This window comes from Bacteroidales bacterium (genome assembly GCA_016707785.1).
Lineage (GTDB): Bacteria > Bacteroidota > Bacteroidia > Bacteroidales > UBA4417 > UBA4417.
In genome coordinates, this window is sequence record JADJGZ010000025.1 from 1 (window position 1) to 57,671 (window position 57,671).

49 protein-coding genes, 1 tRNA gene and 1 pseudogene (1 of these 51 running past the window's edge) are annotated in these 57,671 nt (G+C 40.7%); 28 read left to right on the top strand and 23 right to left on the bottom strand.

What is annotated here, in order from left to right; all coding sequences use genetic code 11:
* The 8 genes from IPH84_13740 to IPH84_13775 all read left to right on the top strand — a co-directional run.
* The coding region (locus IPH84_13740; protein ID MBK7174262.1) for a hypothetical protein at positions 1-443 on the top strand (443 nt) is incomplete at its 5' end.
* Between the two features lie 43 nt (positions 444-486).
* Positions 487-645: a hypothetical protein gene (locus IPH84_13745; GenBank protein MBK7174263.1), complete on the top strand. Its 159-nt coding sequence runs from the start codon at positions 487-489 to the stop codon at positions 643-645.
* Between the two features lie 219 nt (positions 646-864).
* Positions 865-1,758 carry a formylglycine-generating enzyme family protein gene (locus tag IPH84_13750; GenBank protein ID MBK7174264.1) on the top strand — a complete coding sequence of 298 codons (894 nt, stop codon included), beginning with the start codon at positions 865-867 and terminating at the stop codon, positions 1,756-1,758.
* Positions 1,759-1,978: 220 nt separating this feature from the next.
* Positions 1,979-2,695 (top strand): fibrobacter succinogenes major paralogous domain-containing protein, encoded by a 717-nt coding sequence (locus tag IPH84_13755; GenBank protein ID MBK7174265.1) that lies wholly within the window; start codon positions 1,979-1,981, stop codon positions 2,693-2,695.
* Positions 2,696-3,253: 558 nt separating this feature from the next.
* Positions 3,254-4,363: a Fic family protein gene (locus tag IPH84_13760; protein MBK7174266.1), complete on the top strand. Its 1,110-nt coding sequence runs from the start codon at positions 3,254-3,256 to the stop codon at positions 4,361-4,363.
* A gap of 281 nt (positions 4,364-4,644) precedes the next feature.
* Positions 4,645-5,118, top strand: coding sequence for an SRPBCC domain-containing protein (locus IPH84_13765; protein MBK7174267.1), 474 nt, complete (start codon positions 4,645-4,647; stop codon positions 5,116-5,118).
* A gap of 289 nt (positions 5,119-5,407) precedes the next feature.
* Entirely contained in the window at positions 5,408-5,953 is a 546-nt protein-coding gene (locus tag IPH84_13770; GenBank protein ID MBK7174268.1) for a GNAT family N-acetyltransferase, read from the top strand.
* A gap of 268 nt (positions 5,954-6,221) precedes the next feature.
* Entirely contained in the window at positions 6,222-7,091 is an 870-nt protein-coding gene (locus IPH84_13775) for a hypothetical protein (protein ID MBK7174269.1), read from the top strand.
* A 62-nt stretch (positions 7,092-7,153) separates the two neighbouring features.
* Here the strand turns inward: IPH84_13775 and IPH84_13780 are convergent, their stop codons facing one another.
* From IPH84_13780 to IPH84_13815, 8 genes are all read right to left on the bottom strand, one after another.
* Positions 7,154-7,666, bottom strand: coding sequence for an ATP-binding protein (locus IPH84_13780; protein ID MBK7174270.1), 513 nt, complete (start codon positions 7,664-7,666; stop codon positions 7,154-7,156).
* An 87-nt stretch (positions 7,667-7,753) separates the two neighbouring features.
* Entirely contained in the window at positions 7,754-8,350 is a 597-nt protein-coding gene (locus IPH84_13785; protein ID MBK7174271.1) for a hypothetical protein, read from the bottom strand.
* A gap of 62 nt (positions 8,351-8,412) precedes the next feature.
* The gene (locus IPH84_13790; GenBank protein ID MBK7174272.1) at positions 8,413-8,763 is read right to left on the bottom strand and encodes a VOC family protein; all 351 of its coding nucleotides are present in this window, start codon (positions 8,761-8,763) and stop codon (positions 8,413-8,415) included.
* 231 nt (positions 8,764-8,994) lie between these two features.
* The gene (locus IPH84_13795; GenBank protein MBK7174273.1) at positions 8,995-9,594 is read right to left on the bottom strand and encodes a hypothetical protein; all 600 of its coding nucleotides are present in this window, start codon (positions 9,592-9,594) and stop codon (positions 8,995-8,997) included.
* 134 nt (positions 9,595-9,728) lie between these two features.
* Positions 9,729-10,151: an SRPBCC domain-containing protein gene (locus IPH84_13800; GenBank protein ID MBK7174274.1), complete on the bottom strand. Its 423-nt coding sequence runs from the start codon at positions 10,149-10,151 to the stop codon at positions 9,729-9,731.
* 781 nt (positions 10,152-10,932) lie between these two features.
* Positions 10,933-12,045, bottom strand: a complete 1,113-nt coding sequence (menC, locus tag IPH84_13805) for an o-succinylbenzoate synthase (protein MBK7174275.1) — start codon at positions 12,043-12,045, stop codon at positions 10,933-10,935.
* A gap of 69 nt (positions 12,046-12,114) precedes the next feature.
* Positions 12,115-13,641, bottom strand: a complete 1,527-nt coding sequence (locus IPH84_13810) for a hypothetical protein (protein MBK7174276.1) — start codon at positions 13,639-13,641, stop codon at positions 12,115-12,117.
* Between the two features lie 101 nt (positions 13,642-13,742).
* Positions 13,743-15,257 (bottom strand): NAD(P)H-hydrate dehydratase, encoded by a 1,515-nt coding sequence (locus IPH84_13815; protein MBK7174277.1) that lies wholly within the window; start codon positions 15,255-15,257, stop codon positions 13,743-13,745.
* Between the two features lie 147 nt (positions 15,258-15,404).
* On the opposite strand from IPH84_13815, the gene hydE reads away from it, so the two are divergent.
* Complete coding sequence (hydE, locus tag IPH84_13820) at positions 15,405-16,496, top strand: [FeFe] hydrogenase H-cluster radical SAM maturase HydE (GenBank protein MBK7174278.1); 1,092 nt, start codon at positions 15,405-15,407, stop codon at positions 16,494-16,496.
* A 447-nt stretch (positions 16,497-16,943) separates the two neighbouring features.
* Positions 16,944-18,386, top strand: coding sequence for a 23S rRNA (uracil(1939)-C(5))-methyltransferase RlmD (gene rlmD, locus IPH84_13825; GenBank protein MBK7174279.1), 1,443 nt, complete (start codon positions 16,944-16,946; stop codon positions 18,384-18,386).
* On the opposite strand, the gene IPH84_13830 is transcribed toward rlmD, so the two are convergent.
* Positions 18,355-18,879 (bottom strand): shikimate kinase, encoded by a 525-nt coding sequence (locus tag IPH84_13830; GenBank protein ID MBK7174280.1) that lies wholly within the window; start codon positions 18,877-18,879, stop codon positions 18,355-18,357. The genes rlmD and IPH84_13830 overlap by 32 nt on opposite strands.
* Positions 18,880-18,991: 112 nt before the next feature.
* Here IPH84_13830 and IPH84_13835 point away from each other — a divergent pair, with 112 nt between their 5' ends.
* Positions 18,992-20,896, top strand: coding sequence for a RecQ family ATP-dependent DNA helicase (locus tag IPH84_13835; GenBank protein MBK7174281.1), 1,905 nt, complete (start codon positions 18,992-18,994; stop codon positions 20,894-20,896).
* Positions 20,897-20,914: 18 nt separating this feature from the next.
* A complete protein-coding gene (locus IPH84_13840) occupies positions 20,915-21,526 on the top strand; it encodes a DNA-3-methyladenine glycosylase (GenBank protein MBK7174282.1) in 612 nt (203 codons plus the stop codon).
* Positions 21,527-21,603: 77 nt separating this feature from the next.
* On the opposite strand, the gene IPH84_13845 is transcribed toward IPH84_13840, so the two are convergent.
* The 3 genes from IPH84_13845 to IPH84_13855 form a co-directional block, all read right to left on the bottom strand.
* On the bottom strand, positions 21,604-21,876 hold the full coding sequence (locus IPH84_13845) for an HU family DNA-binding protein (GenBank protein MBK7174283.1): 273 nt from the start codon (positions 21,874-21,876) through the stop codon (positions 21,604-21,606).
* Between the two features lie 175 nt (positions 21,877-22,051).
* Positions 22,052-23,020 carry a methionyl-tRNA formyltransferase gene (locus IPH84_13850; GenBank protein ID MBK7174284.1) on the bottom strand — a complete coding sequence of 323 codons (969 nt, stop codon included), beginning with the start codon at positions 23,018-23,020 and terminating at the stop codon, positions 22,052-22,054.
* A gap of 68 nt (positions 23,021-23,088) precedes the next feature.
* Positions 23,089-23,778: a tetratricopeptide repeat protein gene (locus tag IPH84_13855; GenBank protein ID MBK7174285.1), complete on the bottom strand. Its 690-nt coding sequence runs from the start codon at positions 23,776-23,778 to the stop codon at positions 23,089-23,091.
* Between the two features lie 110 nt (positions 23,779-23,888).
* On the opposite strand from IPH84_13855, the gene IPH84_13860 reads away from it, so the two are divergent.
* The 3 genes from IPH84_13860 to IPH84_13870 all read left to right on the top strand — a co-directional run bounded on the left by IPH84_13860 (position 23,889) and on the right by IPH84_13870 (position 25,738).
* A complete protein-coding gene (locus IPH84_13860; protein ID MBK7174286.1) occupies positions 23,889-24,728 on the top strand; it encodes a hypothetical protein in 840 nt (279 codons plus the stop codon).
* Positions 24,729-24,735: 7 nt separating this feature from the next.
* Positions 24,736-25,419 carry an RNA methyltransferase gene (locus IPH84_13865; GenBank protein MBK7174287.1) on the top strand — a complete coding sequence of 228 codons (684 nt, stop codon included), beginning with the start codon at positions 24,736-24,738 and terminating at the stop codon, positions 25,417-25,419.
* A gap of 70 nt (positions 25,420-25,489) precedes the next feature.
* Complete coding sequence (locus IPH84_13870; protein ID MBK7174288.1) at positions 25,490-25,738, top strand: 30S ribosomal protein THX; 249 nt, start codon at positions 25,490-25,492, stop codon at positions 25,736-25,738.
* Positions 25,739-25,772: 34 nt separating this feature from the next.
* Here IPH84_13870 and murD read toward each other — a convergent pair whose 3' ends face one another.
* The 3 genes from murD to IPH84_13885 all read right to left on the bottom strand — a co-directional run bounded on the left by murD (position 25,773) and on the right by IPH84_13885 (position 28,524).
* A complete protein-coding gene (gene murD / locus IPH84_13875) occupies positions 25,773-27,146 on the bottom strand; it encodes a UDP-N-acetylmuramoyl-L-alanine--D-glutamate ligase (GenBank protein ID MBK7174289.1) in 1,374 nt (457 codons plus the stop codon).
* A complete protein-coding gene (locus IPH84_13880; protein ID MBK7174290.1) occupies positions 27,143-27,412 on the bottom strand; it encodes a hypothetical protein in 270 nt (89 codons plus the stop codon). Before IPH84_13880 ends, murD begins: the two co-directional genes overlap by 4 nt.
* A gap of 161 nt (positions 27,413-27,573) precedes the next feature.
* The gene (locus IPH84_13885; protein ID MBK7174291.1) at positions 27,574-28,524 is read right to left on the bottom strand and encodes a hypothetical protein; all 951 of its coding nucleotides are present in this window, start codon (positions 28,522-28,524) and stop codon (positions 27,574-27,576) included.
* Positions 28,525-28,725: 201 nt separating this feature from the next.
* Here IPH84_13885 and IPH84_13890 point away from each other — a divergent pair, with 201 nt between their 5' ends.
* Positions 28,726-29,286 carry a YqgE/AlgH family protein gene (locus IPH84_13890; protein MBK7174292.1) on the top strand — a complete coding sequence of 187 codons (561 nt, stop codon included), beginning with the start codon at positions 28,726-28,728 and terminating at the stop codon, positions 29,284-29,286.
* Between the two features lie 49 nt (positions 29,287-29,335).
* On the opposite strand, the gene IPH84_13895 is transcribed toward IPH84_13890, so the two are convergent.
* Complete coding sequence (locus IPH84_13895; protein MBK7174293.1) at positions 29,336-29,965, bottom strand: rhomboid family intramembrane serine protease; 630 nt, start codon at positions 29,963-29,965, stop codon at positions 29,336-29,338.
* Positions 29,965-30,786 (bottom strand): hypothetical protein, encoded by an 822-nt coding sequence (locus tag IPH84_13900; protein ID MBK7174294.1) that lies wholly within the window; start codon positions 30,784-30,786, stop codon positions 29,965-29,967. The genes IPH84_13895 and IPH84_13900 overlap by 1 nt, the downstream gene beginning before the upstream one ends.
* A 278-nt stretch (positions 30,787-31,064) precedes the next feature.
* Between IPH84_13900 and IPH84_13905 the strand changes: the two genes are divergently transcribed.
* Together IPH84_13905 and IPH84_13910 are read left to right on the top strand one after the other, a co-directional pair.
* A complete protein-coding gene (locus IPH84_13905) occupies positions 31,065-32,228 on the top strand; it encodes a hypothetical protein (protein ID MBK7174295.1) in 1,164 nt (387 codons plus the stop codon).
* A complete protein-coding gene (locus IPH84_13910; GenBank protein ID MBK7174296.1) occupies positions 32,173-32,505 on the top strand; it encodes a hypothetical protein in 333 nt (110 codons plus the stop codon). Before IPH84_13905 ends, IPH84_13910 begins: the two co-directional genes overlap by 56 nt.
* 28 nt (positions 32,506-32,533) lie before the next feature.
* On the opposite strand, the pseudogene IPH84_13915 reads toward IPH84_13910, so the two are convergent.
* Positions 32,534-33,651: pseudogene (locus IPH84_13915) on the bottom strand (ABC transporter permease).
* A 184-nt stretch (positions 33,652-33,835) separates the two neighbouring features.
* Positions 33,836-34,606: a TIGR00266 family protein gene (locus tag IPH84_13920; protein ID MBK7174297.1), complete on the bottom strand. Its 771-nt coding sequence runs from the start codon at positions 34,604-34,606 to the stop codon at positions 33,836-33,838.
* Between the two features lie 144 nt (positions 34,607-34,750).
* Between IPH84_13920 and IPH84_13925 the strand changes: the two genes are divergently transcribed.
* The 3 genes from IPH84_13925 (at position 34,751) to IPH84_13935 (ending at position 38,025) form a co-directional block, all read left to right on the top strand.
* Positions 34,751-34,826: transfer RNA gene (locus tag IPH84_13925), tRNA-His, on the top strand.
* Positions 34,827-35,078: 252 nt separating this feature from the next.
* Positions 35,079-36,641, top strand: a complete 1,563-nt coding sequence (gene dnaB, locus IPH84_13930; protein ID MBK7174298.1) for a replicative DNA helicase — start codon at positions 35,079-35,081, stop codon at positions 36,639-36,641.
* A 127-nt stretch (positions 36,642-36,768) separates the two neighbouring features.
* Positions 36,769-38,025, top strand: coding sequence for an asparagine synthetase B (locus tag IPH84_13935; GenBank protein ID MBK7174299.1), 1,257 nt, complete (start codon positions 36,769-36,771; stop codon positions 38,023-38,025).
* Positions 38,026-38,057: 32 nt separating this feature from the next.
* Here IPH84_13935 and IPH84_13940 read toward each other — a convergent pair whose 3' ends face one another.
* The gene (locus IPH84_13940; GenBank protein ID MBK7174300.1) at positions 38,058-38,834 is read right to left on the bottom strand and encodes a response regulator; all 777 of its coding nucleotides are present in this window, start codon (positions 38,832-38,834) and stop codon (positions 38,058-38,060) included.
* A 760-nt stretch (positions 38,835-39,594) separates the two neighbouring features.
* On the opposite strand from IPH84_13940, the gene IPH84_13945 reads away from it, so the two are divergent.
* The 5 genes from IPH84_13945 to IPH84_13965 all read left to right on the top strand — a co-directional run bounded on the left by IPH84_13945 (position 39,595) and on the right by IPH84_13965 (position 44,845).
* Complete coding sequence (locus IPH84_13945; GenBank protein MBK7174301.1) at positions 39,595-40,125, top strand: hypothetical protein; 531 nt, start codon at positions 39,595-39,597, stop codon at positions 40,123-40,125.
* 350 nt (positions 40,126-40,475) lie between these two features.
* Positions 40,476-41,831, top strand: a complete 1,356-nt coding sequence (locus IPH84_13950; GenBank protein ID MBK7174302.1) for a sugar MFS transporter — start codon at positions 40,476-40,478, stop codon at positions 41,829-41,831.
* A 58-nt stretch (positions 41,832-41,889) separates the two neighbouring features.
* Positions 41,890-42,915 (top strand): ROK family protein, encoded by a 1,026-nt coding sequence (locus IPH84_13955; protein MBK7174303.1) that lies wholly within the window; start codon positions 41,890-41,892, stop codon positions 42,913-42,915.
* Between the two features lie 11 nt (positions 42,916-42,926).
* The gene (locus IPH84_13960) at positions 42,927-44,627 is read left to right on the top strand and encodes a sodium:solute symporter family protein (GenBank protein MBK7174304.1); all 1,701 of its coding nucleotides are present in this window, start codon (positions 42,927-42,929) and stop codon (positions 44,625-44,627) included.
* An 11-nt stretch (positions 44,628-44,638) separates the two neighbouring features.
* Positions 44,639-44,845, top strand: coding sequence for a hypothetical protein (locus tag IPH84_13965; protein MBK7174305.1), 207 nt, complete (start codon positions 44,639-44,641; stop codon positions 44,843-44,845).
* Here the strand turns inward: IPH84_13965 and IPH84_13970 are convergent.
* On the bottom strand, positions 44,842-45,804 hold the full coding sequence (locus IPH84_13970; protein ID MBK7174306.1) for a T9SS type A sorting domain-containing protein: 963 nt from the start codon (positions 45,802-45,804) through the stop codon (positions 44,842-44,844). The two genes, IPH84_13965 and IPH84_13970, sit on opposite strands and share 4 nt — an antisense overlap.
* Before the next feature lie 202 nt (positions 45,805-46,006).
* On the opposite strand from IPH84_13970, the gene IPH84_13975 reads away from it, so the two are divergent.
* Positions 46,007-48,784: an SUMF1/EgtB/PvdO family nonheme iron enzyme gene (locus tag IPH84_13975; protein MBK7174307.1), complete on the top strand. Its 2,778-nt coding sequence runs from the start codon at positions 46,007-46,009 to the stop codon at positions 48,782-48,784.
* Between the two features lie 209 nt (positions 48,785-48,993).
* A complete protein-coding gene (locus IPH84_13980; protein MBK7174308.1) occupies positions 48,994-54,831 on the top strand; it encodes a PKD domain-containing protein in 5,838 nt (1,945 codons plus the stop codon).
* Between the two features lie 584 nt (positions 54,832-55,415).
* Here the strand turns inward: IPH84_13980 and IPH84_13985 are convergent.
* Together IPH84_13985 and IPH84_13990 are read right to left on the bottom strand one after the other, a co-directional pair.
* Positions 55,416-56,966: a DUF853 family protein gene (locus tag IPH84_13985; GenBank protein ID MBK7174309.1), complete on the bottom strand. Its 1,551-nt coding sequence runs from the start codon at positions 56,964-56,966 to the stop codon at positions 55,416-55,418.
* 146 nt (positions 56,967-57,112) lie between these two features.
* Positions 57,113-57,671, bottom strand: the end of a protein-coding gene (locus tag IPH84_13990; protein ID MBK7174310.1) for a 2-oxoisovalerate dehydrogenase. The gene runs 1,487 nt beyond the window's last position; the window shows 559 of its 2,046 coding nt (coding positions 1,488-2,046); its start codon lies beyond the right edge, outside the window — the gene reads right to left on this strand; its stop codon occupies positions 57,113-57,115.

The window sequence follows — 57,671 nt, forward strand, 5'->3', positions numbered from 1 at the left end:
CAGGACTTCTTGGATTTCCTGGTTGTAAGGGTCAAACAAAGTCGACCGGCAAATTTCATAAACCTACATTTCAGGAACAACTTGATACTTTTAAAGAGCTCGGTTTTAATTTCAATCAAGGCATAGATACTTCTGATATAAACCGTTGGCCTGAAGGTCACAAAGAATTTGAAGACCAACCCTATCACTTGATGTATAAAACGCTCGGACAGACTATAGAGAGGGATCCATGGACACCTATAACTAATAAATGTTGGGATTTTGACCTTGAGGCAATTGATGACCACGGTGCCTATGTTGGCATTATGGAAAATATTTCAAGAATTACAAATGGTGACCTGGTGTTTGAAAATCTAAAAGACTATGTAGATATTGAAGAAAATAATAACTTGGTTTCTTTACATGTGAAGGTGATAATTACAAGTGGATTTTTAAAAAGTTGATAACGATTGGGCAGACATTGATGTATTTGACAAGGTTCAAGAATTGGCAGTTAAATACAAAACAAAAGGACGATTTACATATTTCAATACTGGTGGACAAGATTTTGTGCTTGGTTATTACACAAATGAAGAACTTGAAATGATAAAACAGAAAACAGGACTTGAAATAGAATGGCTAAATGTAAAAGGACAAATGTATTAATAAGAAAAAGTGCTGCTGCTAACAGCACCTGCCCGCCACCAGGCTTTCGCATGTGCTTCTCTTGAAAACTATTACTAAATTCGTGTTCTGTGCTTTTGGGGACGTTGGGTGAATAAAAACCTGTCAGCGGGTAGCTGCGGAACATTATCAAACTTAATAAAAGAACAGCATAAAGCAATGAATTAATGATCTTTAATATTGATTTCTAATTTATATGGCATGAAGAACAAAATAAGTACTTTATTAAGCCCATTTGTAATAATTGGAGTGGTGTTGATTCTATTAGCAGGTTGTAATAAGGAAGCTAACAACAATCCTGAGCCTGTAAACATTGCCAAGGTACAAATACCAGCTGGCACTTTTACCATGGGCAGTCCTTTATCCGAAGTGCTTAGGCAAGTGAATGAAACACAGTATCAGGTCACGTTGAGTGCTTTTCTCATGAGTAAGTGCGAAATAACCAATGCCGAGTATGCTGCATTCCTAAATTCCAAAAGCATCGACAGCACTGGATTATATTCTGCAGGGCAATATCCGGGAGAAGTCTTAATTTATGCCAGCAGTGGAAGTTTCGACTGGGGTTTGCATTGCATCAACGGACAGTGGAGAACAGTAGAAGGTTACGAAAATCACCCGGTAATAAATGTAACATGGTACGGGGCTGTCGAGTTTGCGACATATGCAGGCGGCACTTTACCCACAGAAGCACAATGGGAGTATGCCTGCCGTGGAAATACTACCACACCTTTCTATACAGGTGATTGTTTGAGCACTTCGCACGCTAACTTTGACTGGTCTTATCCTTACGACATGTGTATTGACACTATTTCAGCCTATCCAAACAAAACAACAGCAGTTGGCTCATACGCTTCAAATGCTTATGGCTTGCACGATATGCATGGCAACGTTCGGGAATGGTGCAGTGATCTTTATGATCTTTACCCAACTACAGCGCAAACAAACCCAACAGGAGGTATCTATGGCCTCGAACGTGTGACTCGGGGTGGCAGCTGGTACAACTACCCCTGGATTTGTCGTTCTGCACATCGCCATAGCAATGAGCCGTTCGCGTATGGCACCCTTATAGGTTTTCGGATAGTCTTCGTTCCTTAGTTCAAACACGCCGCAGGATAATGGAAACATTGAAACAGCAAGCTTAAAAAATACCAAGATACAGAAAAATGTATTTACAAGATTTATTAGCCTCTGTATTTCGAAAATTGAGTGATGATTTTTGTAGATTTAATGTATTATCAAATAGACATTCAATCAGAATTGAAGTTCAAAACTTTAGTATAAAATAAGAGTATATACCTTTATTAATTAAATCAATATGAAAAAAATACTGCGAGTGTGGATCTGCCTCATAGCTGTTTTGGGAGTGATGATGGCACTTTCAAACAGTTGTAAAAAAGACAAGGAAAATAGCAACAACAATCCTACTGTTACGGATATTGACGGTAATGTTTACCATACTGTGACCATTGGCTCGCAGACATGGATGGTTGAAAATCTGAATACTTCAAGATACCGGGATAGCACTTTGATTCCAAATGTAACTGACAACCTGGCATGGATTAGCCTTACAACAGGGGCTTTCTGCGATTACGAAAACTTACCTTCAAATTCCAAAACTTATGGTAAGTTGTACAACTGGTATGCTGTTACTGATTCCCATAATATTTGCCCCATTGGATGGCATATACCTTCGGATGCAGAGTGGACCACACTCACTGATTTTTTGGGAGGTGAAAACACAGCAGGAGGTAAGCTAAAGGAAGCGGGCACAACTCATTGGCAAAGTCCTAATTACGGTGCTACGAATGAAAGTGGTTTTACAGCCCTGCCCGGTGGCCGCCGAAATAGTGATGGCTCCTTTGAGAATCCTTTGAATAAACAAGGTATTCGGTATGATGGTGCATGGTGGACTTCAACACTATTCGGCATGCATAGTATTTGGTACCGCTCCTTAGGTTATAGTGGCATTGGTGTAGGCAGAAATGATTTCATGGAAACGAATGGGTTCTCTATACGTTGCATCAAGGATTAATTTAGATGCTGAAGTGGGTTTTCGTAGATTCACAAACAGAAAAGATCGTTATAAAGAGAACTAAAACAAGTTAGGTCTGCTAAATCGTAAAAGAAAGAATTACATTGGTAATACAGACTTAGCTGCCGTTGCGTTGTCCGGACACATATAGCTAACCTCACTTAGCCAAGGCGCCCAGGTAGGAACATTATTTAAAATTCTCTTTAATCCTCATTTTATCTTCAATATCCTTGTCGTTTATATGATACATTCAAGGCAATGATTGCCTTTTAAAACACATTTTTATACCTGCTGGCACTCATAAAACTATATGGAAACTCTTACAACCTGATTCACTTTTTACAGACTTTTATCCACTAAATCTCCAATTTCCTTAATCTTAAGCAGGTAATCGGAATAAAGACCAAACTTGGGTTAGGTTTTTAGACGAACTGACGTTACCTTCAAGCATAAACGAGCATCGTGCAACGAATTAAGAAACTTTTCAATGCAAATAATGCAACGATAATTTGAAGTTGCAACGAATATAATGTATATTTGTTGCAAATTATAAGACGAATGGGGTATTATATACATCAGAAAGACAATTGGCCAAATTTCACATGGAATAACGACGAGCTCGTCAATCTGTTAAGTGATGCGAGAAATCTACAAGGACGATTAATAGGGAAAATGGAGTCTCTGGGTTTTGAATTAAGAGATGAAGCTTTACTTGAAACTTTAACTTTGGATGTATTGAAATCTGCAGAGATTGAAGGAGAACTATTAAATCCTGAGCAAGTGCGTTCGTCAATTGCTCAACGATTAGGAATTGAATTCGCTGGTGCAATTCTATCAGATAGGAATGTAGACGGGATGGTTGATATGATGATTGATGCTACCAGAAATTGTTTTAAACATTTAACAACAGAGAGACTCTTTGATTGGCACGCAGCATTATTTCCGATGGGACGAAGTGGGATTTTCAAAATTACTGTTGCTGATTGGAGGAAAGATACATTTGGACAAATGCAAGTTGTATCAGGTGGTGCGGGAAGAGAAAAAGTTCATTTTCAAGCTCCCGATGCTGATTTAATCGAAATGGAAATGAACCGTTTTATAAAATGGTTTAACGAAGAAAATAAAATAGATTTAGTAATAAAAGCTGCAATTGCTCACCTTTGGTTTGTGACAATTCATCCATTTCAAGATGGTAATGGGCGAATTACAAGAGCCTTAAGTGATATGTTATTAGCTCAATCGGATAAGAGTACACAGCGATTTTATAGTATGTCTGCTCAAATTAGAGTAGAAAGAAAAGAATACTACGAGATTCTTGAAAAAACGCAAAAAGGAGACCTTGACATATCCGAATGGATTAAATGGTTTTTAAGCTGTTTAATTAATGCTTTAAAAGCAACCGATAATATTCTTACCCGGGTTTTGTTAAAAGCAGATTTCTGGAATAGAAATTCAAAAACTATAATTAACGAGAGACAAAAGAATATATTAAACAATATACTGGATGGATTCGAAGGTAAATTGACTTCAAAGAAATGGGCTAAGATTACAAATTGTTCAAAAGACACAGCAATTAGGGATATTAATGACTTGATTAGTAAAGATATATTGCAAAAAGATTCAGCAGGAGGAAGAAGTACAAATTATGAATTGAAGATTATGAAATAAATGCCTGCAGGGAATAAGTAGGACTCTGAGCCCTTAAGTTTCGGGATTGAACTACATCCCCTGCAGGGCTACTTATTTAATGATGGTGAAACCTCTTTAGCTCTTTTAATTTTTTGGTTCCCTGGTCAGGTTTAACTTCAAATTTTGGATTCTCATAGGCATTCCCTTAACTTTTTAGGCAGACTGACGTTATAGTCAATGTCAAACGACTGCTAAGTATGACGGGAAATAACAACTCGATCTTGATAGCTATCGGGATAATTTAAACAAACATTAACATTATGAAAAAGTTACAATTCAAAGTAAGCATCAATGCACCTGTGACCAGGATTTATGATATTATGCTTGGCATCAGCAGCAAATCAACTTATGAGCAATGGACTTCTTTGTTTAATCCGACATCGACCTATGAAGGAAGTTGGGACAAGGGAAATAAAATACTGTTTATTGGATTAGATGAGAAAGGAGAGAAGGGAGGTATGGTTTCAAGGATAGCTGAAAACATTCCAAACCGATTTGTTTCGATTCAACATTATGGTCTTTTTAAAGCTGACAAGGAAATTACAGAAGGACCAGAAGTGGAAAAATGGGCAAACGGATTTGAAAACTATACCTTCGAAGAAAACAATGGCACCGATAGCTATCGGGGTACAACCGTTATTGTTGACCTGGACAGTGCAGAAGATTTTGTAGATTATATGAACGAGGCCTACCCACAAGCACTCGATAAGTTGAAAGAGCTTTGTGAAGAATAATAATCACAGCCTATAACTGCACCTTCAGGAAATTGGCACTTCAGTGGTTAAATGAAGTTCAGTTTTTCAATCAAATTTTATCAAGGTTGACTGTTCTCTTCTCCATAATCGCTTACTTCTTATAGTTGCATAACATGAAACTGTCTGAATACCTCCTTAGCTCCCTCAATTTATTGGATACCTCTTCGGGTTTAATTGTAAATATTTGATTATCAGAGGTATTAAATTTGCTTATTAGACAAACTGACATTGTGTGCTATTTGAAAAAATCCCCACAAACAATTGTACAATGATATTAGAAACAAATCGACTAATAATCAGACCAATAAGTCATCAAGATAAAAATGAAATATTTGAATACCGGAGCGACAAGGAGACAAACAGATATCAAGGATGGATTCCCGAAACGATTGATGATGTAGCAACCTTTATTGAAAAGACTGCAAAAAAAATTAATGAAAATGAAACTTGGTTTCAATTAGTCATCATTGAGAAAGAAACTCAAAAAATAATTGGCGATTTAGGCCTCCACTTTTTCGATCATGAAAATAAACAAGTTGAAATAGGATGTACCTTACACAAGGATTTTCAAAATAGAGGATATGCAACAGAATCGGTAAAAAGAGTTGTTGACTATTTATTTAATGATTTACACAAGCATCGGATTATTGCATCAATAGACCCTGAAAATAAAAACTCTATACGGTTGGTGGAAAGAATTGGCTTTAAGAAAGAAGCACACTTCGTTGAAAGTTTATTTATTAATGGAAAGTGGGTCGATGACTTGATATACGCTCTGCTTGAGAAAGATTGGGAAAAACTAAATTCACAATGATCAATATATAAATGAACAGAAACAGCATACAACACCGCATCCAAGTTTAACAACCTCTTTATCTTCATTTAGCGTTCGGTATTTTTTCACAAGGTTTTTCAGGTCCTTTAGAAATTCAGTTATCTATCATACTCTATCCCTTTAAGTCTGTAACTTGCTTAGACTTCTGATAAGAATATTTTAATCTGTTGTAAGGGTAAACGAGGTTCTGATTGTCTTATAGAGGTAGACTTCCATTTTTAGTATTTATCCATCAAATCCTTTGCATATGTTTTTCAATATTCCGCTTCGAATCCTTTCCAGGAAGTTATTCCCTGCTTGTATGGGATTATTACTGATGTTTGGACTGTTCATGCTTTCCTGTCAAAAAGAAGAGATACAGATTAACACTCCAAATGATACCACAACCCTCAACCGGGGCAGCCAGCAGGATAACAGCCGCAGGCACCGGCCCTCTGGAAGTGAAGGGGATACAACCTTGATTACCTACGACACCATTATTCCGGGGCCTGAGATTACCCTTGGAGTGAAGGATTCCATGCAGGGGAGCTTGGTTGACCGTGATTTATATGCCCATGATTATCAGCGCGATGTTCTTGGTATTGATGTGAATAGCGATAATGAAACCGATATCATCCTGGAAGTTTCATACAGCCCGGCTTCTATGGGTACATCGGAGAGAAAAACGTCTTCAATGAGAGCCGCTCATGATAAAATATCCTTTTTTGGAATTTTTACCTTTGATTCAATATTCACTTATATTGATACCAGCGGATTTGATATCAACATGTTAAGTACCTGTCATTTTTCAGGCGCTTCCGATGATACTTTAGTCAGCAATGAATTTCATTGTAAAAATCTCTTGTATCTGGATAAGCTTCATTCGGCAGATTCCTTTGCTTCTGATTCAGTTTCATTTATCTATTCAGAGACAGGTCACGGTTACAATATTTTCGGGAATTATAGTGTATATTGGAATAAGGTATCAGACTGTTATTCACTTCCTTATGGTGAGAATATTTATTTGGGATTCAAATATACTGACACGATTGAACGACTGGGCTGGATTCAGATAAAACTGATTTCTTCGCGGGAAATGTTTGTGAATGAATGGGCGATTCAAAGATTGCTATGGTAAAAAGTATTAATGGGAGTTTAGCCGGACTTTTTATGAAAATAGCTCAACTATAGCTTAATAAGTCATGAAGTAATTCTACTAATTACCTGGTCCCGTCGATTCAATAATGAACCGTTGACTTCAATAGTTTCAATACCAAAAGTCCAGACACTTTCTTTTAATATCTCATTAACCCTGTTTCTAAGTTCTGGCAAATCAAAATCCTGGCATATTATCAAATCCGGCTCCTCTATCGGGATAAATACAAGAAGGTCGATTTTCGAAATGAAACGTTCAACTTTATTATAAAGGGTCCGAATGTTTATTGTCTCATCAATGGCCTGAATATAGGCAAGGAGGTCAACGGGACATCGGTCGAAAATTACATTGTCATCACTGCTGGAAATTTGTTTAGCTGAATACTCAAGTTGTTCTAAATAATCATCCACATTGGGACTTTCTGCAAATTCGTAGCCTGCTTCTTCCAACTCATAATAGGGCTCCATTCTGAATTCATAGCCGGCAAGAGTCTCCTGAAGTATTTCCACCAAGGTTGTTTTACCTACCCGATGTGCTCCTGTGATGGCTATTTTCATGGAATATGTTGTTTTATACCTTATCTAAATTGTTTGCCAATTTGTAACTCAGTATATCCTGGTACAACTCATTCAAATCAGGATCTGTCAAGCATTAGTTTTAGACTGAAACTTTTCACCGAGGCGAAATTGTACAAGTGTATAAATCAATATGTTAAGCACAAGAATATAAATGATAAACCCACTGTTCGCAAAAGTGAATGTTGATAAGGTGAGCAGAGTAAAAATCACACCAAAAACAGTTGCAATCCAGGGCCAGGCAATTTCGGTATCCGGAAATTTGTACGCTTTAACAATTGTTGGAATGGCAGCAAGTGCATCTGCCACAATGCTGCTAAGGATGGCAATATTACCCACTTTTGTGATCATCCATAAAACCAGTCCCACTACAGAAAGTACTCCACATATCAAATCAAACTTAGTGAGTTTCCATTCTGCTTGTTTATTTACAAAAGATGCAATAAATACTGTTAAAGGCAGAAATCCGGTACTAAAGGTCATTAAAGCTTCAAGACCAACTCCCTGCTCAATTTGGGCAAAAAAAGCTATAAATGGCACAACTGCCCATAATAAAAAGGAAACTCTGTTAGGTCTGACTTTACCTTTCACGGTCTTTATAAGGTACACAACAGAACCTATTGTGCCCAGAAGAGTTCCGACTATTACGAAGTTACTATGAAGCATAAAAAGATATTACCCGTATTTTAATGTGATTCCTTTCTTCCTTCTTACAGTTTTGGTAAACGTTATAAACTTTGTCCAAATGTCAGCAAATTATTGTCAGGGTCCAGAAGGGCAAATTCTTTTTGCTTCCAGGGTTTGATTTGTAAATTGCCATTTGGATGAATGCTGGTTTTATTGTCGAGCAACGATTGATAAAGCTTGTCAATATCATTAGTCCTGATATACACCTGTCCATAATTTTCCTTTGGGTCAAGTTCAGAAAACTCAAAAAAATGAATTTCAAGATGATCCCTTCCAAGGATTAAATAATCATTGAATTCGCCAAGCAGATTGAAACCCAACTGGTTTATGTAAAAATCCTTTGTCAGGGTTTTGTTTCGCATGGGTAGTTTCGGGATGATATTCGTGAGCATAGTTGATAGATTTTCAGTGATTTAAATGACATGGTTTAATAGTGATTGTCCTTTACTATTCTACCCTAAGAACATAGTAGTTGTATCAGCCAGGAATTTTAAAATCAGGATTCCAGTCAAATCAATAGGTAAGGGCTTCAAAGGTCAGCCTGGTGACTTTGGTTACTAGCTTGAACATATTAACTTTTAAAGCAATGAGTTTGTTTTTGAATGCAGGCTGTTTTATGGTCTTTACTTAATCCTCTCTTTCAGTGTAAATTTCCTGTGGCCTAAATTATATTCAACTATCCCGTTTTCTGCACTCCAAATAATTTCATTCATGGCCTTTTCTTTATTAACGGCGGATTCATTGTTACATTTGAAGACAATGATATCATCGTAGGATCTGTTACCAAGGGTTCTTTTTTCGTATCTGAAATCAGCTACATCATTATTCCTGCTTTCAAAATAGTATCCATAGGGTTGGTACGAAATATCAATGGTTGTATTGCTGTGATTGGCATCCAGAACAATTATTGACTGCACACTCGAATGGAAAGTAGTTCCCATGGGATTTGTATAGAGGTCAGGGACACTGGCCTCAATTACGATTTTCTCGTGATAGGGAGAAAATATAGCAAGATGATCTTCCGGATTATTATAGCGTACAACTTTTAAAATTTTCAAGGTATCCTGATTGCCATTTTCTTCCTGGAACAGGTAAACCTGGCCAGGCTTGTAGGCAATCCAGTCTTGTGCTTTTTTGCCTACTGAGTAATGTTTGCAGGAAAGGAATAGTTGGATCAGAATAAACGAGATAAGAAACAAAGGGAATTTGTAAGTCGTTTTCATTTTAGCCTAGGGTTCATGAAGTTAGCATCCTATGACCTTGTTTATTAGAAAGAATCAATTTGATGTTTCGCATGAATTTTGTCATGTGTATTCAGACGAGCAGAATTAAGTATGCCTCCATCTGGAATGGCAATTTATTTCCCACAAACTTCTTCTGTAAGTCTGTCAAGGTTTTGTTCATTACTTGGTATAACTATATGTGCTACCTGTTCAGCGACTTCAGCATTGTCAAATTCCTGATTCCACAGAACCAGGGTGCCTTTCGCAGAATTTGTAAGAGAGATGGTCAAAGTAAACCTGGGTTCTGAAATATGCCTGATGACAACTTTTTCGTTTGGAATAATCTCAGCAAATTCCGAATCATTTACATAATTTACACCATCAGGCCCATGCATTATAAATGACCATTTCCCTCCGGTTATAAATTGAAACTGGCTAAAAGTATTGGTGAATCCAGCAGGCCCCCACCATTTTGCAAGTCTTTCAGGATGGCTGATTGCGGCGAAAATATTCCCTGGAAGAGATGGGATTTCACGAGAAGTACTGAATGTTTTCATTCGTTTAATTATAATTTCTCTTTTGTTAAAAACCTTTTTAGGAGGAAATCTGCACTGCGAAAGTATTGAGTTTTATATGACAGTAAGTTGTTAGACCCGATAAGCAATAACGTTCCGCAGCTACCCGCTGCCAGGCTTTATTCAACAATCTTTAGGACAGAACACTAATCTTAATAGTATTCAAGAGATGACAGCGTAAGCCTGGTAACGGGTAAGTGCTGTTTTGCACTATTGGATCTTCATTAGTAAGTAGAAGTAGCAATCCATAATCTGTCCATTAAATTTTAAATCCAGTTCGTTGATTTTATCTTTCTGAAAATCGTTCAACTGAATTTCTGGCAATTTCCTTATGTGATCCTTGTAATAATATTTTCAACTAATTCTTAAAGTATTTGACGTAGCTGTTTAGAAAACTCCAAAGTTTTTATGTCGTGTTCGGGTTTGTCAAAAGAATTTGTCTCATTTTTCATCTTTATTGAAATGAAAACTTTCAAGATCTTGTTTTCTAAAAATGACTAGAAACTATTCCTCTGGGATGTATGTTATTAGTTCTAACAGACCTAATGGTAGAATAACATGTTTAAGCATGCCACTTAAATAAGTTGTGCCTTTAACAACTATCAACAAATGATGATTATTCAAAAATTCCATTTGATCTTGAGATATCTTTCTATATTTCTCAAATTGACTTAGCCCTAGTGAGTGCCAAAGATTAAAATATTAATGTGTTTTCAAACTTGTCTTATTGTTTCTTTCATCTGTAACTCACCTCAACATCCTCCTACAAAACCCTGAACTCCTTCTTCTTTACCGTTACCTTCTCCAGCATCGGCATATTTACATCCACTCCAATCCCCGGTTTTACAGGAACATCCATCGTTCCATCAGGATTTACAACAAATTCAGGATCTACAATGTCTTCCTTGTAATAGCGCTTGCTGGCAGAAATATCACCGGGCAGGGTGAAATTGGGCAGACTGGCAAGGGCTACATTGCCTGCACGGCCAATGCCTGATTCAAGCATTCCTCCATGCCATACCGGAATATTCATGGATGCACAGTAATCATGGATCAGTTTGGATTCAGTAAAACCTCCCACACGCCCGGGTTTGATATTGATAATACCACAGCTTTTTAACTCAATGGCTGCCCTCGTATCATCCAGCGAATGAATGCTTTCATCCAGGCATAGGGTAGTCCTTATCTGCTTCTGCAGTTTGGAATGGTCAAAGATATCTTCATAACCCAGCGGTTGCTCAATCAAAGAAAGATTGTAATCATCCATCTTTTTAAAGAGTTCAACATCCTCCAGGGTATAGGCCGAATTGGCATCTACCTGCAGCATAATATCCGGGAAATTCTTCCTGAGTGCCTGCACAAATTGTATATCCAGCCCCGGGGAAATCTTGATCTTGATTCTTCCATACCCTTCGGCCAGGTAACCTTCCACTTTTTTAATCAGCTCATTCTCCGACGATTGTATTCCAATACTTACTCCTACATTCACTTTATCACGGGTGCCACCCAGCATCTTTGATAGGGAAATTCCCTTCGATTTGGCAAAAGCATCCCAAAGAGCAGCTTCAATCCCGGCTTTGGCCATCATATGCCCTCTCACCTTGGAATACAATCCAATCGCCTCATCCACATCTTTCAGGTCCTTCCCGAGTATCGACGGAATCAGGAAATCTTCGAGTATATGCCAGGCTGTTGTTACGGTTTCATAGGAATAAAAGGGTGTACCCTCGGCTACACTTTCGCCCCATCCGGTTACACCTTCGCCATCTACCCTTACAATGATGTGCTCTTCGTCATATTCGGTCCCCATGGAGGTGACAAATGGACTTACCAGGACCATCCTGATATGTCGGAGTTCGATTCTGTCAATTTTCATACTATGGATTTTTTAAAAATGATCTGATTATTTGATAATTGGTAGGTTATTCGATTATTTGCTTGGTGTTTATTTTAGCAACCTGATAATAGGGAAATATTCGCCTTTTCTTATCAAGTGAGCAAATTTACTATAGGTAACAAGTCCAAGCATGGACTGCGGCTCAAGTGCCAGGCAGATCATGCTTCCTTTTAACTGCGAGGTTTCCAGGACAAAATATTGGCCTTCAAGGTTTTCTGAATGGATATCATGGATTTCAACTTTCGGATTCACCGTTATATCTCCCTCAAAATCAATGGAATCGATGCCAGTTATAAAGTATTGCTGCAGCTTATCCGATTTCCCTGGCTTATAGGGTGCCAGGTTCAGATGATGCCTTTCAGCCCATTCCAGCAATTCCTTGTTTTGTCCGGGCAGGAGGTAGGAGTGGGGAATCCTTACACTTAGGGTAGAGATCACTTTGGGACGATAATCTTTGATCAAAACAGTTGAATCCTTTCCTGTTTTCCAGGAATAAACCGGTAACTCCAGGAAGCTTCCATCTGCTACATGGTCTGAATGCAGTGCAATTTCAGTGTGGCTATTGCTGCCGGGCAAAATCAAACGCTCTTTCCGGACCAGTTTCCTGATTTTAGAGGAGTTTTCTTTAACAAACAGCAATAATCCCATCATCCCTGCTTTCTGTCCTTCCGAACGACGCCTGATGTTATCCTTGAAGTTATCTTCTCCATTCATACCTTCCTGGATAAAGGCAAGTGTGTTGAGAATGCCAAGGCTTTGCCGGCCATCATTGATATCGAAGGTGCTATGACGGGTATAGCCTTGCCCGGGGGGATCTCCGGGTGAATATTCAAAGGATGAGAACCCTTGTTTCTTTAGATAATCAAGGATATATGGCAGGTATTTGTTTTTCGAAAAAGTCCTGATTTTCCCTGAAACATCCAGGTTAGTAGTGGTACCGATTGTAACCTCTGAATTCTTCCGGAACCCTATGGTCTTCCATTCATCACCATAAGGAGAATATTCATGGACATCCATGCTGACTTCAAACAGGTAGGTATCAAAGAAGGAATGCAAAGCTTGCGTCTCCGGCTCAGTGAGAATCATGTGATTACGGTTCAGGTCCATGCTGTTGGCATTTCTTCTCCGGTTGGCTTCTGATCCATCCGGGTTCATCTGTGGAATTAGCGCCAGGTCCATCCGCTTGAATAATTCCCGATGTTCAGGTTTTGCCAGTTCCGCTGCAAGAAGCAATGCCCCTTCTTTACCGGATTGCTCATTCCCATGTTGTTGCGCAAAAATCAATACCTTAATTTTTGTGACATCTTTTCCAAATTCTCCATCTGAGAATAGTAAGGCATAGATGTTACGACCTTCCACAGACTTGCCAATGACCTTACGTTCAATGAACTCAGAAGATTTATCCAACTGCTCCACGAATTCAGATAATTCATTGTAGCTCGTAGGCTCGGTCCAGCCTTTTTGAACAAGCGGTGTAACTAATGGCTGGGCTTCAATGAATGAAGGAGTCATAGCAAGTATAAAAACAAGAAAAAATATCAATAAGAGGTGTTGTTGTTTCATGGAAGGATTCAAGGTTTATCCTGGTTCAATAGGACTCAGTTCAAATAGGTTGTTAATTTATGTGTTACTATAGATAATATGGGGTAGGATACTTTTAATTAGCTTGTTATGAATTATTCAGAATCATAAATGGTATCCTGGAAAGCGGGTCCAATATGGTTGATGATATCTCCTGCCAGAAGGGCTTCCTGCCCGGTTTTAAGGCTTGCCAGGTCACCTGCATGTCCATGAAGATATACGCCCAGGAGGCAGGCATCCAGTGGAGAATAATTTTGGGCAAGCAATCCTGTAAGGAGTCCGGTTAATACATCGCCGCTTCCCCCCGTGGCCATCCCGGGATTACCGGTTGGGTTGAAGAAATAATTTCCTCCGGGGGTACAAATGATGGTAAATGCCCCCTTGAGAATGATATAAACTTTTTGTCGTAAAGCATAATCACCCAGAAGATCCAGTAGCTCAAATCCATTGTTCCATTTTCCTGCGAGCCTTTCAAATTCCTTTGGATGCGGGGTAAGGATACTTCCTGCCGGGATAAATGCTTGCCAGGTTTTTTGTTCCGCCAGGATGTTCAGTGCATCTGCATCCAATACCAGGGGCACTTTGGCTTCCTGCAATAACAAACGGATGGTATTATGCGCTTCCCTGGATCGTCCGAGTCCCGGCCCTGCTCCAATGGCGGAGTAGGGCGACAGATCCGGTATCCTGGAACAGTCGTTTTGTCCCGGATCCACTGATATCATTGCTTCATGTACTGTTGATTGCAGAATCTCATATCCACAAACCGGCACATGAGTGGTGAGTAACCCCACTCCGGATCGAAGGCATGATTTGGAAGAGAGAATAGCTGCACCTATTTTCCCATGGCTTCCGGCAATCAGCAGCGCATGGCCATAGGTTCCTTTATGAGAAAAACGTTTCCTTGGTTTTATGATCTCCCGAATATCCTGCTTTGTGAGGAAATAATGATTGCAAGCCTGATTCCTGATAAATTCTTCATGCAATCCAATAGGCAGAACCACCCAATCACCCACAAGGAGTTCATTCTCACTGAGAAAGAAGGATAATTTCGGGAACTGGAAACTTAATGTATAATCAGCATGAACTACAGAAGCTCCCGGTCTGATGGCTTTATCGGCAAATAACCCGGAAGGGATATCAATGGAAATCACAATTGCCTGTAATTTGTTGATATGATTAATTACCTCTCTTTCGATGCCTTCAACCGATTTGGAAAGTCCTGATCCGAAAAGTGCATCAATGATAATATCCCCTGGTTCGGGTGAAAAGTGTAGTCCATCCTGCAGAAATACAGGTTCAAGGTCCAAACATTTAAGCTTTTTTAGGTTAATGCTAAAATCAGGGGAGTATTTTTCTTTGTCTGATGGAATACATACCTGGACCTCAAATGAAATATCATGGAGCATCCTCGCCAATGCCAGACCATCGCCACCATTATTCCCCGGACCACAGAAAATATAGAACCTGGGCGTTCGGCCTGATAACTTTCGAAGAATCCAATCGTAACATCGGCTGGCTGCCCTTTCCATTAAATCAATGGATGCAACTGGTTCATGGGCTATTGTATAGGCATCAGCCTCTCTTACTATTCCGACAGGGAAAATCTTGATCATAACTCCTTTTTACCTTTCAAAGATAACAAATGACTAGATTTTTTCAGTGATTACCTATCGAATCATTTGTTTAAACCAGAGATTCAAACGAATGAGGTGTGCGTTAATCATGAATAGCATTAACTTTGTGCCAAATTGAATAGTATGCAACCCTCCGTTAAGGAAATACTTGATTCCGGCGATTTTTCCAGGGAAAATCTTATCACATTACTTGGCTGTGCAAAGGAAGAGCGCGAGCTGATTTTTGAGAGAGGGGCAGCCGTGAAGAAAGAATATGTTGGCAATAAGGTTTATTTCAGAGGGTTGGTTGAATTATCCAATATCTGCTCAAAGAACTGCTATTACTGTGGAATCAGAAGAGGTAACAAAGTGGTTGACAGGTATTTCGTAACTGATGATGAAGTGCTGGAAGCAGCCCGTTTTGCCCTGGATGAAGGATATGGTTCAATGGTGATTCAATCCGGGGAACGAACAGATAAAGTGTTCACCGGCAAAGTCACAAACCTTCTTCAAAAAATAAAACAGTTGTCATCAGGTAAGCTGGGAATCACCCTTTCGATGGGGGAGCAATCCGAAGAAACCTTCAGGCAGTGGTTTGAAGCTGGGGCCCACAGGTATTTGCTCCGTATTGAATCTTCAAACCCTGAATTGTATTACAGGATTCATCCGAGGGATTCACATCATGACTTCGAATACAGGCTCCGTTCCCTGAAGTTGCTCCGTGAAATAGGATATAATGTAGGTACAGGGGTGATGATCGGACTTCCGTTCCAAACCCTAGATGACCTTGCCAATGACCTTCTCTTTTTTAAGGAATTGGATATAGATATGGCGGGGATGGGACCCTATATTGAACATAAGGATACACCTCTTTATGAATTCAGGAATCAACTGATTCCTAAATCCGAAAGGTTTTATCTTAGTCTTAAAATGGTTGCTCTACTCCGGATCATGATGAAGGATATTAATATTGCAGCGACAACTGCAATGCAGACACTTGATAAACAAGGCCGGGAAAAAGCCTTAAAGGTGGGAGCCAATATTATTATGCCCAATCTTACCCCGGTGAAATACAGGGAAGGCTACCTGCTTTATGAGGATAAACCCTGCATTAATGAAGAAGCCAGTGAGTGCAGGAACTGCCTCGAAGCCCGCATCCATATTGCCGGCGATGAAATTGGATTTGGCGAATGGGGAGACTCAAAGCATTTTGCAGCACGAAAGGTAAAGGGTTGATTTCGGATTTTCGATTTTGGATTTCGGAATTTGATCCAAGTCCTAAGATTCAAGATCCAAGTCCCCAATCCTAAGTCCGACCAAATCCCAAATCACCAAATCACCAAATCCCAATCTCATCTCCTCTCCCCTATCTCTCTCCTCCTCCCCCTCTCCTCTTCTCCCTCCTAATCTCCTAATCTCCTAATCTCCCATCTCCTCATCTCCTCATCTCCTCATCTCCTAATCTCCTAATCTCCTCATCTCCTCATCTCCTCATCTCCTCATCTCCTCATCTCCTCATCTCCCCATCTCCCATCTCCTCATCTCCTCATCTCCTCATCTCCCCATCTCCTCATCTCCCCCATCTCCCCATCTCCTCATCTCCTCATCTCCTCATCTCCTCATCTCCCCATCTCCAAATCTCCAAATCTCCAAATCTCCACATCCCCTAATCCCCCCCCATCCATGCCACGACGCCCATACCCTCTGCTTGAAAATGTAACAATACTTGATGCCGGTTCTGAAGGGAAAGCAGTAGCCAGGGTGAATGAGATGGTGGTTTTTGTGCCCTATGCCGTACCGGGCGATATTGTTGATATACAGGTTGTAGCAAAGAAAAAGAAGTTTTTTGAAGGCAAAATCACACGATTTGAAAAATATTCAGACCGAAGGATAGAAGCCTTCTGCAGTCACTTTGGAACTTGTGGAGGCTGTAAATGGCAGATCATGCCCTATGAAGACCAGTTGAAATTCAAACAAAAGCAGGTAGAGGATGCTTTCAGCAGGATTGGAAGGTTTGAATTTCCTGCTATCAGGAATATTCTTGGCTCACCTTTAACTACCTACTACAGGAATAAACTGGAGTTTACCTTTTCAAACCGCCGGTGGCTGGATAAGGAGGATATGAATCTGCCTGCAGAGGAACGGCAGATGAATGCCCTGGGATTTCATATTCCCCAGTTATTTGACAGAATATTAGATATTGATCATTGTTACCTTCAACCGGAACCGTCGAATTTAATCCGGCTGGCTGCCAGGGATTTTGCGCTGGAGAATAAGCTTGATTTTTATGATGCCCGCACCCATGAAGGCTTCCTGAGAAACCTGCTGGTGAGGAACACAACTACAGGCAAACTGATGGTTATTGTTGTATTTGCAAGGAATGATAAAGAATCTGTTAAATCATTCATGAGTTTCCTGGGGAAGAAATTCCCTGAAATAACTTCATTGCTTTACGTGATCAATACCAAACATAATGATGTGATCACCGACCAGGAAATTCTCCATTGGGCAGGGGATCCATTTATTATGGAAGAGATGCCCGCACCCCTTGAGAAAGGCAGGACGCTGAAATTTAAAATTGGACCCATCTCTTTTTATCAAACCAATCCAATACAGGCATGGCATCTTTATAAGGCTGCTTTTGACTTTGCCGGGCTCAAAGGGAATGAGGTAGTGTATGACCTTTATTGCGGTACCGGAACGATTAGCAATTTTATTGCACCCTATGCCAGTAAAGTTGTAGGTGTGGAATATATTGAATCAGCAATTGAGGATGCCAACCAGAATTCCTTGCTGAATGGGATCAATAATACCTGGTTTTTTGCCGGGGACCTCGCGAAAGTGCTGAATGAATCATTCGTTCGTGTAAATGGTCGTCCGGATGTAATAATAACCGATCCACCCCGTTCCGGAATGCATGAAAAAGTGATTGATCAGCTCCTGGAAATTGGTGCTGAAAAAGTAGTGTATGTGAGTTGCAACCCGGCAACCCAGGCAAGGGATATTGCACTCTTAATTTCAAAATATGAAGTAGTAGATATTCAGCCGGTTGACATGTTTCCACATACCCATCATGTTGAAAATGTTGCCTTACTCAGACTTCGTCAGAATGTGATTGTCGATTAAGAATTAATGAAGCAATCTTTTTTGGGTCAGGGGCCGGAGAATCAATAATGAGTTGAGCCTGTTGGTAGTATTCTTCCCGCTGCTTGAGGTGTTCGGTTACCTCTTTCTCAAAGTTTCCTTCCATGAATTTTGTCAGAACGGGGCGTTTGGCCGGAGATTTTTGTAGCCGCTTCAGCAAGAGTTCAATAGGCATTTTTAGATAGATCGTAGTTCCTTGTTGATTCATAAAAACCATATTACTCTCATGGCAAGGGGTCCCACCTCCCGTTGCCATGACGAATTCATCCTGTGATGATAGCTTCACCAGGAGTTCCTTCTCAATAGTCCGGAAATGCTTTTCTCCATACTTTTCGAAAAAAACTGGAATACTGATCTTATATTTCAGCTCAAAGGATTTGTCAAGGTCAATGAAAGCAATACCCAGAGCATCAGCCAACAAGGGACCCAGACTGCTCTTCCCGCTACCCATATAACCGACAAGGAATATTTTCATAGGGCAAAGTTACTCTTAACTCATAAGAAGTAAAAATCCGGGAGTTAATAGCCTGAATATTTCCGCTTTGCTCAATATGATGCTCACAGGCTAAATTCGTATCTTCGCAACAATGCCAACACCAGGGGAAATACTAAAGCAATATTGGGGATATGATTCTTTCCGGCCTTTGCAGGAAGATATTATCCACTCGGTTCTGGAAGGGAAGGACACATTAGCCCTTCTGCCTACCGGGGGCGGGAAATCTATTTGCTTCCAGGTACCTGCTCTTTGCCTCGAAGGCCTGACCCTTGTGATTACCCCTCTGGTTGCTCTGATGATTGACCAGGTTGAGAATCTGAAGAAAAGGTCGGTGCCTGCGATTGAGATCCATTCAGGAATGCATCCCAGGGAGATTCAATTGGCCTATCAGAAATGTGCAGAAGGAAGCATGAAATTTCTTTACCTTTCACCGGAGAGGCTCGATTCAGACAGTTTCAGGGAAATGGCTTCTTTTCTGAAAGTGAGTTTGATTGCTGTAGATGAAGCGCATTGCATATCTCAGTGGGGGTATGATTTCAGACCTCCATACTTAAAGATCGCAGAAATAAGGCCCTTATTCGGGGACATACCTGTTATCGCTTTGACGGCTACTGCGGTGAGCAAAGTAATTGATGATATCCAAAGTAAGCTGCTATTTAAGAAATATAATGTCTTTCGCAAATCATTCTACAGGTCGAATCTGTCCTATGTTGTTTATAAAGAAGAAGATAAGCTAAAGAAGTTGCTGAGGGTATGCAACGGGGTAAAAGGAACCGGAATTGTATATGTAAGGAATAGAAAGCTTACCAGGGAAACAGCCGAATACCTGAACAGGAATGGAATTAAAGCAGGGTATTATCATGCCGGACTTGATCCCGCTGTTCGTTCGGGCAGGCAGAAAGAATGGATGGATGAAAAGATCAGGGTAATGGTTTCAACCAATGCTTTTGGGATGGGAATTGATAAACCGAATGTGAGGTTTGTCGTTCATCTTGATCTCCCGGAAAACCTGGAAGCCTATTTCCAGGAGGCAGGACGTGCGGGAAGGGATGAAAAGAAAGCCTATGCAGTTATTCTGTATAACGAAAGTGATGTCATCGATACTAGGCATTACCTGGAAATTGCCTGGCCTTCACCCGAACTGATTAAACAGGTGTACCTTGCTTTAGGAAATTATCTTCAATTGGCCGTCGGAAGCGGCAAGGACCATTCATTTGATTTTGAGCTGGAATCATTTGCAGCCAATTATAATATGAAGCCTGTAACCGTTTTTAATGTGCTCAGGATACTTGAACGCGATGGATATCTTAGCTTTTCAAATTCTTCGAATGAAACCTCACGTGCTTTTTTCCTTGTAGGTCGTGAAGAATTGTACAAATTCCAGGTAGAGCACAGGGAGGCGGACAGGCTGATAAAAGTCCTGTTACGATCTTATGCCGGTCTATTCACTGATTTCACCAGCATCAACGAATACGAACTGGCCAGGAGAATGGGGTCAGACCGGGAAACAGTGATTGAACAACTGGACTATCTCCGCAAATCAGGCATCCTGGAATATATTCCCCTCAAAGGGAAACCGCAATTGGTATTTACTGCAGAGCGCATTCCCCCGGAGGACATTGGCTTGTCAAAAACCTATTATTTTGACCGTAAGAAAGAGGCTAAGGTGAAATTGGAGCAAATGCTGAAATATACAACGCAAAGCACAAAATGCAGAAGCCTTTTCCTGCTTGAATATTTCGGTGATCTTTCAGGGAGTCCCTGTGGGGTTTGTGATATCTGTCTGAAAAATAAAAAATCAGGCATTTCTGATGAAGAAGTAAGACATATTGCTGATTCGATTCTGGAGATAGTAAAGAAGGCCCCTGTTACACTTACTGAACTCATCCTCCATATTCCCTCGGTTTCGGAAAAGAAGGTGCTGGAGGTCGTTCAATGGCTGGTAGATGAAGAGCAGGTTTTTAAAGAGGATGATAAACTGGAGATTCGTTTATGATCAGAAGATATTAGCTGTATGATTCTTGAACCTTCTTTTTACCAGGGGAATGATGTGATAACTATAGCCAGGCAATTGCTGGGAAAGGTCTTGTGTACACAATCGGAGGGTATCTATACTTCCGGAATCATCACAGAGACAGAGGCTTACGCCGGAACCACTGACAAAGCATCACATGCATTTAATGGCAGGAAAACCAAGCGGACAGAGATTATGTTCCGGAAGGGTGGAATTGCCTATATCTATTTATGTTATGGAATTCATTCGCTTTTTAATGTGGTTACCTCAGTGGAAGGTAACCCTCATGCTGTCCTGATACGTGCTGTTGATCCGCTGGAAGGGGTGGAGTGGATGGAGAAACGCAACCATAATAAGCGACTGATTAAAACTTCAGGGATAGGACCAGGGAATGTATCCAAACTGCTGGGTATTCATTTCAGCTTTTCCGGTTTGCCCCTGATTAAAAGGGAAACTTCTTCCGGAGAGCAGCCCTGCATCTGGATTGAGGATAGGGGATTCAAGGTGGAAGAAAAGCTCATAATTACCGGCCCGAGGGTTGGGGTGGATTATGCAGGGGAAGATGCCTTGCTTCCTTACCGCTTCCGTTTTTCTTCACCGATAAAGCTATAGGCCAGTAGAAATGGGCCTGGCATAAAACAAATAAGCCCCGGGAACTCCGAGGCTTATTTGGAATAACCAAAAGCAATTTATTTAACGGCTTTTGAAAGGTCAGCACCAGCTTTGAATTTAACAACTTTCTTGGCACCAATCTTGATTTCTTTACCTGTCTGTGGATTGCGGCCTTTACGGGCAGCACGTTTAGCTACTGAGAAGGAACCAAATCCTACAAGAGCAACCCTGTCACCTTTTTTAAGAGCCTTGTGAGTAGCAGCAAGGAAAGCATCCAATGCCCTTTTTGCATCAGCTTTGGTCATACCGGCTTCGCCAGCCATTGCTTCAATTAATTCTGCCTTGTTCATTTTTGTAGAGGTTTTAATTAATAATGGTTAACTAATGTAACACAAATATAGTCTATTAATAGCGATAATCAAGGGTTTTAGTAAAGAAACCCTTGAAAATGTTAATAAACTAGGCGCTTTGTTGAAAACTTTGCTTGCTAATTGTAGCTTTCAGGGGATTTACCTTGAGAAAACATTACATCATACACCAATTTCCATCTACCTTGAAACCACGTAAAAACTCAGATATTTGGAGTCTTTTCTTTCCTTCCAACTGTATTTCATGGATAAATAGAGCTGCATCACGGGTTTTTATCTTCAAAAAGGAACTGGAATCGGTTTCAATCTGCCCAACATCTTTGTCACTATTATCTGCTGTAATGGAAGTTTTATAGACTTTGACATTGTATTTTTCTCCCTTTGGAGAAACCAGGCTTGAATACGCAACAGGGTAGGGGGAAAGACCTCTTACAAGGTTATGGATCACTACCGCCGGCTGATCCCAGTGGATTTGTCCATGTTCCTTAAATATCTTTGGAGCGGTTTTTAATATTTCTCCTTCTTTTAAAAATTCATCCTGCTTTTTAAGATGATAATTGCCGGATGAGATAGCCTTCAATGTTTCAATGATAAGGCCGCTTCCTGATGCAGCGAGTTTATCGTGGAGTGTTCCTGCATCATCATCATCAAGTATTGACAAAGGCTTCCTGAACAAGATCTGACCGGTATCAATTTCATAGGTGAGCATAAAAGTAGTGAGACCGGTTTCTTTCTCCCCGTTGATAAGTACCCAGTTGATAGGTGCTGCTCCCCTGTATTGGGGAAGAAGGGACGCATGAAGATTGAAAGTGCCAAATTCAGGCATTGTCCAGACAATTTCGGGCAGCATCCTGAAGGCAACCACTACTTGCAGGTTGGCATCCAGTTCTTTCAACTCCTTCAGGAAATCAGGGTCCTTCAGATTAAGGGGTTGTAATACCTTAAGGTGATGTTCCAATGCAAATTCCTTCACCGGGGAATGCCTGAGATTCCGTCCCCTTCCGGCGGGTTTATCAGGGGCTGTGATTACTGCAACCACCTGGTAGCCGTTTTCAAGCATGGATTTTAGAGGTAGAACCGCAAATTCCGGCGTCCCCATATAAACAATCCTAAGCTGTTTACTCATCTTCTGTGACCCTGAAATAAAAAATACCTGATGGGATCAGGTATTTATAGTAATTATAGGAAGAGAACTTATTTTACAATTAATCCCTTTGCACGTTCAATATACTTGTCGATATCACGGGATTCCATGCTTTTAGGATGCTCTTTCTTAATTTTTTCATACAACTCAACTGCTTTGTCAAATTTACCCAGATCTTCATAGGTCCAGGCAGCACGCATTAAATATAGAGGAGTGGTAAGATCATTCTTTTTCTGGTTAGCAGCTTTCAGGTAATAGTCCAAAGCCTGTTCTTTCTGACCGAGTTCCATGTATGCGTCTGCAATACCACCGGTAGCCATTGGTCCAACCAACTCATCTTTACCTTTGAATTTTTTCAGATAGTCGATAGCTTCGGCATATTTTCCCTGTTTCAGGTAGATGATTCCGGCATAATACTTTGAAAGATTGGATGCTTTGGTCATACTGTAATCATCAATGATTGACAGGAAGCCGACATTGATACCATCTCCGTTAAGGGCTTTGCCTAAAGAATCCTGCTCGAAATACTTTTGAGCCATAAACATCTGGGCCTGTGCTTCTTTTTCACGAGGCTGAATAAATAGCTTCTGGAAGGCAAAAATGCCCAAACCTATCACTATTATTGCACCAATAATAATAATCAGCGTTTTCTGATGTTTCTCAATGAACTGCTCTGATTTACTTAAAGCTTCTTCTACTACGTGGATTTTATCTTCCGTGGAGTCAATCTTTTTAGCCATATTGCTTAATTTTGAGGCGCAAAAGTAGTTTTTTTTTCTTAATTAACACATTAACATAGCAAAAATTACTAACAACTCACTCTGTTAACAAACCTTTCTTCACCATACTTATGAAATATACCCTGAAGATGCTTACCTCAAGAAGACTATATCTCACAATTCTTATGCTTGGGATGCTGTTAATTTATCAGCCGTTAACAGCAGGTTGGGTGCTGACCGGAAGGTATATTGACCAGGAAGGAAAGGTGATTTTGCAACGCTGGTTCATACAGGATCAGAAGGTGAAATTTGAACAATATGATATTATCTATACGATTGATTTTTTGACCGGGGAAATCATACTGGTTGATCCTGATTTGCTTTTGTATTATAAGTCGACAATCACTGATTATATTTCAGATTTCCAACTCTATAAAATGAATAAGCTTTCTGTTCTGGAGAAAGAGGTACCTGTTACTGAGCAAAAAGCACTTGATTCTTACAAAGCTGCCATTGAAGCTTTTGGTTCACCAATTGCGGATTGCCGGGATTCGATCAGCATAAGGGAAGTGACTGATTCATTAAAGGTATTTGGAGCTGAAACTGATAAATACATGATTATGGTAAATGGCTTAAAGACAGAGGAAATATGGATTTCACCTTTCCTGAATGTTAACAGTGAGTTTTCATGGAAACTTTATATGTACTATTTGTCTCTGATCGAAGCATCAGAACCCAAACCAGCTTATGTATTTTCAGATGAGTATTTTGCCCTTTTAGACAAGGGATTTCCAATCAGAAGGATTATGATTAGGGATGGATACAAGACTGAAACCCAGGTTAATCAGGAAGAAAAGAAAGAGATTCCCGCCTATGAGTTTTTTACACCTGATCTATGCAAGAAAGTGAATCTGAAGCAATGGCTTGAGCGCAAACAATCAATGCGAAATGAATACGATGATTATGAATAAACAGGGAATGTCAGCTGAGGTAAAAATTCGGTTAAGAAATTATCTTTCTGAATTTGTTACTCCACATAGGTTCGAACTTTTCAATGAGGTTGTGAAAAATCGCACCCGCTACATAACGGTAGCACTCGAGAATATTTATCAGCCCCATAACGCCAGTGCTGTTCTTCGTTCATGTGATTGTTTTGGAGTTCATGATGTTCACATTATCGAAAATGAAAACACCTATGAGGTTAATCATGAAATTGCCCTCGGGTCGTCACAATGGCTTAATCTTTTGACATATCCTGATACCGGTAATTCAACCACTTCCTGCATACAAAACCTCAAATCTCAAGGGTACCGGATTATTGCCACCACTCCCCGTCCTTCAACCCCTTCAATTGAAAATTTTGATGTAGGAAAAGGGAAGTTTGCTCTCATTTTTGGAACTGAAAAAGAAGGACTCACAGATACAGCCATGGAATTAGCCGATGAGTTCATTAGGCTTCCCATGTACGGATTTACTGAAAGTTTCAATATTTCAGTCTCTGCAGCTTTATGCTTATTCCATTTTACTGCTGCTATTAGACAGAAAAATATAGACTGGATGCTGACAGAAGAGGAAATGATTGATGTACAACTGGACTGGTTGAGAACCTCTATTCATGGAAGTGAAGTGATTGAAAACAATTTTTTTAAAAAAAATAATTGAGTTTTTCATTTGAATCCGCTCATACTTTCCATATTTTTACATCTGGAATTCAATTTAAAACCAATAGATTATGGGAAAAGGAGATAAGAAATCACGCAGGGGCAAGATTCATATCGGTAGTCATGGTACCCGGAGGCCCCGGAAAACGGTACCAGTAATTCCTGTATCAACCACCGCAGAAAAACCAGTTAAAGTAGCAGATGTTAAGGTAAAGAAAGTCGAAAAAGTAATAGAAGAGAGTGCCGAAGCTGTTGCTGAAACAAAAAAAGTTACTCGGAAAACTACAAAGAAACCGAAAGAAGAAACTCCTGCTGAATAAAAGAAGGCAGCAAATTAATTTTGAAGTGAGGAGCCTAACTCCTCACTTTTGTTTTAAAGATATTTCCTCTGTGCTCAAAATTTCTGAACATGTCGTAGCTGGAAGCTGCAGGTGAAAGCAAACAGATCATCCCTTTTGCAGTAATGCTTTTTGCAATTTGAACCACATCATCATAATTTTCTGCATCATAGGTATTCATGACATGCCGGGCCGTGTTTTCCAGTTCAGTGTGCATCCGTCTTCCTGCTTCACCCACAAAAATGAGGTTTCTAATAGAGCTACCTGATAAAAAGGGATAAAGCATGGAATAATCGATTCCCCTGTCAAATCCTCCGAGTATCAGTGTGTCAACAATTTTTAATGCTTTCACGGCTTCCATAGTTGCTTCCGGTATAGTAGCAATGGAATCATTATAGAATAGGATGCCATCAATGTCTCCAACGAATTCAATCCGGTGTTCAAGCCCTTTGAATTGGCTGATGGCCAGGTCGGTTTTGATAATATCAGCACCGGCAAGTCTGCCTGCAGCTGCAGCAGCCATGATATTGGTGAAGTTGTGTTCACCTTTGAGATGATTGCCGGCATCTTTATGATGAATCACCTGACTTACTTCCCCTTGCCGCAGTATCACCTCTCCTTTACTAAAGAAAATACCATCCCCTGCCGGTTTCTCCATCGAATAGGGGAGCAGGTGCTGAGGAAATTCCATCCTGGAAATCCATTGTGATACTAAATCATTTTCAGAAGAATAGATGAAATAATCGTCTGCTTGCTGGTAAAGTGCAATATTGAATTTGGCCTGCTGATAGTCTTCAAAGGAATAATAATGATCAAGATGTTCCTGGAAGATGTTGAGAAGCAAAGCAATATGTGGTGAATGGGTAAGATATTCCAGTTGATGGGAAGATAATTCCATGACAATGATGGTTTCTTCCTGAATGCTCTGGCTTGCATCAAAAGGTGGAATACCGATATTACCAACCAGCAAAGAATGTATGTCTGCCTGCCTAAGTATGGCATCAATCAGACTGGAAGTAGTGCTTTTTCCTTTTGTTCCGGTAACTCCTATAACTTGCCTGTGGTATCGCCTTAAAAAAAGATCGGTCTGTGAAGTAATTTTATGTCTGTCAAGAGTCTCAGGCAATTCCCGCTTTGGAATCCCCGGGGCTTTGATGATAAAGTCATAGTCTGAAATATTTTCCATCATTTGCTCTCCCAGGTGAAGAGTTACAAATGAATCATTCAGGAGTCCGGAATCCTTTTTAATATCTGTTTTTTTATCAAGGATATGAATCATCTGCCCGGGCAGTGCTTCATGAAGTAGCCTGAGGGTTGATTGTCCTTCCAGACCATAGCCCATGATGGCTACCTTCTTTTCATTCATTAATCCCCGAATCAACTCCTTCATAGCAGTGCGTTTTTTAAAGCTTTAAGAAAGGGCTCCCGGAGAAAATGCTCGTCATTGAATTGGTGCAGCATCTCATCAGTATCGATGGACTGATATTGGGTGTAACTGGAAGTGTTACTGTAATAATCAATCAACAAGGGCCATTTTACCCTATAATGCTGACGGATAAATAGTTGAAGCGAAATGTTAACCTCTTCAACAGTGCCGACACATTCAAAAGGTTTTACTTCATCAATGCCTGTGAGTTCTTTGAGATACCTGATCATAGATCCCTCTTCAAAAAGGTTTTTCCCAAATATCTGTTCTAATTCATTCACCGGTATAAAGGGGCTTAAGATCGTCCATGCAAAAAGGCATTTCGGACAGGTCCCGCACCAGGTATCTGTTTTACTTCCAACATTGCAACTCTTGAATACATGATAATACTTTACATTCTGTGCAAATAACTTAGCGATCTGAAGTTCACTAAGGGTCGCAGAAAACTGAAATAATTCAAATCCTCAGAGATGAAAGAGCTTACATAGGATCGGAAATCCTGTTCAAAATCATATGATTTTGAATACTGGTGGTTTACATCCGTACCAGAAACGGTTGCCTCATTGGCACTGGATTCGTTTGAGAGTGCAATATGTTTGTAACCGGTTAGTGCGGAAATGAGTAAAGTATAAAAGGCTAGTAATGCTGAAAAGGGAGTATGCCCGTTGAGGTAGCCTTCACTGTTAAGCTTCAATAATTGGGGATCAAGGGTGCGATTGATTTCTGCAATCATATTATTTGCAAACCCGGCCTTAAAGCAAGTTTCCAGGCTTGCACCTCTTGGATTCAGGATGAATGGTCTGACTTCAAATTCCTTTTTCAGAAGTTCCAGGGTAACAACAGAATCTTTTCCCCCTCCAATGGGAACAATCACTTGTTCGTTGAGCTGAAGCCTTACAGGTTCATAAATGGGACCTGACGACTCAATCGTCATAAATTCCTGTAAGTTGGTCTGTATTGCATTGGTATAAAAGAATTCACCCAAACCCAGGTAATAGATCTTCTTCCAGAATTGGACCTGTGGCTCAGTAAGAATCCCGGTTTTGATGATTACACGTTTAGGGCAGGCTGCTTTCCAATAGCTGATCAGTTCAATCATTCCGATATGGAATAGGATATTCCTCAGATATGGCAATTCCAGGGTTTGTTGGGAAAAGGCCTTTTTGAAAAATGTTTTAACAGGAATGGTAAAGCCCGGGTGAAAATGAATGGAATCAGAAAGGTTAAAATGGTACTGGACCTTTATTACATCTCCCGTAACAGAAGTATCAAATCCTTCATAACTAAGAAAGGAGTGTTTCCTGCGAAATTCTTCAAATTTCTGTTGACCTGTTAAAGGCATATTACAAATAGATACAATGTGCGATTAATTAAAAGGGTGAACTGTTAACAATCCTCAAATGTAAACAATCGGCAGCAATTTTTTGCCAGAGCATGCGTTATTACACAAAAGAGGGAGATTGTTTATTAAGTTTCCTCTTCAAAATAAACTAGAGATCAATTGTAATATTATTCACCAAAATAACCTGGAATACAGTTTTTTATGAAAGCAGTGCTTCAACCAGCCAGCGGTCGTATCCTCGTAAGTGAACCATCACTTACTGATCGCTTTTTTGCCCGTTCTGTGGTACTGCTGGCTGAACATGATACGGAAGGCAGTTTCGGACTGATCATCAATAAGCCTTCTGAAATAAAACTCAGCCAGATTACGGATGAATTCCCCGATTTTGACCCATTTATTTACCTGGGTGGACCCGTGAAAGTTGAGAATCTATATTTTATTCATACTAAAGGTGATGAAATCGAAGGGAGCCTTAGAATACTGGATGGCTTATTTTGGGGAGGTGATGTAAAGCAAATCAAGGAGATGATCCGCACAAAAGCCATTACGGACAAGGATATTCGCTTTTTTATCGGGTATGCAGGGTGGCAGCCCCGGCAATTGGAAAAGGAACTGTCAGAAAATGCATGGCTTGTCCTTAATACCTCAGTTGAAGAGGTTTTTAAAGTAAACACTGAGCATACCTGGCGGAAAATTTTAATTTCAATGGGGGATGATTATGCTCCCTGGGTGAACTATCCGGAAGATCCTCAAATGAATTAGTAAAATTTCATAGCAAATATATCCTGCTGTTGTGTCAGAGGATTCCCTGTTATGCACCGAACATTCCAGATAATTGTGTGAAGAAATGTCCAATCAGTGATGGTTTCATGGCTAAGGTAAACGCAAAGCCATAAATAGCTCCCCAAAAATGTGCGTCATGCCCGATATTATCAATATTCTTTTTTGCCATATACCAGGAATAAGCGAGGTATAGCAATCCAAAAATAATCGCCGGGATGCCTATTGGAATGAAAAAGAGGTAGATCTTATTTAATGGGTCGAAGACTATACTTGCAAATACAACTGCCGATACAGCTCCGGAAGCTCCAACTGCATTGTATGAGTAATCATCCTTATATTTACCATAGGCAGGTGTTGTAGAGAGAACAACAGCCCCGATATACAGAAGGAGAAAGTACAAAATACTTTTTCGTGCAAATACTAAATCATAATACTCTTCCACCACATTACCAAAAGAGTAAAGAACCATCATGTTGATGAGGAGATGCATCCAGTCGGCATGCACCAGGGCATAAGATAAAAACCTGTATCCATGCTTGAAATGATTGATATCATAGGCATTAAATACCAGGCGCCGGTAAAGCTCACGATTACTGAAGGCAGCAATTGAGACCAGGCTGCTCACTGCAATAATGACAATAGTAATGATTGAACCCATTACCTGGCAGGCATTTTGGTGTAATCTATTTCTGAACCCAGCACGCTATGAGGGATCAGGTAGACGATCAGAACTATGACAGCCGCTGCTAATGGCCATAACTTGTTCTCAGGGTTTTTCTTTAGTTTCCAGGCCGCCAGAACCCATACGACTACCATTACCAGGGTTTTATTGTCTGTAAGGTCATGTCCGAATGGCCACCCTGTCCAATAAGCACCAAAAGCATATTTCTGCACAATCGGACCTAAAATCAGTCCGCCGGGAATAAGCAGAATCAGTGTCCAGATAGCCAGTTTATAGGTCTTTGCTCCGTTAATAAGGGCTTCAATGGCTGTCCTGGTGCTGAAGAGTAAACCCAGGAACATGAACAGGATATGAGGGATGAGGATATAAGCCGGAACAGGTCCTTTAAAACGCATAACAACAGGTTGCTCCTTTTTGGCAGAAAGTACTACTTGCTTTGATCCGTCATTAAGAAGGATCCTGTACTCCATTTTGCCGGCAGCAGGCTGTTTAGGCATCATAAATGAAAGTTTATCACCTGATCTCACCATTGGCATGCTGCTAAGGGTGTCGTGGCTTTTAAATCTTTTATACTCTATAACACCCTGAATCTGCTGGTCAGGAACCTCAATGCTGATCTCAGCATCTTCATCATTCTCAGCAGTTCTGATCAATTTATATTTATACTCTTTGCCACTAAGGTTCACTTTTCCTGTAATTGGATATGTGGGCCCCGTTATTTTCTGGTACATTGCTGCAGCAATTGTAAAAAAAACCGCAAAAAACCACCATAGAAATGATTTTAATCCTGTTTTCATGACATTTTCAACTAAAATTCAACTTTGTTAAGGATCATTTTTTTTCAGACAACAAGATTACAAAAATGGCTTCATATTAACAAAACTACTTATATGAAATGACCTTTTTGGATTTTTTTGATACTATAATACTTGGTTAAACGTTAAAAGAGTACACTTTTCCCGTTACTTTCTTACTAAAATTGTAATTCGATCTTGTGAATTCTCAATATATATCCAGAAACGCTCTAATGGTTTTCTTGCTTATGTTCTTCATATACAGGACAGAAGCGCAAGAGATGACTGGAATTACCGGGAGTAAATACGGGGGAATTCATTCTGCACTTATTAATCCTTCATTACCGGTCCTTTCTCCCTATTACCTGGATGTAAATATCATTACCACACACCTCTTTCTGCAGAATAATTATATCTACCTGGCAAAGGATGAATACCAGTTTAAGCGGTTTTTTCAGGCGAATCCTCAATTCCCGACCCATCCGCCAGAAGGCAAATTCTATTACGATTATTATACATCACAACTTAAAAATGGTTATATCAATGCCCGGATCATGGGCCCTTCGGCTGCTGTGATGATGGGCAGACATGCTTTCGGGTTTTATGAAAATGCCCGATCCGTTACATCAGTCAGGAACATCCCCATGAACCTGGCGAAATTCTTTTTTGAAGGCCTCACTTATCCGCCACAATACGATATCCGTTACAAGCACACTGATAATATTGCACTCTCTCAACTCACCTGGGCTGAGTTTGCTTTAAATTACTCCTATATTTTTCAGAACAGGGGCTCTGATTACTGGACTGCCGGCATCACGGTCAAAAATCTTCAGGGATATGCCGGTGTATACGCCTATACCAGTTTAATGGATTATATGGTGCCGGATCATGATACACTTATTGTTTACCATGCAACAGGTGAAGGTGGAATGTCGCTTCCCATGAATTACGCCAATAATAGCTATGTGTCCAGTCCGTTATTCCGGGGCAAGGGATTTGGCATTGATATGGGAATCACCTATGAGAAAAAGAACAGGAATAGCACTAATTCTTCAAATTTTAAGAAGCTTTGTGCTCAGCCCTATACACCTTATTTCTATAGGGTAGGGGTATCCATCCTTGATATTGGCCGAATCCGATTCAATGATAATGCTTTAAAGTTTAATGTTGAAGATGGGGCAACCTTTTGGCCTGGAATCAGTGATGTTGAATATACCAATATGAACGCCGTGATTGCTGATGTCAGTAATCATTTCTTTGGTAATTCTACCCAGCTTATTACGGATAATAAGTTCAGAATTGGATTACCCACCGCATTTTCAGCCCAGGCTGATGTGAATATCCTGGGTAACTGGTTTGTGAATGGCATGGCCATTCTTCCGGTCAAAGATGTCGAAGTCTGCGGTTGTAAGGCCCTCAGTACTTACAATCGGCGCCCGCTATGACAGCAGGTCAATTGGTTTTGGGATAACCACTACTGCCTATGATTATCAGCGGATTCATGTTGGTGTGAATGCCCGTATTTTTGGATTCTTCATTGGGAGTGAGAAAATTACCTCCTTTTTCAAACTCGCTGATTTTACAGGAATTGATTTTTATGGAGGGATCAAATTCAATTTGCAAAAAGGCAAATGCCGCTCATTTACAAGTTCTTCCTGCGGAAATAATGAGTATAAACTCTACCAGAAAAAGAGCGGTAATTTCTTTAAAAGATCAAGGTAATCTTTTCAGAAGAATCAACTGAATTGGATTAATCTGTCGTTCTGACATCCAGTGCATCCCTCAGGCCATTTCCTACCAACATGAAGGCCAGTACCATCAGCATGATGGCTATACCCGGCAGGATGGCCAGGTAAGCATAATCAAGAATAATATATCCATAGTTTTCCCGTATCATGGTTCCCCAGGAAGGCATGGGAGGCTGAACACCTATTCCGAGGAAACTAAGTCCCGCTTCCAGCAATATAGCTGAAGCAAAGTTGGCTGCCGAAATCACGATAACAGGGGCAAGGGCATTGGGCAAAATATGCCTGAAAATAATCCTGAAATTCTTATAGCCTAAGGCTTTTGATGCTTCTACAAACTCTTTTTCCCTGAGACTCAGAAATTGGCCTCTGACCACCCGTGCTACTTCGACCCACATGGTAAGTCCGACGGCAATAAATACCTGCCAGAACCCTTTTCCAAGTGCGAAAGTGATAGCTATTACCAGCAACAGGGTAGGAACAGCCCATATAACATTGATCAGCCAGAGGATCAGTGAGTCGATAATACCCCAAAATATCCTGCCAGGGCACCAAGGGAGATACCCAAAAGCAAAGAGATGAGCACCGAAATGAATCCTACAGAAAGACTAACCCTGGTTCCAATAATTAACTGACTGAGCACATCTCTTCCATAACGATCTGTACCAAGTAGAAAAGTCTTAAAAACCAGGTGCTCATCGATAATTTGCTGCTTCAACTCAGGGGTAGAGATCTCCAGTGAGTTTCCTGAGAAAGTAGTGAATTGTGTAGTACTATCATGATAGGAAACGACTGTCCCTTCTTTTATCGGATAAATTACATCAGGGAGGGAAAACTCCATTTTCTGTCCTCTTACAGTATCACCGGTATATTCATGGATGATGAGGGTTCTTTCGGTAAACCTATAATCTGCATAAGGAATCTCTGTATATTGATTTTTGGATCCAAATAGAATTTTGGACCAAACAGGGGTTGCATCATTCCTTTCATTTTTCCTTACTTTCAGTATAGGTATTCTGAATCCTGGCTTTCGTGTGGTTAATACCAGGTTTTGTTCATTTGACATCGGGCTATTGTCGGGTGCAACCATGTAACCACTGATTGCAAGCAGGAAGGAAAGCATGATAAAGATTAAGGAACCAGAGGCAATGCGGTTATTGCGGAAACGTCTCCAGGCCAACTGACTCAGGGATCCGGAGGAGATGTATTTCTTCTTAGTTAGCCACAAAATCGATCTCACTTTATCAGTTAAAAATATTGAAAAGGGGATGAAGGGTTAAATACCCATACCAAAGTGAATCCTGATGCTAGAATGATTTATCCCCACCAAGAATCCCACCAAGTAATCCACCACCAATTCCGCCGATCCCTTTACTTTGTTCACGGTTTCTGCCCGTAGCAGCGTGGATACGATCAGCCAGCCTAGAAAATGGAAGACTTTGCAGGTAAACTGTACCCGGACCTGTAAGTCGTGCCAGGAAAAGTCCTTCTCCACCAAAAAGTGCATTGGTGAATCCTCCTATGAATTGTATATCATAATCCACACTGGGTGCCATTGCAACAATGCAGCCTGTGTCCACCCTCAGGCTTTCATTTACAGCCAGGTCGCGCTGAATAATCGTGCCACCTGCATGCACAAATGCCAGCCCGTTACCGCTGAGTCTCTGAAGGATGAAACCTTCGCCACCGAAAAGTCCGGCGCCTATTTTCTTTGTGAAAGCAATGTCAATATCAATTCCATTAGCGGCACATAAAAAAGAGTCTTTCTGGCATATAAATGTACCTCCCAGCAACCCCATATCCAGTGGAATGATCTTTCCGGGGTATGGTGCACCAAAAGAAACATGCCTTTTGATTGGGGAAGTGTTGTAGAAAGTGGTAATGAAAAAACCATCACCAGTAAGCATCCTTTTGAAACCTTTCAATATGCCACCCCCGGTATCTGTTTGCATTTGTATGCCATCTTCCATGAACATCATGGTGCCAACTTCAGCCCTGACACCTTCGTTGGTATCCAATTCAATTTCGACGATTTGCATATCGTCGCCATAAATCTTATAGTCAATAATATCAGCCATTACGAAAGGAATTAGAATTTTCACAAAGCTAAGAAATAATTGAATGATGCGAATTTGAATGAGTGATTTGGACAATTTTATCTGATTTTTGCCTCCAGATTTTACATTGACAAAAAAATCCCTATTTTTGCAGTTCAATTACATGGTGATCGTAGCTCAGTCGGTTAGAGCGTCAGATTGTGGATCTGAAGGTCGCGGGTTCGAGCCCCGTCTTTCACCCTTAGAAAAAAGCAGTTAACATAATTTGTTGGCTGCTTTTTTTGATTGACTCCAGAGTATCGGTATATTTGACTTTACCCTGGCGGATTAGGATTACGATCAACTGACTGGTAGTTTTTTCTCCCGGTATTAATCAGTGAACCTGCCATCAATGATTATCCATTAAATCCAGTGATTTTCCATGGATTTGTTAATAACTAATTCGAGCCGTGCTTTGAATAAACAGCCTTGAAATGTCTTACTTTTGGAGCGTATGGAAGAATCAGAAAAACAGAATCAGTTTACCGGCAGAAGAGCTGGCAAACGTCCGATGACACAAAAACAGGCATTCCTTGAGCATGGCAAACTTCCTCCCCAGGCAGTTGACCTTGAAGAGGCTGTTTTGGGTGCCATGATGCTTGAAAAGGATGCTGTTACCGCTGTAATTGACATGCTTCATCCCGAAGTTTTTTATAAGGAATCGCACCAGGCGATTTATACTGCCATACATAAGTTATTTTCGAATAATCAACCCATTGATATCCTTACTGTTACCAATCAGTTAAAATCAACCGGTAACCTTGAACTGGCAGGGGGGGCGTTCTATATCACTCAACTTACGAGCAGGATTGCATCTTCAGCCAATATTGAATACCATGCAGGTATCCTGATGCAAAAGCATCTTCAGCGCGAATTGATTCGAATTTCTACAGAAACCATACGTGATTCATTCGAAGATACGACAGATGTATTTGACCAGTTGGACCGGGCAGAGCAAAACCTTTTCCAGATCAGTGAAACCAACCTGAGAAAGAAAACTCAGCTCATGCCGGACATCATTCATAAGGTTTTGCAGCAAATTGATGCAGCCCGGAAACATGACAGTAGTTTTACAGGGGTTCCCTCCGGATTCACTGAATTGGATGGTATCACCGGGGGCTGGCAGAAATCGGACCTGATTGTCATAGCCGCACGTCCCGGGATGGGTAAAACAGCTTTTGTATTGTCCATGGCCCGCAATATGGCTGTTGAATACAATAAAGGAGTAGCTATGTTCTCACTGGAAATGACCTCTGAACAGTTGGTCACCAGGCTCATTTCTTCAGAAGCTGAGTTATCGGCCAGCCAACTTCGAAAGGGGCAATTACAGAGTTACCAGTGGGAGCAATTGAATGCCAGGATCAACCGGCTGATTGATGCACCTATATTTATTGATGATACCCCGGCTTTATCCATTTTTGAACTCAGGGCTAAATGCCGGCGACTGAAAGCTCAATATGATATCCAGATGATTATCATCGATTATATTCAGTTGATGACATCCGGGCACGAAGGAAAAGGGGGCAACAGGGAACAGGAAATTTCAACCATTTCCCGTTCATTGAAAAGCCTTGCTAAAGAATTGGGCGTCCCGGTAATAGCCTTGTCGCAGTTAAACCGATCCGTAGAAACCCGCCCTAACAGCAGTAAGAAACCCCAGCTTTCAGATTTACGTGAATCAGGAGCTATTGAACAGGATGCCGACCTGGTGTTATTTATCTATCGTCCTGAGTATTATAAAATTACTGAAGATGAAAATGGTAATTCTACCGAAGGGAAAGCCATGATTATTGTCGGAAAACACCGTAACGGCGCAACAGGAGACATATGGTTACGTTTCAAGAATACTTTTGCCAGGTTTGAGGACCTGGAAAATGCCGTAATGAGTGCAGACCAAATTGCATCCCTGAGTCCGAACCAGAATTTTGACAGGGCTACCAATTCCTATATTATGCCTTCTAAAATTAATTCCATGCCGGATGAAATGGATGCACTGCCTCCGGATCCCGGATTTTAAAAAAAAACACCGGAGCTTTAGTGTTTATTCAAAACTAAAATTTTCATTCCAATAAAAACAATTCCTCCACGTTAAAGGTTATAGGTTGAAAGCTTAATCAATCTCTGCTTTAAGATTTAATTGTGTCATGAAAACGATCATATTATTCATCAGTTTTCTGCTGATGACCATTTTGGCCAATGCTGCATATGTGCTTATTCCGATGGATGAAGGTCAGAAAAACCATCTCAAAGCATACGGTATTTCATTTTGGATACTGAAACAGGATGTTGAAGTAAGCTGGCTTCTTAACTACAGGGGAGGCAGCTTCATGATGAGGTACAATAAACTCATTGAGGATGAGTGTATTATACGAGGAGTTTCTTATGAAGTTATTGCGGATGCTCAATCAACAGCCATTCTCACTGAAATTGCTGATCCGCAAGTTAATATGGATGAGGTGAAGTTAAATAAGGCGCCCCGTGTGGCCGTTTATTCTCCTAAAAATAAGCTTCCCTGGGATGATGCAGTTACCCTTGCCCTGACTTATGCAGAAATACCCTATGACCTTGTTTATGATGAAGAAGTCATCAATGGCTTATTACCGATGTATGATTGGCTCCATCTTCATCATGAAGATTTTACCGGGCAATATGGGAAATTTTGGGCAGCTTATCGCAATGCCAGCTGGTACAGGGAAGATGTAAGAGTGAATGAAGAAATGGCTACTAAATTAGGCTTCAGGAAAGTTTCTGAAATGAAATTAGAGGTTGCAAAGAAGATCAGGGAGTTTGTATCAGGAGGAGGATACTTGTTTTCAATGTGTTCGGCACCTGATAGTTATGATGTAGCATTAGCTTCTGATGGTATTGATATATGTGATGTGATGTTTGATGGAGATGGTGAAGATCCTTCTGCTCAAAGCCGTCTGAATTATGATAACTGCTTTGCATTCAAGGATTTTAAACTCGTCACAAATCCTTATGAATATGAGATTTCTTCTATCGATGTATCAGATAACAGAAAGGTAAGTCCTCAAAACGACTTCTTTACCTTATTTGATTTTTCCGCAAAGTGGGATCCTGTTCCGACCATGCTTTCTCAAAACCATCAGCAGATGATTCATGGCTTTCGTGGACAAACCACTGCCTTCAGAAAGCAGTATATTAAGTCGGATGTTATTATAATGGGGGAGAGCAAAGGATTGGATGAAGCCCGTTATATCCATGGGGAATTTGGAAAGGGTACCTGGACTTTTTATGGGGGACATGATCCAGAGGACTATGAACACAGGGTAGGAGATCCGCCAACAGACCTGAATTTGCATCCGAATTCTCCCGGATACAGGTTAATCCTGAACAATGTATTATTTCCTGCAGCAAAGAAAAAGAAACAAAAGACCTGAGAAAGGTCTTATTCAGTAAACCCGAAATCAACTTAGTTTTCCAATAGTCCTTTTTCAGGATCCATTAAATCCAATAGGTGATTTGCACCGGTATGCGTTACTGAGATCTGTGCCTGCCGGTTATTGAATTCAAAAATGATCATCTTCAGCCGGATACTGATTTTCTGAATATACTGCCTGTTCACAATTGTGAAGCGGTCAATTTTAAATAACTCTGTCCCGATCAGCATGTCCATTAATTCGGAAATTCCGTGCATGACGGTTTCTTCTTGTCCATTGGTGAGATAAAGCTTCGAATATTTTCCGTCAGAAGTGGCATATACAATGGAATCCGGACGAATAAATATTTTAGAGCTGCTGGTATTAAGACTGATTTTATTCTCTTTTCTAAGTGTTGATACAAGATTACCGACCTGGTTTAGGTATTGCCCTGAACTAAGTCGGGATTTTACAAGAGCAATTGCAGACGAAAGCTCTTCAACAGTAATCGGTTTCAGAAGGTAATCGGCTAAGCCCAACCTGATAGCCCTTCTGAAATATGCAGGCTTAGCATGCGCAGTTGTAATAATAGCCTGCAATGGGAGATTAAGTTCATTAATTCCTTCGAGAAATTCAAGCCCGGTCATATCAGGCATCTGAATATCCAGGAAGATAAGGTCGGGTTTATACCGGATTACACTTAATAACGCTTCCTTGGCATGGGGGCAAATAGCTTTTATCTCAATTTCAGGATGAAACTTTTCAAGGCGCTGTTTAAGCAGCAATCGGTCATTTTCATCGTCATCAACAATGATGGCTCTAAGGTTCATAATATTGAAATTTTTTAAATGTGCTAAAATGTGACTATATGTTGGTAATACTAATATTTCAGGGTTGTTTCAATTAATTCACTGTTTCCGGTTGTATTTTATGGATTCACCAGAAACATAAGTACGCTGATTCCGGTTTTCAGAATCAGGGCAAATCCATTCATGATAGAGAAGAAAAAAGAGGCCTACCACCTTGGATATAAAATTTTTTTGCTAATGCAAATATACTGAAAATCTCTGGTGGAGTACTACAAAGAACGAGTTTAAAAAAGACTTCGTATTCATCCCTGATCACGAAGAGAGAAAGTGGATCTAGTGGCAGGCCTTTTCTGTTGATTTTTTTATTAAAACAAAGATATTGAATTAAAGCATTTTTGATTCCCCGTTCTTTCTGAAAAGAATGAAATTAGGTCTGGGGGAATTGGATGAGCATTTAATAGAATGAAACTTTTTATTTCTTTATAAATTCTATCCAAAACTGATTTTAAAATAGCTGTCAGCATTGCATTTCAAAACGTTTTCCCTGTAAAGTCCGGACTTGATAGCTTGTGTGATGAGGGCACAATTTGATGTAACGTTTGACAGACAAATGCTGATAGGGCAGGAGCGGGTAAGCAGCAAAAATCATGCAGTAAAGGATGAGATTTGCTGCCGGATTTTTGGAATTGGGCTCAAAAATGACTAACTTTAAGGAGGTATTGAAGTACAAGGATTCTCTCTTTCGCTTATTGGTAAATGAGTATCCAGGAAAGGAGTTCATATGAAAGTATTAATTTTAATCATCTGTCTGTTAATCATAGATCCAATTATTTCGTTTTGTCAAAGTTCTTTCAGTTCTTCTAAGGAAGTAAGGACACCGGATGGGGATAAAAAAGCCCTGGACGGCATTCTGTCATCAGCCAGGCCAACATTGGTTGTTTTCTGGAATTCTATGCATAAAGATTGTGAACGTCAGCTGGAAGCTTTGATTGAAGCCAACCAGGATTTTTTTTCTGAGGATAGTATTAAAATTATGGCCATTTATGTTGCCAATACAGGAAATTGGGCTGAGATTAGTCCATATAGTAAAGGGAAAGATTGGGAAATCGAACTGTATATTGATGTAAATGCTGAATTGGCGAGATCCTTATGCATTCCGGATTTCCCTTTCACAATCCTTTTTGACAGGGATCAGAGAGAAATCTGTACTTACCTCGGATATTGTTCAGGATTGGATGTACTGCTTTGCCAAAAGTTATTGGATGAGAAGCGATCAGGTGATTTGAATGCCTTGCACAAAGCCTCAAAATAGTTCGAAATTTAATTGATACGGATTAAAGTGAAACATTCTAAACTTTTTTGAATATCAGTCTTCTTATGTAAAAAATTCAAAATCAATTTAATAGGCACATATCCCTCGTTATTGGATTTCATCTCAAACCCTTCAATTAGAAATTGAATATAGAATTTGTAACTTATTATAAGGTTGCGCTTTACATTATCAGGGATTGATATTACCTGATAATTTTATCAACTTGGATGAAGATAAAAATTATTTTTTTAAAGTCGGGAATGATAGTAAAATGCAACAATATATTTGTACATTTGCTAATCTAGCCAGTAATAACCATCTGGGAAGTATAACAGTAAAAATCAACATTTATGGAAGAAAAGAATGCTAAGTATGGTTTAGGGATGAGTGTGATCGGTTCGATCTTTTTCATCTTTGGTTTTGCTACTACCTTTATCATCACCTTAAGTGGAAAGGTAAAAGATATATTTGAGCTTACTGAATTCAAAGCCCAGCTTTTAAGTTTTGCCTTTTTTATCACCTATTTTTTCATTTCAATTCCAATTGGATTATACATTAAGAAGATAGGTTATAAAAACGCACTCATTATTGGTCTTTTACTCATGGCAGCTGGTAGCTTCCTTTTTTATCCGGCTGCGATTTCAGCTGGCAAAGAGATTGGTTATCCATTATTTCTTGCTGCTACCTTTGTGCTTGCTACCGGGGTTGTATTTCTTCAGACAGCAGCAAATCCTTATGTAGCAGCTCTTGGGCCTGAATCATCAGCAGGTGGCCGGTTAAATCTTACACAAGCTCTCAATTCCATTGCAACTATGATTGCACCCTGGATTATAGCTGTTTTCATTTTCAAGGGTACCAGTGAAATGCTGGATGCAGTTGCTAAGGCACAGACTGTACAAATGCCTTTTGTCATCATGGGTGTTATTGTTGTGTTAGTTGCACTGGCCATTTTTATGATCAAACTTCCTGAAGTAGGCGGTGGCTCATCTCAGAAAAGAAAAAGTGTCTGGGGACGTCCCCATGTGCTGCTGGGAGCCCTTGGAATCTTCTTTTACGTAGGTGCAGAAGTAGGTACAGGTGGTCTTATCATGAATTACCTTAAATCAACTTTGGGTATGGATCCGGAAGATGCCGGAAAATATGTGGCTATTTACTGGGGTGGGGCAATGGTTGGACGATTCTTCGGTTCTATCATGCTTTCAAGAATTGCTGATGCAGGTAAAAAATACCTTTATGTTGCCCTTGTTCTTGTACTGGCAGTTGTTTCCGGTTCATTCGTCACCGATTGGAACTGGAATATTGGTTTGATTTTCATGCTAATAGCAGTAGGTAATTTCCTTTTCATGCAATTGGGTGGTGGTTACGAAAACAGGACCTTGGGCGTATTTGCACTTACTGCTGCAGCACTTGCACTGGTTACAGCCTTTACAACAGGCCAGGTGGCACTTTGGGCAGTAGTATCCATCGGTATGTTTAACTCTATTATGTTCCCGAATATATTTACCCTGGCAGTTAAAAACCTTGACCAGGGCGAATTAAGTACAGCCTCAGGCATCATTAATACCCTTATTTGCGGAGGAGCTATTATCCCCCTCATTATGGGTAAAATTGCCGATGTTTCAGGATATTCATGGGCTTTTATTGTTCCCGCATTTTGTTACCTGTACATCTTTTATTTCGCTGTAAACGGAAGCAAAATAAGATAAGTCCATCAGGTTTACCTGGTTGATTTGATACATAATAATCTGTAATTCAAGCTTTTTTATGAAACAAGTAGCATTAGGAATTGATATTGGTGGCACCAATACTGCCATTGGAGTGGTTGACAGAGAAGGAAACCTGCTTTATGAAAAAACGCCTCAGTTACCTACCCCCCAAAAGAAAGATAATCCCCAGGGCAGTGAATTGAAGTCAGAAGAACTCATGACCAGTTTCATTATTTCACTTACGAAGGAGATTAAGGAAGCGATAGATACCGTCATGCAGATCAACCCTGAAATAGAAGTTGTGGGTATAGGAATTGGAGCCCCTAATGCCAATTACTACAGTGGGACTATTGAACATGCACCCAATCTTCCTTTCGTTGGGGTCATTAATTTTGCCCAACGCATTCAAAATGAGTTTCCAAACCTCAGGTATGTAAAACTTACCAATGATGCCAATGCTGCAGCCCTTGGTGAACTGGTATACGGGGGTGGTAAAGGGATGAAGAACTTTGCCATGATTACCCTGGGTACTGGCTTAGGTTCCGGCCTCATCGTTAATGGTGACCTTGTTTATGGAGCCGATGGTTTTGCCGGAGAAGTGGGACATACCACAGTGGTTCCCGGAGGCAGGGTATGCGGATGCGGAGGCCTTGGGCATCTTGAAGCATATTGTTCAGCAACAGGAATGAAACGAACCGTTTATGAATTGCTGGCTAAGTATAACAATACGGAGAGTGAACTAGCCTCGATACCTTATAATGACATGACTGCCAAATTGGTATTTGATGCCGCCGAGAAAGGTGATTCTATTGCCAGGGAAGTCTTTGAAGTAACCGGTGAATTATTGGGTCGTGGATTGGCTGATACCGTTCATTATCTCAGTCCGGAAGCCATCTTTCTTTTTGGTGGCCCTATAGCTGCCGGAGAATATATCTTCCGTCCCACCCGGGAAAGTATGGAGAAACACCTCCTGCCAATATTCAGAAATAAAGTAAAAATTCTACCTTCAGAACTAAAGGAAGGGACAGCTGCCATAATCGGTGCCAGTGCCCTGGTGTGGAAAGAACTGGAAAAGAGTAAGTAGCTTCAAATCTTATGAACGATCATTTTTCGCTCAGCACAGTAGATTACCTGGTTATGGTAATCTACTTTGTTTTTGTATTGGGCATTGGTTGGGCCCTCAAGAAATATATGAAATCAAGCAGCCAGTTCCTGGAAGGGGGTAAATCTATTCCTTCCTGGATTACTGGTCTTGCATTTATTTCAGCCAACCTGGGAGCGCTGGAGGTCTTTGGAATGGGTGCTTCAGGAGCCAAATATGGCTTGATGACGGCACATTTCTACCTGATTGGTGCAATCCCTGCCATGATATTTTTGGCGCTGTTTATGATGCCATTTTACTACGGATCAAAAGCCAGGTCCGTTCCTGAATACCTTAAACTCAGATTTGATGAAAAAACCAGGGGCTTCAATGCATTCTCCTTTGCTATCATGACGATTTTTGCCTCAGGAATCTCTATGTATGCTCTTGCCCGACTGATGGAAGTGATGCTTAACTGGAATTTTCATTACAGCATCCTGGCTTCCGCTGTTATTGTTTTAGTGTATACCTACCTGGGTGGATTGAAATCTGCTATCTATAATGAAGTACTCCAGTTCTTTCTCATCGTAATTGGTTTTCTGCCGCTTGTCATTCTTGGCCTTCAGGATGTAGGAGGATGGGATGGCCTTACCCTTAAACTGGACCAGGTAGCCATTGATAAGGGATTTGAAGCAGGAGCCTGGACAAGTACATGGCATTATCTGGGATCAGCACAATCCAACCCTATGGGAGTGGATTGGATGGGGATGTTCATGGGCCTGGGTTTTGTACTGGCCTTTGGTTACTGGTGTACCAACTTCCTTGTTGTTCAACGTGCGATGGCAGCTAATTCAATGTCCGGTGCCAGGAGGACACCATTGATTGGTGCTTTGCCCAAGATGTTCCTGCCTATTTTGGTCATTGTACCGGGTATGATAGCCATTGCGATTCTTAACAGGCCTGAAAACGGTCTTCAACTTATTGGCAATCAAGGGGAAACTGATTTTAATATGATCATTCCATCAATGCTGGTGCATTATTACCCTTCAGGCTTATTAGGTCTTGGAATTACTGCACTGATGGCATCTTTCATGAGTGGAATGGCTGGCAATGTAACAGCATTTAATACAGTTTTTACTTATGATATTTACCAGTCATATATTAGCAAAGGCAGATCAGATGATCATTATCTGAAGGTCGGACAGTTTGCAACCATTTTCGGAGTTGCAGTAAGCATCGGCGCAGCTTATATCGCGGCAAACTTCAATAACATCATGGACTTCCTTCAGCTGGTGTTTGCTTTTGTGAATGCCCCTCTTTTTGCTACCTTCATGTTAGGGATGTTCTGGAAAAGAACCACCGGCCATGCCGCTTTTGCAGGCCTGATTGCCGGAACTATAGCAGCAGCTTTGCATTATAGCTTAACCATGGCAGAAGGAAAGGGTGGTTGGCTGGCAGATCTTCATCAATATCCCAGCGGGATGGCTCAGGGTTTCTGGACTGCTATCTATGCATGGTCAGCTTGTTTTATTCTAACTGTAGTGCTATCATTGCTGACTGTACAGACTAAAAAGGATGAGGATCTGAAAGGTCTTGTTTACTCACTTACACCAAAAACCTATGATGAACCAGGTATTCCGTGGTATGAAAAACCCGTGATATTAGCTGTGATCATTGGGGTCATCAGTATAGTTCTGACAATAATTTTCTGGTAATAATTTGAATTATGGATGTTGATATCAGAATACCAATAGGGTTATTATTTGTAGTTCTGGGTTTGTTGCTGACGATTTTTGGCCTGGCTACAATAAATGATACTGAACTCTATGTCAGGTCGTTGGGTAGAAATGTCAACCTATGGACAGGATTGCTGATGCTCCTGTTTGGAGGCATAATGCTGGTTTTTGTTTTTAGAAAACGAAAACAGTCTTAAGGAGTTACCACAAGCTTTTTAGTGAATATTCCTGTAGTGGTCTGGATACTGAAATAATACACCCCTGCTGCTAAAGAGGAGATATCTATACTTTCGGATTCATTTGATGATTGCCTGCTAGGTGATTCGTTTATAATTATGTTACCCTGTATATCAGAGATATACCATAGATATCCTGTTTTCACATATTCCGGATTCAATTTAACATTTAAGATTTCATGTGCAGGGTTAGGCCAGATTTCAACAATAGAGTTTTTGTTTTCCGGAGTTAATTCTCCCTTGCCCATTACACCGGTCATGATTGGAAATACATATAATTCTACATTAAACTGATGGCCATATGCCACGGCAAAATTGTACCATGAACCTGAGGCTCGCATCTCCCAACCATTGCTTGTTGAAGACTCTCCGGCTTTTGAGGAGTAAAGAACTACAGTGTCTCCCGGATCAGTCGGAATGATGAAACCAATATAAAACGGACCCGGATTGGATACCAGCGAGTCAAAAGTGATATCCGTGTAGCTGCTATCAGAAACATGCTGGATAATATCAGGAATGGATACTTGCTGTTCATAGATTAATGCTGCAGGTAAACCTGACTGGCTGGAGGATTCCCATATCCCAACTTTGAAATGCCCATTCCCTGTTGCACGGGCAAATTTCATCCTGACCCCCATGATTCCTGCATAATGCGGATGATCACTAAAAAACTGGACTTTTGCCTTATCCAGGAAGGCATTGTTCCCACACATATATCCTCTGAATTCCCCAAGATCTGTGGAGAAAGTATAAACAGAAGGTGTGCTGTTCATTGGATAGCCAAGGGTATCGTTGGTTTCATCAAGACCGGATTTATAGAAATCATGAACAGCTGGATCAGCAATGAAAGTGTTTTGTCCACTGATATCAGGACTTGCCATGAGTAAACTCAGGAAAATGAAGATGGTTAAAAATCGCATAGTACCATTGATTAATTATTGATTGAAATAGAATAATATGCATAAAATTACAATATTTGTAAGAAGGTCCATACTTAATTGGTGATTTTTGATTTTGTTGGATATAAATAAGTGATGGATCAGAGCAATAAGCTTCTAATTAAGTAATGTCGGGTCTTTCCTGATTGAATGCATCTGAAGGTAAAATAATACCGATACAACTATGAGTGCCAGCCTTAAAAAATTGATATCCATTGCAGGTTTCCTGATATTTATTTATCCCCTTTCCGCACAGGATTCCTTAACCATCCATTCAAGTCTGCTCCCTTCAAAAGGAATGCAGATACAATCTAAACTGGTTAATGAAGAAACAAATACATTCCCAATGTTTCATCTCATGATGGATGGGAAAAATATATCATCAGATTCCCTGGTGGGAAAAAGCAAGTTTGAAGATAAGTTAGAAGTGGAAGTGAAAAGAAAGTCAATTTATGAAGGCTTTACAGAATTGATCCTTCGTTTTCACAATACGACAGAGCTGGACATTGACATTGAAAACGTAGTCCCATTTGGCAATGATACCACACATGCTTTTATTACCGCCGAAGGGAGTAAGGAATGGCCACAATACCTATGCAGGTCAAAGCTCTACCGACCAGGTTATGAGCCTGTTGGAGTTCTTTTGCCTGACAATGCCTGGCACCTGGGATGGGCCAGCATCGTTCTTGGGAATGATCTGTCTTTAAGTGCGTTGGCCAGGAGAATGACCAGGGAAAATGCCGAGGTTGACCGGTGGCGTACCATAATTCATCCCGGGGGGTGGATAGAATATGCTTTTTACTTTATAGAGCATAAGGGAGGATGGAAAGAGGGATTGGAGAAAGTGTTTCGTGAACACTTTTTATTTGATCTTGAATCTTTTGATAATCAAATGTTTAAGAGAGATGATCTGAAGTGGATCAGGAATCAGTACCTGATGCTGTTGCAGTTTGCATGGGATGATACATGGTATGATGTTTCAAAACAGAAAATCACTTTTGATGATCATTTTTTCAAGTATGATTCACTCACCGGTGGATGGGATATTTTTACCCTCTGGCCGACCTGGCCCCGACTGGGATTAGATGAACGGAATCAGTTCGATATGTACAGAGATTTGCCTGGAGGAATAGGGGAGGTGAAACGGCAATCGGAACTATTGCATCAACTTGGGAAGAAGTATTTTATCTCCTATAACCCCTGGGATGAAAGCACCCGAAAAGTTGAACATATGGAAGGACTGGCGCAACTTCTTCAACTTACGGATGCTGATGGAGTAGTATTAGATACAAGAGGAGAATCAAGTAAAGAGTTGCAAACGATGGCTGATTCAGTCAGATCCGGCATCATTATGTATAGTGAAGGCATGGCTATTCCGAAGCATATGCCCGGTATTGTTTCAGGCAGGGTTCATAATGCGTTGTTTATGCCCCCTGTTTTGAATCTGAACAAGTACATAAAACCCGATTTTGCCATCTTCAGGGTAATAGACCTGGCAGAAGATGCTATTCACAGGGAGATTGCAGTGGCTTTTTTTAACGGTTATGGCATTGAAATCAATATGATGCGCCCCGGAAGGCCTGATTGGATAGAGGACGAATTCAGGTTTATGGGGAAGACCACCCGAATTTTAAGAGAGAATACCACTGCTTTTAATGATCCCGATTGGAGACCTTTCATTGAAACTGTCCATGACCAGGTGTGGGTGAATGGCTGGTGTGACAAGAATAAAGATATCTATACCCTGTTCAGCCTGATTCCTGAGGGATATAACGGTAAACTTTTCCAGGTTTCAAACAGCCTTGAAAAGCACTATGTGGATCTAGTCCGTCATGAAGAATGCCGATTAATCCTTGAAAGTGATGAAAATTATGTTATGGCTGAGTTAGATGCATTCAATGAATCATGGCTGGGGACAAGGAAGGAAGGAAGTATTGGTTGTATAGCAGGATTTCCAAAGAGGATCAAAGCAGAGCTCAAAGAAAATCAATTGTCCATTAAAGCTATCGAGGGTGATGAGATTAAAGTATGGTACGGGAATCCTTCTTATGATTCTAAAGCCATCATTTTGCCAGGTGGAGAGCATAATCTGCAAATCAATCCCTTTGTTAATCAGAAAGATGAAAAGATAGTCTTTCAATTATTCCACAATGGGGAGATTTTGGATGAAGTAATTGTGCGAAGGATTGCAGCGCAGCCATTATTGGTATCACATACAGAAAGAACAGCTTATTCAGAAATGCATAGAAAAGATATGTGTTTCATTCCTCCGGGTGATTATCACTGGAAAGCTTTTAGGGATTCAGCCCTTTCAGAATCATTTATTCCATTTCCAGCCTATTTTCAGGACAACCATTTACAAGTTCAGGGTTATTATATGGACAAATACCCGGTAACGAATAAGCAATATGAAGTATTTATTCAATCAAGCGGGTATTTGCCAATTGATACAACTAATTATTTGAAGCACTGGATTAAAGGAAAGATTCCGGAAGGGATTGAGGATCATCCTGCTGTAAATGTCTCACTGCAGGATGCCAGGGCTTATGCTTCCTGGGCCGGAAAACGCTTACCTACTGAATGGGAATGGCAGTATGCGGCCCAGGGGAATGAAAACCAACGTTATCCATGGGGGAATTGGATGGATTCAACAATGTGCAATTACAAATTGGGTAAAACAACTTCTGTCGATATGTATCCTTCTTCAAAATCACCTTTTGGAGTAATGGATTTGGTAGGAAATGTCTGGCAAATAACCGCTGATCAATATTATAATGGGTCATATTACTTCAGCATATTGAAAGGAGGAAGTTTTTATTCTCCGGAATCCAGTATTTGGTATGTAAAAGGAGGTCCGGTACCGGTATCACATCCTGAAATGCTGATACATGTTTCACCTGCCTTGGATCGCTGTTCTACCATAGGATTCAGGTGTGTAATGGATGCCGGAAAAACTAAATGAAACAGTGCTTTCCCTTCCTTCAAAAAATACTTCATTTTAATGTGAATAATTCTATGCAATTTCGGATTACAAATACACGTTACTTTGGATAAATACCTAAACAGAATTGTTGTTTACTAGTAAAACTTGCATACTTTTGAATAATTATTAAAAACACTGCTAGTATTGCAGACTAACTAAAAAATACTACCCTAAACGAAATACGCCTGATGAAAAACAAAATACTGTTGGTTATGCTCCTTACTATTGTGGCAGTAGGGGTGCAAGCCAGATTTATGCGTTTATCGGCTCAGCCCTCTGTGGACTTTACTTCAGATGGTGTTTGTGTCAATAGTCCAACGTTCTTTACAGTGGATACTGCTGTTACCAATGTTAACACCATTGCCATCTGGAATTGGGATTTTGGAGACGGCACATTTTCAAATATACAGGATCCGACCAATACCTATGCAGGAATCGGAACCTATACAGTCATACTAACTGTTACTGACACTGCCGGGGTTGTTGGTTCTGCCACACATTTTGTTACCATTCAGCCACTTCCGATAGCAAATTTTGCTTACAATACACCCAACTGCCAGAATGAACCTATTCAGTTCCAGGATCTTTCAAGTACATTATTCGGTTATATCACAACATGGATATGGAATTTTGGTGATGGTTCTCCCATTGATACAGTACTTTTTCCTGATGACCCTAACCTTACCCATCTCTTCCCCACTTTTGGAACCTTTAATGTAAGTTTAACCGTCATTAATTCAGATAGTTGTACTAATTCTGTTTCACTGCCGGTAGTTGTTACTCCGGGGCCAATTGCCAATTTTCAGTTTACGGGAAGTTGTGAGGACCAGGTAGTTCAGTTCACAGATGCATCCTTTGCAAATGGTGCAGGTAATATTGTTGCATGGGACTGGGATTTTGGTGATCCAACAAGTGGAGTTAATAATCTTTCAAACCTTACTGATCCAATACATACGTTTGCAGATCCCGGCACTTATACAGTCCGGCTCATTGTAACGAATTTCAATAACTGCAGGGACACGATGATCAAGCAGGTTCCGGTGTACCCGCATCCACCTGTTGATTTCATTTATTCAACGGCCTGCCTGAATGAATTGGTTTATTTCGATCCTGATACCGTTGTAACCAATATTAACGCAATTGGCAGCTGGTCGTGGAATTTCGGCGATGGAGGTTTTTCAAATGCAAGAAATACTGCTCATGCCTATATTGCACCCGGTACTTATACTGTAATTCTTACCGTTACTGATACCGCAGGTTGCCAGAATGTAGTTTCCCATGATGTTACTATTAATCCTTTACCTGTAGCTCATTTTGATGCCGGTATTAATAATTGTGCCGGCGCGTCAGTTACTTTTAATGAACTCACCTCCACAATTGTAGGCTATGTTGTTAAATGGGAATGGGATTTTGGAGATGGAAATACCCAAACCGTGTTTCATCCGAATAATCCCAATGTTACTCATACCTATGCAACCCCGGGAAATTACAATGTAACCTTAACCATTCAGGCATCTGACAGTTGTACTGATTTCGAATCCCAGATCATTACAATTCATCCTAATCCCGTTGCAAATTTTGATTATACGTCTGCTTGTGATGGTGAGCCTGTTGATTTTACAGATTTGTCGCAGAATAATGGGGGAGGATCCCTCGTTTTATGGAATTGGAATTTTGGTGATCCGGCTTCCGGTGTTTCCAATTTTTCTACTTTACAAGGACCTTCGCACCAGTTTACTACTACCGGGACTTTTACCGTTCAGTTAATTGTGGCTACCAGCAATGGCTGTTCAGATACGATTACCCGCCAGGTGATTGTGAAAGGAAAGCCGGCAATTGATTTTACAACTCAGAATAATTGCCAGAATAATGCAGTATTATTTGAACCCAATCCTTTGGTAATGAGTACAGGTGCCATTGCAACCTGGAGTTGGGTTTTTGGTGACGGGGGATCTTCTGTAATACAATCACCTACCCATGTCTATACCACATCCGGAACATTCTTTGTAACCCTTACAGTTGTTGATACTGCCGGATGTACAAATACTATTACAAAACCTGTGGCAATCGTTCCACAGCCAGTTTCAAACTTTAATTACAGTCAGCCTGCTTGTAAGGATGCATCCGTGCAATTCACCAGCCAGGCTTTTGCCCCGGTCGGATATATTGTTAAATGGACCTGGGACTTTGGAGATGGAAATACACAGGTTGTGAATTTTCCTGCCACTCCAAATGTCTCTCACACCTTTGCAAATTATGGCACTTTCAATGTGATTTTAACAGTTAAAACGAATGATAGTTGTACTCATTTCATTTCGAAACCTGTTACGATCGCTCCCAATCCCCAGGCTAATTTTTCTTTCCTTACCACCTGTATGAATTCGCCGGTGCAATTCAGTGACCTTTCACAGAGTGGTAGCGGTGGTTTATCTGACTGGTCCTGGAACTTTGGAGATCCACCTTCCGGATCCAGTAATTTATCTACACTTCAGAATCCGTCTCATTCCTTCTCAGCACCTTTAACTTATAATGTCACGCTGATAGTAACAAATAGCGGCGGGTGTAAGGATACCGTTACTAAACCTGTTATCGTCCATGCATTGCCTACCGTTGATTTCAGTTCAACACCCGGTTGTGTAAACGATTCAACCCAGTTTATAAGCTCAACATTTATCAATGCAGCAGCTGTTGTAAGCCTGCTCTGGGATTTCGGTGATGGTTTCACTTCCACTGAAGATGATCCGTATCACATTTATGCCAATTCAGGAGCCTTCATAGTGACGCTAACTGTAACTGATACTGCTGATTGTGTCAATTCAATCAGTCATGTTGTTTCTATTACGCCACCGCCTGATGCTTTCTTCCAGGCTTCGGCACCCACCTGTGCCAATAATCCTGTATTTTTTGAAGATCTTTCGAGCTTATCCAGCGGACAATTTACTTCCTGGTTCTGGGATTTTGGAGATGGGAATGATACCCTGATCAATGCCCCCGGGAATCCTGATATTTCTCATATCTACATCACTGCCGGAAACTATAACGTAACTCTGAAAGTTACCACATCACAAGGTTGTGAGGATGAGTTCCCATTTTCGATTACTATTTCAACCAGTCCATTATCGGATTTCGAATTTGAGAATACCTGTGCCAATTCGCCTGTAAATTTCTCGAGTCTTGCCACACCAAACGGTGGGACTTCCATTATAGGTCATCTCTGGGATTTCGGGGATCCTACTTCAGGAGCGAACAATTTCTCAAATCTTCAGAATCCATCCCACATCTATGCTAATCCCGGGAATTATACAGTGCTGCTTGAAGTGACCAATGCTGATGGTTGTCCTGATACGATATCCCATGTTATAACAATCCTGCCAAAGCCACCGGTTGATTTCTCCTGGCTTAATACCTGTCTCGGAACCACTACCGAATTCACTGTTAATACATCTGTTACAAATATTGCAGCAGTTCAGGATTTTGACTGGGATTTTGGGGATGGAACCACTCATTCAACACAACAGGATCCTACTCACAATTATGCTGCAGCCGGTAGTTATAATGTTGTGCTGACGATCACAGATACCGCAGGTTGTGTCAATTACAGATCGTATGCTGTTTCAATTAATCCGCAGCCTTCTGCTTTATTTTCTTTTACCAGCGGTTGTTTGAATACCCCAGTTCAGTTTACGGATGAATCCTTTACTGCCAGTGGTGAGAACATCACATCCTGGTTCTGGGATTTTGGTGTAACCACTGCATCCAACGATACAACAAGTATACAGAATCCATCCTGGACCTATGCTGCCCTTGGGGTTTATACGGTAAGTCTGATTGTTACCACCGAAAATGGTTGCCAGGATACGGTTCAGACAGCTGTGCAGGTGTTTGGATTGCCAACCGCAGGTTTCACCTATACCGCTGCACCTTGTAACAATGGAGCTGTTTATTTCCAGGACTCTTCCATCAGTCAGCAGGCTACTATCACCGGCTGGTACTGGGAATTTGAACCCGGGCAGTTTTCAACCTTGCAGAACCCGGTTCATGTCTTTTATTCAGCCGATTCATGTTATGATGTCAGGCTTATTGTGACTGATATCCGGGGGTGTGTTGATACAGTGTTGAACCAGGTTTGTGTACCTGCAGCCCTGACAGCAACTTTCTCGGTTTCTCCAACCTGTCACCTTGATACCACTTATTTCAGCCCGATTTTATTAACTCCTCCTGGAGATTCACTGGTGTTCTTTAACTGGAATTTCGGTGATCCTTCTTCAGGGATAAATAATACTTCCACACTTCGGGCACCTTCACATTATTATAGCCTGCCAGGAACATACACTGTTATCATGCAGGCAACGGACATCAATAATTGTCCGGTTACAAAAAATCAGTATGTCGTAGTGCATCCATTGCCAGTTCCACAGTTTACCAGTATTGGTGGGTTATGTGACAGTATTATTACCTTCAATGAAACCTCCAGTGGGAGTGGGAGCCCAATTTCCCGCTGGATATGGAATTATGGTGATGGCATTATTGACACAGTGAATGCTCCTTCCAATCCTGATGTTTTCCATAAGTACCCCAGTCCGGGAATGTACCAGGTAGAGCTTACTGTCATCAATAATAATAGTTGCAGCCAGTTTATCACAGATAGTGTATTGGTTAAGCCTTGTATTGAAGCCATTTTCGAACTTGTGGATACACTAATTTGTCAATACCAGATTCTTTCCTTTGCGGATAGTAGTTTATGTGGATTGCCTATTAATCAATGGTACTGGGATTTTGGTGATGGAACTACTTCAAGTTATTCAAGTTATGTGAACCCAGTTGTTCACAGCTACGATGAACCGGGTACCTATATTGTCAAAATGGTGGTTACAACTACCTTAGCCGGTAAATCCATCGGTGATTCAACCACACTTACAGTGGTTGTGAATCCCAGTCCCCTGGCAGAATTTACGATGGAGAGAAACTGTTTTGGAGTCCCTGCTGATTTTACAAATATCACCAATACCAATGGGGTCCCAATAAGCGGGTATCGATGGACTTTCGGTGATCCGTCTTCAACCACTGAAGACACTACCAGCATTAAGAACCCATCTCATGAGTTTACTGCGCCTGGTTTGTATACTATTCAATTGATATCATCCAATATACTGGGATGTGAAGATACTGTCACCAGAGATCTCCAGGTACATCCGTTGCCTGATGCGAAGTTTGAAAATTCACTTGCATGTGCCGGTGATGCAACAGAATTCATGGATCGTTCAGATAGCGCTGTGGCTCCTATTTCAGTCTGGAACTGGACTTTTAGTGGTGAGGATGGATTATTGGGTTACAGAGACGATCAAAATACCAGTTTTACCTTCATCACTCCCGGTGATTACCTTGTAAATCTCCAGGTGATTGATACGAATGGTTGTATAGATACTGTGAATAAACCTTTGGTTGTGAATCCTATTCCCACCTCTATATTTGCCTTTAACGAAAACTTCAACAACATCCAGGGGCAATTACAATTTGAAAACAGTTCCATGGACGCCATCAAGTATTATTGGGAGTTTGGCAACGGGGAGACCTCATTTGCAGAAAATCCGGTAGTATTTTACCAGGACGATGGTACTTATACCATTATGCTGGTGAGCTGGAATGAATTGAATTGTACGGACACTACAAGACTATCCTATGAGTTTATGGTGAAAGGCCTCTATATTCCAAATGCATTCTCTCCGAATAACCCCCAGGAATCAGTGCAGTTGTTTAAGCCCGTTGGTATAAACATTGAGACCTACCGCATTGAAGTATTTGATCGTTGGGGAAATATGCTTTGGTATTCTGAAAAAGTAGACGATTTTGGACGTCCAACTGAAGGATGGAATGGTAAATTCAATGGTACCATAGTTCAGGAAGGTGTTTATACATGGAAGGCATCAGCAGTATTTAAAGATGGAACCATCTGGAATGCTGAAAATGTTGGAACCGTTGAACCGTTGCCTGCTACTGTTTTTGGAACTGTGACCGTTGTAAAATAATAGTATAACTCTTAAAATAATTCGAGGGGTATTTCATATGAAGTACCCCTCGACTATTTTATGGTGAAGAGAATACCTGGTGATTTTAAAAATGAAAAATGAAAAATGCAAAATGCAAAATGAAAAATAAGAAATAAGAAATAAGAAATAAGAAATAAGCCAAAGACTCCACTTCGGGGCAAAATACGTTGGTGTCAGATGGCTCGGCAAATGGAACTGCCGGCGAGGCGGGGACAAAACGGATCATCACGCTGATTTACGCGGATCTATTTGTGCTAATTTGTCCGCCAGCCGGCGGATTTGTGGCATTTGTGTGCTGTTCTTTCCTCTCAGGGATTCAGCTCCTTAAGAATGAAAAATTAAAAATGAGCCAAAGGCTCCCCTTTGGGGCAAAATGCAAAATGCAAAATGCAAAATGCAAAATGCCGAAGGCTCCCCTTCGGGGCAAAATGCAAAATGAACCGAAGGCTCCCCTTTGGGGTAAAACCTGCCTGACCGAGGGCTCCGCTTAGGGGCATAAGTAAAATCAATATAAATCAGGTTATTGCCCGGCAAATAAGTGTCAATTTAACCTGAACATAACACTAGAAGAGCTTTTTCTTTCCTCCACCCAGTAATCCACCCAGTAATCCCCTGACCAGTTGTCGGCCGATTGAATTACCGATTTGGCGTGTTACTGTTTGGCCCAGAGTTTTGGTCAGATCACCCAGCAATCCACCTCCTTGTCTTGCTTTTTCACGTGCGAGCCTTTCTTCTTCCTTTTGTTGCCTGATGGCTTCTTTCTGTAAGCGTTCATCTTCTTTTTCCTGCAATTCTTGTGCTTCTTTATCGGCTTCTTCCTGTTGTTGCTCCATTACTTTCTTTTGCAGAATTTCGAAAGCCGATTCCCTGTCCACAATTTTCTCATACATACCTGCAACCAGTGATTGACGCATCAGCTGGCTTCTTTCATCAGGAGATAATGGTCCGATCTGAGCTTGTGGAGGCAGAATTTTAGCATGTTCAACCATTTCCGGAATGCCTTTTTCATCCAGGAATGAAACCAGTGCTTCTCCAACACCTAGTTGAGTGATGACTTCTTCCACATTAAGTGACGGATTAGCCCTGAAAGTTTCAGCAGCAGTCTTGACAGCTTTCTGATCTCTTGGGGTAAAGGCCCGCAAAGCATGCTGGATTTTATTTCCAAGCTGTCCCAGCACTGTTTCCGGGATATCGATAGGGTTCTGTGTGATGAAATAGATGCCTACGCCTTTGGATCGGATTAACCTGACAACCTGCTCAATTTTTTCCTGCAGTACTTTGGGTGCATCGTTAAACAGAAGATGAGCTTCATCGAAAAAGAATACCAGCTTGGGTTTATCAAGGTCACCCGCTTCAGGCAAGCGCTCAAATAGTTCAGAAAGCAGGTATAACAACAATGTAGAATAGAGCCGGGGAGATAACATCAATTTATCAGCAGCCAGGATATTCACCATTCCTTTTCCTTCTGAATTCGTTTGCATAAAGTCGAAGATATCGATGGCCGGTTCACCGAAAAACTCATCAGCATGTTGTTCTTCAAGAGCAATAAGTTCACGTTGAATAGCACCTATACTTGCAACAGAAATGTTACCATAGGATGTGATAAACTGATCCCTGTTATTTCCAACGAATTCGCACATTTTCTGCAGGTCTTTGAGATCGAGCAGAAGGAGTGAATGGTCATCGGCGATCCTGAAAATAATGGTCAGTACGCTTCCCTGTATATCGTTTAGATTCAGAAGGCGGCCAATCAATAGCGGGCCCATCTCTGAGATTGTAGTTCTGAGCGGATGTCCCTGGTCACCAAATACATCCCAGAAAGTGACGGGGAAAGAGCGGTGGGTATAACCTTCAATTCCAAGTTGTTGAATACGATCTGTAATCCGTTGGTTACTAACTCCTGCTTTCCCAACACCGGAGAAATCTCCCTTTATATCTGCAACAAAAACCGGTACTCCAATAGAACTGAATGCCTCAGCCATTACCTGGAGGGACACTGTTTTACCCGTCCCGGTGGCACCGGCAATCAGACCATGCCTGTTGGCCATTCTGGGGTTCAGGAATATTTCTTTACTTGATTTTGCGATTAATAGTTTGCCATCAGAAATTAACATATATGCTACTTTTTTTACATGAATCAATAATTTCTCTTTTGAATGAGATATCTCAATCGAAAATACATATTTTTCCTGAAGTGACAAACAAAAAACCTGCCTTGAATGAGGGCAGGTTTTCTTATGCTTAGAGTCTTTTAATCAGACTAGAAGTTCAGAAGTTCCATGGCAACCAGGTAAATCTTATCTTCATTGGGAAGAATGGCTTTTTCCAGGATCCTGTTAAATCCGACAGGGGTAAAAGTGGAGCCGACGCGACGCACAGGGGCATCCAGTGCTTCGAATGCTTCTTCTGCGATCATAGCGGCAATTTCACCTCCAAATCCACCGAAAACTTTATCTTCATGAACCACCAGTGCTTTGCTGGTTCTACGAACGGAAGTAAGGATTGTCTCTTTATCCAAAGGAATCAGTGATCGGATATCAACTACTTCTATTGATTTTCCTGTTTCTTTTTCGATTTTATCTGCAACAGCCATACACATATGGGTAGTATTACCATAAGTGATAATACTCATATGTTCTCCATTGCGCCGGATACGGGCTTTTCCAAAAGGGACTTCAAAATTTTCAGGGACAAAAGTTTCGGCAACCGGATCATTATAAAGTGCTTTTGGTTCAAGGAACAGGGTAGGCCCTTTTGAACGCATACTGGTCCTCAATAAACCGGCTGCATCATCAGCAAAAGAAGGATAAACGATTCTG

Bases quoted from the DNA above. Each gene is read 5' to 3' on its own strand.
- IPH84_13750 (MBK7174264.1), top strand. From the start codon at position 865: ATGAAGAACAAAATAAGTACTTTATTAAGCCCATTTGTAATAATTGGA.
- IPH84_13755 (MBK7174265.1), top strand. From the start codon at position 1,979: ATGAAAAAAATACTGCGAGTGTGGATCTGCCTCATAGCTGTTTTGGGA.
- IPH84_13760 (MBK7174266.1), top strand. From the start codon at position 3,254: ATGGGGTATTATATACATCAGAAAGACAATTGGCCAAATTTCACATGG.
- IPH84_13765 (MBK7174267.1), top strand. From the start codon at position 4,645: ATGAAAAAGTTACAATTCAAAGTAAGCATCAATGCACCTGTGACCAGG.
- IPH84_13770 (MBK7174268.1), top strand. From the start codon at position 5,408: ATGATATTAGAAACAAATCGACTAATAATCAGACCAATAAGTCATCAA.
- IPH84_13775 (MBK7174269.1), top strand. From the start codon at position 6,222: ATGTTTTTCAATATTCCGCTTCGAATCCTTTCCAGGAAGTTATTCCCT.
- IPH84_13780 (MBK7174270.1), bottom strand. From the start codon at position 7,666: ATGAAAATAGCCATCACAGGAGCACATCGGGTAGGTAAAACAACCTTG.
- IPH84_13785 (MBK7174271.1), bottom strand. From the start codon at position 8,350: ATGCTTCATAGTAACTTCGTAATAGTCGGAACTCTTCTGGGCACAATA.
- IPH84_13790 (MBK7174272.1), bottom strand. From the start codon at position 8,763: ATGCTCACGAATATCATCCCGAAACTACCCATGCGAAACAAAACCCTG.
- IPH84_13795 (MBK7174273.1), bottom strand. From the start codon at position 9,594: ATGAAAACGACTTACAAATTCCCTTTGTTTCTTATCTCGTTTATTCTG.
- IPH84_13800 (MBK7174274.1), bottom strand. From the start codon at position 10,151: ATGAAAACATTCAGTACTTCTCGTGAAATCCCATCTCTTCCAGGGAAT.
- menC (MBK7174275.1), bottom strand. From the start codon at position 12,045: ATGAAAATTGACAGAATCGAACTCCGACATATCAGGATGGTCCTGGTA.
- hydE (MBK7174278.1), top strand. From the start codon at position 15,405: ATGCAACCCTCCGTTAAGGAAATACTTGATTCCGGCGATTTTTCCAGG.
- rlmD (MBK7174279.1), top strand. From the start codon at position 16,944: ATGCCACGACGCCCATACCCTCTGCTTGAAAATGTAACAATACTTGAT.
- IPH84_13830 (MBK7174280.1), bottom strand. From the start codon at position 18,879: ATGAAAATATTCCTTGTCGGTTATATGGGTAGCGGGAAGAGCAGTCTG.
- IPH84_13835 (MBK7174281.1), top strand. From the start codon at position 18,992: ATGCCAACACCAGGGGAAATACTAAAGCAATATTGGGGATATGATTCT.
- IPH84_13840 (MBK7174282.1), top strand. From the start codon at position 20,915: ATGATTCTTGAACCTTCTTTTTACCAGGGGAATGATGTGATAACTATA.
- IPH84_13845 (MBK7174283.1), bottom strand. From the start codon at position 21,876: ATGAACAAGGCAGAATTAATTGAAGCAATGGCTGGCGAAGCCGGTATG.
- IPH84_13850 (MBK7174284.1), bottom strand. From the start codon at position 23,020: ATGAGTAAACAGCTTAGGATTGTTTATATGGGGACGCCGGAATTTGCG.
- IPH84_13855 (MBK7174285.1), bottom strand. From the start codon at position 23,778: ATGGCTAAAAAGATTGACTCCACGGAAGATAAAATCCACGTAGTAGAA.
- IPH84_13860 (MBK7174286.1), top strand. From the start codon at position 23,889: ATGAAATATACCCTGAAGATGCTTACCTCAAGAAGACTATATCTCACA.
- IPH84_13865 (MBK7174287.1), top strand. From the start codon at position 24,736: ATGTCAGCTGAGGTAAAAATTCGGTTAAGAAATTATCTTTCTGAATTT.
- IPH84_13870 (MBK7174288.1), top strand. From the start codon at position 25,490: ATGGGAAAAGGAGATAAGAAATCACGCAGGGGCAAGATTCATATCGGT.
- murD (MBK7174289.1), bottom strand. From the start codon at position 27,146: ATGAAGGAGTTGATTCGGGGATTAATGAATGAAAAGAAGGTAGCCATC.
- IPH84_13880 (MBK7174290.1), bottom strand. From the start codon at position 27,412: ATGATCAGGTATCTCAAAGAACTCACAGGCATTGATGAAGTAAAACCT.
- IPH84_13885 (MBK7174291.1), bottom strand. From the start codon at position 28,524: ATGCCTTTAACAGGTCAACAGAAATTTGAAGAATTTCGCAGGAAACAC.
- IPH84_13890 (MBK7174292.1), top strand. From the start codon at position 28,726: ATGAAAGCAGTGCTTCAACCAGCCAGCGGTCGTATCCTCGTAAGTGAA.
- IPH84_13895 (MBK7174293.1), bottom strand. From the start codon at position 29,965: ATGGGTTCAATCATTACTATTGTCATTATTGCAGTGAGCAGCCTGGTC.
- IPH84_13900 (MBK7174294.1), bottom strand. From the start codon at position 30,786: ATGAAAACAGGATTAAAATCATTTCTATGGTGGTTTTTTGCGGTTTTT.
- IPH84_13905 (MBK7174295.1), top strand. From the start codon at position 31,065: ATGACTGGAATTACCGGGAGTAAATACGGGGGAATTCATTCTGCACTT.
- IPH84_13910 (MBK7174296.1), top strand. From the start codon at position 32,173: ATGTCGAAGTCTGCGGTTGTAAGGCCCTCAGTACTTACAATCGGCGCC.
- IPH84_13920 (MBK7174297.1), bottom strand. From the start codon at position 34,606: ATGGCTGATATTATTGACTATAAGATTTATGGCGACGATATGCAAATC.
- dnaB (MBK7174298.1), top strand. From the start codon at position 35,079: ATGGAAGAATCAGAAAAACAGAATCAGTTTACCGGCAGAAGAGCTGGC.
- IPH84_13935 (MBK7174299.1), top strand. From the start codon at position 36,769: ATGAAAACGATCATATTATTCATCAGTTTTCTGCTGATGACCATTTTG.
- IPH84_13940 (MBK7174300.1), bottom strand. From the start codon at position 38,834: ATGAACCTTAGAGCCATCATTGTTGATGACGATGAAAATGACCGATTG.
- IPH84_13945 (MBK7174301.1), top strand. From the start codon at position 39,595: ATGAAAGTATTAATTTTAATCATCTGTCTGTTAATCATAGATCCAATT.
- IPH84_13950 (MBK7174302.1), top strand. From the start codon at position 40,476: ATGGAAGAAAAGAATGCTAAGTATGGTTTAGGGATGAGTGTGATCGGT.
- IPH84_13955 (MBK7174303.1), top strand. From the start codon at position 41,890: ATGAAACAAGTAGCATTAGGAATTGATATTGGTGGCACCAATACTGCC.
- IPH84_13960 (MBK7174304.1), top strand. From the start codon at position 42,927: ATGAACGATCATTTTTCGCTCAGCACAGTAGATTACCTGGTTATGGTA.
- IPH84_13965 (MBK7174305.1), top strand. From the start codon at position 44,639: ATGGATGTTGATATCAGAATACCAATAGGGTTATTATTTGTAGTTCTG.
- IPH84_13970 (MBK7174306.1), bottom strand. From the start codon at position 45,804: ATGCGATTTTTAACCATCTTCATTTTCCTGAGTTTACTCATGGCAAGT.
- IPH84_13975 (MBK7174307.1), top strand. From the start codon at position 46,007: ATGAGTGCCAGCCTTAAAAAATTGATATCCATTGCAGGTTTCCTGATA.
- IPH84_13980 (MBK7174308.1), top strand. From the start codon at position 48,994: ATGAAAAACAAAATACTGTTGGTTATGCTCCTTACTATTGTGGCAGTA.
- IPH84_13985 (MBK7174309.1), bottom strand. From the start codon at position 56,966: ATGTTAATTTCTGATGGCAAACTATTAATCGCAAAATCAAGTAAAGAA.